Consider the following 50651-nt stretch of genomic DNA (forward strand, 5'->3'; position numbering starts at 1 on the left):
CACGTCGACTTCACCATCGAAGTCGAGCGCAGCTTGCGCGTGCTTGACGGCGCGGTGTGCGTGCTCGATTCCAACCAGGGCGTCGAGCCGCAAACCGAAACGGTCTGGCGCCAGGGCGACAAGTACCGGGTTCCGCGCATCGTCTTCGCCAACAAGATGGACAAGACCGGCGCCGATTTCTACAAGTGCCTGGACGATATCGTCGACCGCCTCGGCGCCAAGCCGATCGCGATCCAGTTGCCGATCGGCTCGGAAAACAATTTCAAGGGTCTGATTGATCTCGTCCGCATGAAGGGCGTGGTCTGGGAAGACGAGGCGCTCGGCGCCAATTTCAAGGACATCGATATTCCCGCCGACCTTGCCGACAAGGCCAAGGAATATCGCGAGAAATTGCTGGAGGCCGCGGTCGAGCTCGATGACGAGGTTCTCGCCGCCTACCTCGACGGCAACGAGCCCGATGAGCCGACCCTGAAGCGCATGATCCGCAAGGCCGTGCTGACCGGCGCGTTCTTTCCGGTGCTGTGCGGCTCGGCCTTCAAGAACAAGGGCGTGCAGCCGTTGCTCGACGCGGTGGTGGACTATCTGCCGTCGCCGGTCGACGTGCCCGCCATCAAGGGCGTCGATGAGGACGGCAACGAGGTCGTTCGGCTGCCGAACGACAAGGAGCCACTGGCGCTGCTCGCGTTCAAGATCATGGACGACCCTTTCGTAGGCACCATCACATTCTGCCGCATTTATTCCGGCACGCTGTTGTCGGGCACCGGCGTCATCAACTCGACCCGCGACCGCAAGGAACGTATCGGCCGCATGTTGCTGATGCATGCCAACAACCGTGAAGACATCAAGGAAGCCTTTGCCGGCGACATCGTGGCGCTGGCGGGCCTCAAGGAAGCCCGCACCGGTGACACCCTGTGCGATTCGAACAAGCCGGTGATTCTGGAAAAGATGGAATTCCCGGAGCCCGTGATCGAAATCGCGATCGAGCCGAAGTCGAAGGCCGACCAGGAAAAGCTCGGCGTCGCGCTGGCGAAGCTTGCCGCGGAAGATCCGTCGTTCCGGGTCTCGACCGATCTGGAATCCGGCCAGACCATTCTCAAGGGCATGGGCGAACTCCATCTCGACATCAAGGTCGACATCCTGCGCCGGACCTACAAGGTCGATGCCAATATCGGCGCGCCGCAGGTGGCGTTCCGTGAGCGCATCACCAAGCGCGCTGAGGTCAAGTACACCCACAAGAAGCAGACCGGCGGTACCGGTCAGTTTGCCGAAGTGTCGATCGTGGTCGAGCCGAATGAGCCCGGCAAGGGTTTCGAGTTCGAATCCAAGGTGGTCGGCGGCGCGGTGCCGAAGGAATTCATCCCCGGCGTCGAAAAGGGCCTCAACAGCGTGTTGGGCTCCGGCGTGGTCGCCGGCTTCCCGGTGGTCGACGTCAAGGTTCAGCTCGTCGACGGCAAGTACCACGACGTCGACTCTTCGGCGCTGGCCTTCGAAATCGCATCGCGCGCGGCCTTCCGCGAAGCCTTGCAAAAGGGCAAGTCGGTCCTGCTCGAGCCGATCATGAAGGTCGAGGTCGTGACGCCGGAGGATTACACCGGCTCGGTCATCGGCGATCTGAATTCGCGGCGCGGCCAGATCCAGGGTCAAGACATGCGCGGCAACGCCAACGTCATCAATGCGATGGTGCCGCTCATGAACATGTTCGGTTACGTGAATAACCTGCGCTCGATGAGCCAGGGTCGCGCGACCTTTACGATGCAGTTCGATCACTACGCGGAAGCACCGGCGAACGTGTCGGCGGAAGTCCAGAAGAAGTTTGCCTGATTGTCGTTAGCGGCAGTTAACGACTGAACGGAGAGAGTCATGGCCAAAGCAAAGTTTGAACGTAATAAACCGCATTGCAACATCGGAACGATCGGTCACGTCGACCACGGCAAGACGTCGCTGACGGCGGCGATCACCAAGGTGCTGGCGGAGACCGGCGGTGCGACGTTCACCGCGTACGACCAGATCGACAAGGCGCCGGAAGAGAAGGCGCGCGGCATCACGATTTCGACCGCGCACGTCGAATATGAGACGAAGAACCGGCACTACGCGCACGTCGATTGCCCGGGCCATGCCGACTATGTGAAGAACATGATCACTGGTGCGGCGCAGATGGATGGTGCGATCCTGGTGGTGTCGGCGGCCGACGGCCCGATGCCGCAGACCCGCGAACACATCCTGCTTGCCAAGCAGGTTGGCGTTCCCGCGATGGTCGTGTTCCTCAACAAGTGCGACATGGTCGACGATCCGGAACTGCTCGAACTTGTCGAGCTGGAAGTCCGCGAGCTGCTGTCGAAGTACGATTTTCCGGGCGACAAGATCCCGATCATCAAGGGCTCGGCGCTGGCAGCGCTGGAAGACAAGGACAGGAAGCTCGGCCACGACGCGATCCTGGAGCTGATGGCGGCGGTGGACAGCTACATTCCGCAGCCGGAGCGTCCGATCGACCAGCCGTTCCTGATGCCGGTGGAAGACGTGTTCTCGATCTCGGGCCGCGGCACCGTGGTCACCGGGCGCGTCGAGCGCGGCATCGTCAAGGTCGGCGAGGAAATCGAGATCGTCGGTCTGCGCGATACGCAGAAGACCATCGTCACCGGCGTTGAAATGTTCCGCAAGCTGCTCGACCAGGGCCAGGCCGGCGACAACATCGGCGCGCTGCTGCGCGGCACCAAGCGCGAGGAAGTCGAGCGCGGTCAGGTGCTGTGCAAGCCGGGTTCGGTGAAGCCGCATACCAAGTTCAAGGCCGAGGCTTACATCCTCACCAAGGAAGAGGGCGGACGTCACACCCCGTTCTTCACCAACTACCGTCCGCAGTTCTACTTCCGCACCACCGACGTGACCGGCGTGGTGCATCTGCCCGAAGGCACTGAGATGGTGATGCCGGGCGACAACATCGCGATGGAAGTGCACCTGATCGTGCCGATCGCGATGGAAGAAAAGCTGCGCTTCGCGATCCGTGAAGGCGGCCGCACCGTCGGTGCCGGCGTCGTCGCAAGCATCATCGAGTAAGCGAACGAATAGGGAGTAGCGGGCCGATCTGTTCGCTACTCGCCATTCGCAAATTCGACGACAAAGAAAGACAACGGCAATGAACGGCCAGAATATTCGCATACGCCTCAAGGCGTTCGACCATCGAATTCTCGATTCGTCGACGCGTGAGATCGTGAACACGGCGAAACGGACCGGTGCTCAGGTTCGCGGACCCATTCCGCTGCCGACCCGCATCGAGAAGTTCACCGTCAACCGTTCGCCGCATGTCGACAAGAAGAGCCGCGAGCAATTCGAGATGCGCACGCACAAGCGCCTTCTCGACATTGTCGACCCGACACCGCAGACCGTGGACGCGCTGATGAAGCTCGACCTGGCCGCCGGCGTCGACGTCGAAATCAAGCTCTAACCTTTAGCTCCCGTCCGAACGATAGCGGACAGAAAGAACAGGAAGCACGCCGATGCGCTCCGGAGTGATCGCACAAAAGGTCGGGATGACGCGGGTCTTTACGGAGACCGGCGAACATATCCCTGTGACCGTGCTGAAGCTGGGCAATTGCCAGGTGTTGGGTCACCGCACGACCGAGAAGAACGGTTATGTGGCGCTGCAGCTCGGATCGGGCACCCGCAAGACCGTCTATCTGCCGAAGGCCGAACGCGGCCAGTTCGCGGTCGCCAAGGTCGAGCCGAAGCGCAAGGTCACCGAGTTCCGCGTGTCGGAAGACGCGCTGATCCCGGTCGGCGCCGAAATTCAGGCTGATCATTTCGTGGTCGGTCAGTTCGTCGACGTCACCGGCACCTCGGTCGGCAAGGGTTTCGCCGGCGGCATGAAGCGCTGGAATTTCGGCGGCCTTCGCGCCACCCACGGTGTGTCGGTATCGCATCGTTCGATCGGTTCGACCGGCGGACGCCAGGATCCCGGCAAGACCTTCAAGAACAAGAAGATGCCCGGTCACATGGGCGTCGATCGCATCACCACGCTCAATCTGCGCGTGGTGCAGACCGACGTCGCGCGCGGCCTGATCCTGGTCGAGGGCGCCGTTCCCGGCTCCAAGGGTGGATGGATCGCTGTGCGCGATGCCGTGAAGAAGGCGTTGCCGAAAGACGCGCCGAAGCCCGGCAAGTTCCGTCTGGCCGATGGCGGCGGCGAGCAGGCTGCGGCTGCGCCGGCCGAGCAGGAGGGCGTGTGAGATGGAATTGAAAGTCACAACGCTTGAAGGCAAGGCGGCTGGTTCGGTTCAGCTTTCCGATGCGATTTTCGGTCTGGAGCCGCGCAAGGATATCATCCAGCGCTGCGTCAACTGGCAGCTGGCGAAGCGTCAGGCCGGGACCCACAAGACGCAAGGGCGCGCCGATGTCTGGCGCACCGGCAAGAAGATGTACAAGCAGAAGGGCACCGGCGGCGCACGTCACGGCTCGGCCCGGGTACCGCAGTTCCGCGGCGGCGGCCGTGCTTTCGGCCCGGTGGTCCGCTCCCATGCGTTCGCTCTGCCGAAGAAGGTTCGCGCGCTGGCGCTGCGTCATGCGCTCTCGGCCAAGGCCAGGGACGGCGGCCTGATCGTGATTGAATCGGCAACGCTCGAGGCCGCCAAGACCAAGGCGCTGATCGGACACTTCTCCGGTCTCGGCCTGACCAACGCGCTGATCATTGACGGCGCCGAGCTGCACAACGGGTTCGCCACCGCCGCCCGCAACATTCCGAACATCGACGTGCTGCCGATCCAGGGCATCAACGTCTATGACATTCTGCGTCGTCAGAAGCTGGTGCTGACCAAAGCGGCGCTCGATGCGTTGGAGGCGCGCTTCAAATGAAGAATATCGACCCGCGCCACTACGACATCATCGTTGCTCCCGTCGTCACTGAAAAGGCGACGATGGCCTCCGAACACAACAAGGTCGTGTTCAAGGTCGCGGGCAAGGCCACCAAGCCGCAGATCAAGGAAGCCGTCGAGAAGCTGTTCGACGTCAAGGTCAAGAGCGTGAACACGCTGGTGCGCAAGGGCAAGACCAAGGTGTTCCGCGGTCAGTTCGGCTCGCAGTCGGACGTGAAGCGCGCGATCGTGACCCTCGAAGAGGGCCACCGCATCGACGTCACCACCGGGTTATAAGGCGATACGACGATGGCATTGAAAACATACAACCCCACGACACCAGGCCAGCGCCAGCTGGTGATGGTCGATCGTTCGGCGCTCTACAAGGGCAAGCCGGTCAAGGCGCTGACCGAGGGCAAGCACTCCTCGGGCGGCCGCAACAACACCGGACGCATGGTCGTGCGCTTTCGCGGCGGCGGCCACAAGCAGTCGTATCGTATCGTCGATTTCAAGCGCACCAAGGTCGATATGCCGGCGACCGTCGAGCGGCTGGAATACGATCCGAATCGTACCGCCTTCATCGCGCTGGTGAAATATACCGACGGCACCCAGGCCTATATCCTGGCGCCGCAGCGTCTGGCGGTCGGCGACACCGTGGTCGCTGGCAACTATGTCGACGTCAAGCCGGGCAACGTCATGCCGCTCGGCAACATGCCGATCGGCACCATCATTCACAATGTGGAATTGAAGATCGGCAAGGGTGGTCAGCTCGCACGTTCCGCCGGCACCTATGCACAGCTCGTTGGCCGCGATCAGGACTACGTCATCGTCCGTTTGAACTCCGGCGAGCAGCGCCTGGTTCACGGCCGCTGCACCGGCACCATCGGCGCAGTGTCGAATCCGGACCACATGAACATCTCGATCGGCAAGGCCGGCCGCAATCGCTGGCTCGGCCGCAAGCCCCATAACCGCGGCGTCTCCATGAACCCGGTCGACCATCCGCACGGCGGCGGCGAAGGCCGCACCTCGGGTGGCCGCCATCCGGTGACGCCGTGGGGCAAGCCGACCAAGGGCAAGAAGACACGTTCGAACAAATCGACCAACAGATTCATTCTCATCAGCCGCCACAAGCGGAAGAAGTAAGGAACGCCGGACATGGTTCGTTCAGTCTGGAAAGGCCCGTTCGTCGAAGGCTCGCTGCTCAAGAAGGCAGACGTCGCGCGTGCGTCCGGCCGTCATGACGTTATCAAGATCTGGAGCCGCCGCTCGACCATCCTGCCGCAGTTCGTCGGCCTGGTGTTCGGCGTCTACAACGGCCAGAAGCATGTGCCGGTATCGGTCAACGAGGAAATGGTGGGTCACAAGTTCGGCGAGTTCTCGCCGACCCGGACCTTCCACGGCCATTCTGGCGACAAGAAAGCCAAGAAGGCTTGAGGACTAAGCGATGAGCAAACCAAAGCGCGAACGGAGCCTCCCGGATAACGAGGCCAAGGCGATCGCCCGGATGCTGCGGGTGAGCCCGCAGAAGCTGAACTTGGTCGCGCAATTGATCCGCGGCAGGAAGGCTTCGGCGGCGCTTGCGGATCTGCAGTTTTCGCGCAAGCGGATTGCGGTCGACGTCAAGAAGTGCCTGGAATCGGCGATCGCCAACGCCGAGAACAATCATGATCTCGATGTCGATGATCTGGTGGTCGCCGAGGCGCATGTCGGCAACGGCATCGTGATGAAACGTTTCGCACCGCGCGGCCGTGGCCGTTCGGGCCGTGTCTTTAAACCGTTCTCGCAGCTGACGATCGTTGTTCGTCAGGTCGAGGCCGAGGCGAGCGCTTAAACAGGGCGCGGGAGAATACGATGGGTCAGAAGATCAATCCAATCGGACTGCGTCTTGGCATCAACCGGACGTGGGATTCCCGTTGGTTCGCCGGCAAGAACGAATACGGCAAGCTGCTGCACGAGGATGTCAAGATCCGCGAGATCCTGCACAAGGAACTGAAGCAGGCGGCGGTCGCCAGGATCGTGATCGAACGTCCGCACAAGAAGTGCCGGGTGACGATCCACTCGGCGCGTCCCGGTGTCGTGATCGGCAAGAAGGGCGCCGATATCGACAAGCTACGCAAGCGCGTCGCCGATATCACGGATTCCGACGTCGTCATCAACATCGTCGAGATCCGCAAGCCCGAGCTCGACGCCACGCTGGTCGCCGAATCCATCGCGCAGCAGCTCGAGCGCCGCGTTGCCTTCCGCCGCGCCATGAAGCGCGCGGTGCAGTCGGCGATGCGCCTGGGTGCCGAGGGCATCCGCATCAACTGCTCGGGTCGTCTCGGCGGCGCCGAAATCGCGCGCATGGAGTGGTACCGCGAAGGTCGCGTGCCGTTGCATACGCTGCGCGCCGACATCGACTATGGGGTTGCGACCGCGTTCACGACGTTTGGTACCTGCGGCGTCAAGGTCTGGATCTTCAAGGGCGAAATCCTCGAGCACGATCCGATGGCCCAGGACAAGAAGATGGCCGAAGGCGACAATACGCGGCCCCGCCGCGACGCTGCCTAAGCGAAATAGAGAAGGTTTGAGGGCGCAAAGCCATGATGCAACCAAAGAAAACGAAGTTCCGGAAGGCGCATAAGGGCCGGATCCACGGCACCGCGACTTCGGGCGCGACGTTGTCGTTCGGTCAGTTCGGTTTGAAGGCGATGGCGCCCGAGCGCATCACCGCGCGTCAGATCGAGGCCGCCCGCCGCGCGCTGACCCGTCACATGAAGCGCGCCGGCCGGGTCTGGATCCGCATCTTCCCGGACGTGCCGGTGTCGAAGAAGCCCGCCGAGGTGCGGATGGGCTCCGGCAAGGGTACGCCTGAATTGTGGGTGGCGCGGGTGAAACCCGGCCGCGTGATTTTCGAAATCGACGGCGTGACCGTGCAGACCGCGAAAGAAGCGCTGACGCTCGCCGCCGCCAAACTGCCGATCAAGACGCGCTTCGTAGCGCGCATTGCGGAATAGGGAAGTGGTCATGGCCGAGATGAAAACCGCCGATATCCGCGCGATGAGCCCCGATCAGATGGACGACGCCGTCCTCAATCTGAAGAAGGAGCGCTTCAATCTGCGTTTCCAGCGCGCCACCGGGCAGCTGGAAAATACGTCGCGGCTGCGGGAAGCCCGCCGCGACATCGCCCGCATCAAGACCATTGCCGCGCAGCAGCGCGCGAAGAAGAAGTAGGGGGCTGACAATGCCGAAACGTACGCTTCAAGGCGTGGTCGTCAGCGACAAGCAGGCCAAGACGGTCGTGGTGCGCGTCGATCGCCGCTTCACCCATCCGATCTACAAGAAGACGATCCGCCGCTCGAAAAACTATCATGCGCACGACGAGAACAACCAGTTCAAGCCGGGCGACACGGTGTGGATCGAGGAGAGCAAGCCGATCTCGAAATTGAAGCGCTGGACCGTGGTCCGGGGCGAACAGCAGAAAAAAACGGCCTGAGGTCGGCCTGGCTTCGGCCGGATATGACGTTCGGGAAATTTTAGGCGCAACTTCGCGCATCAGAAAGAGGACGAGGTGCATCAATGATTCAGATGCAGACCAACCTCGACGTGGCCGATAATTCAGGCGCACGCCGTGTCATGTGCATCAAGGTGCTTGGGGGCTCCAAGCGCCGCTATGCCACCGTGGGCGACGTTATTGTCGTGTCGATCAAGGAAGCGATTCCGCGCGGCAAGGTGAAGAAGGGCGACGTCATGAAGGCGGTCGTGGTGCGGGTCCGCAAGGACATCCGCCGCGCCGACGGTTCGGTCATCCGGTTCGATCGCAACGCCGCGGTTCTGATCAACAACCAGTCGGAGCCGGTCGGCACCCGCATCTTCGGGCCCGTCCCGCGCGAGCTGCGCGCCAAGAACCACATGAAGATCATCTCGCTCGCGCCGGAGGTGCTGTGATGGCTGCCAAGATCCGGAAGGGTGACAAGGTCGTCGTGCTGTCCGGCCGCGACAAGGGTCGCACTGGCGAGGTGTTCGAGGTACGTCCGACCGAGAGCAAGGCGCTGGTCCGCGGGGTCAACCTCGTCAAGCGCCACCAGAAACAGACCCAGGCCCAGGAGGGCGGCATCATCTCGAAAGAGTCGCCGATCCATCTGTCCAACATCGCGATCGTCGGCAAGGACGGCAAGCCGACCCGCGTGGGTTTCAAGGTTCAGGCGGATGGCAAGAAAGTACGCATCGCCAAACGCTCGGGAGCAGAGATCGATGGCTGAGACCGCATACGTTCCGCGTTTACGCGAACAGTTCGACAAGGAAATCCGCGGCAAACTGACCGAACAGTTCGGCTATGCCAATATCATGCAGGTGCCGCGGCTGGACAAGGTCGTGCTCAACATGGGCGTCGGCGAAGCCGTCAACGACCGCAAGAAGGCCGAACTGGCCGCGACCGATCTGTCGCTGATCGCCGGCCAGAAGGCGGTCGTGACTTACTCGCGCGTCGCCATTGCGACCTTCAAGCTGCGTGAAAACCAGCCGATCGGCTGCAAGGTTACGCTGCGCAAGGCCAAGATGTACGAGTTCATCGACCGCCTCGTGAACGTGGCACTGCCCCGCGTGCGCGACTTCCGCGGCCTTAATCCGAAGAGCTTCGACGGCCGCGGCAACTATTCGCTCGGCATCAAGGAGCACATCATTTTCCCCGAAATCGACTTCGACAAGATGGGGGAGACGTGGGGCATGGACATCACGGTGTGCACCACCGCGGGCACCGACGACGAAGCAAGGGCATTGTTGACCGCATTCAATTTCCCGTTCCGGCAGTGAGACGCTGACAAAAAGCCTCTCAAACGCGGAAACCCAGGAGCCAAGCATGGCAAAGAAGAGTTCGATCGAGAAGAACAACCGGCGCAAGCGGATGACCAAGAACGCAGCGCCCCGGCGCGCGAAGCTGAAGGCCATCATCGCCGACAAGACCAAGCCGATGGAAGAGCGGTTTGCGGCGACGCTGAAGCTCGCCGAGATGCCGCGCAATTCGTCGGCGACCCGGATCCGCAATCGCTGCGAGATTACCGGACGTCCGCGCTCGGTCTATCGCAAGAACAAGCTTTCCCGCATCGCGCTGCGTGAACTCGGCTCCAAGGGCCTGGTTCCCGGGCTCGTAAAGTCGAGCTGGTAAGGGGGTCGGACATGTCAACACACGATCCGATCAGCGATCTCATCACCCGCATCCGCAACGCACAGATGCGCGCCAAGCCCAAGGTTTCGACCCCGGGCTCGAAGATGCGCGCCAATGTGCTCGAAGTGCTCAAGGCCGAAGGCTATATCCGCGGCTATGCCAGCGTCGAGCATGCCTCGGGGCGCAGCGAGCTTGAGATCGAACTGAAATATTTCGACGGCGAGCCTGTGATCCGCGAGATCGAGCGGGTGTCGAAGCCGGGGCGGCGGGTTTATGCCTCGGTGAAGAACCTGCCGCGCGTGAACAACGGTCTCGGCATTTCGGTGTTATCGACGCCGAAGGGAATCATGGCTGACCACGAAGCGCGCGACGCGAATGTGGGCGGCGAAATTCTCTTCACGGTGTTCTGAGGAAGGGACTTAGACCATGTCACGTATTGGCAAGCGGCCTGTGACGGTTCCGTCGGGCGTTACCGCGACCGTCGAGGGACAGACCGTGAAAATGAAGGGGCCGAAGGGCCAGCTTCAGTTCGTCGTCCATGACGACGTCGAAGTGAAGTTTGAAAACGGCGCGGTCACCGTGGCGCCGAGGGTCAAGACCAACCGCGCGCAGGCGATGTACGGCACGGCGCGCGCGCAGGTGGCCAACCTGGTCGCCGGCGTGACCAAGGGTTTCGAGAAGAAGCTCGAAATCACCGGCGTCGGCTACCGCGCCGCGCTGCAGGGCAAGAACCTGCAGCTCGCGCTCGGCTACAGCCACGACGTCGTCTATGCGATCCCGGAAGGGATCGCGATCACGGTGCCGAAGCCGACCGAGATCACCATCACCGGCAACGACAGCCAGCGCGTCGGCCAGGTCGCCGCCGAGATCCGCAGCTACCGTCCGCCGGAGCCCTACAAGGGCAAGGGCGTGAAATACGCCAACGAATTCATCTTCCGCAAGGAAGGCAAGAAGAAGTAACGGAGCCGGTCATGTCGAGACTCAAGATTACGAATGCCCGGCGCAAGCAACGCGTGCGGCTGTCGTTGCGCCGCTCCGCCGGCGGTCGCCCGCGTCTGTCGGTGTTCCGCTCGTCGAAGCACATCTACGCCCAGGTCATCGACGACCTCAAGGGCGAGACGCTCGCCTCCGCCTCATCGCTGGAGAAGGCGATGCGCGAGAGCGGCAAGACCGGGGCGGACATCGACGCGGCAAAAGCCGTCGGCAAGTTGCTGGCGGAACGTGCCGTGAAAAACGGCGTCACCGAGGTGGTATTCGATCGCGGCGGCTATCTCTATCACGGGCGCGTCAAGGCGCTCGCGGACGCCGCGCGCGAAAGCGGATTGAGCTTCTAGTTGGATTTAACGGACACGAGTTCAGGGGCTCTTTGGCCTCTCGAGGCAAGTCTTTCAAGGATCGGAAAACACCATGGCAGGTGAACGCGAACGCGGTGGCGGCCACAGGGGCGGCCGGGAAGAACGCGACAGCGAGTTCGTCGACAAGCTCGTCCACATCAATCGTGTGGCGAAGGTCGTCAAGGGCGGCAAGCGCTTCGGCTTTGCGGCGCTGGTCGTGATCGGCGACCAGAAGGGCCGGGTCGGTTTCGGCCACGGCAAGGCGCGCGAAGTTCCCGAGGCGATCCGCAAGGCGACCGAATCGGCCAAGCGCAATCTGACCCGGGTGGCGCTGCGCGAAGGCCGCACGCTGCATCACGATATCGCCGGCCGGCACGGCGCGGGACGGGTTTACCTGCGGGCGGCGCCGGCGGGTACCGGCATCATCGCCGGTGGTCCGATGCGCGCGGTGTTCGAGACGCTCGGGATCCAGGATGTGGTGGCCAAGTCGATCGGCTCCTCCAACCCCTACAACATGGTTCGCGCCACCTTCGACGCGCTGAAGCATCAGGATTCGCCGCGTTCGGTTGCGGCGCGCCGCAACATCAAGGTTTCGACGCTGCAGTCGCGCCGGGTCGGCGGCGATGCCGAGGTGGTTGCGGAATAAAGAGGTCATGATCCGGAAAACTGGATACCGGTTTTCCGAAAAGACCATGCCCAACTGAAGACTCTGGAGTTATGACGATGGCCAAGGCCGCAAAGACGATCAAGGTCGAACAGACCCACAGCGCGATCCGCCGCCACCACTCGCAGCGCGAGACGCTGATCGGCCTCAAGCTCAACAAGATCGGCCGGACCACCGAGCTGCAGGATACGCCTGCAATTCGCGGCATGATCGCAAAGGTTCAACATCTCGTCCGCATCGTCGGCGAGAAGTAAGACAGGAAGCGAACGATGAAGCTCAGCGATATCGCCGACAATGCCGGCTCGCGCAAGAAGCGCATGCGCGTCGGCCGCGGCATCGGTTCCGGCAAGGGCAAGCAGGCCGGCCGCGGCGGCAAGGGCCAGACCGCGCGCTCAGGCGTGCGCATCAAGGGCTTCGAAGGCGGCCAGATGCCGCTGCATCGGCGCCTGCCGAAGCGCGGCTTCAACAACATCTTCCGGCTCGAATTCGCCGAGATCAATCTCGACCGCATTCAGGATGCGGTCGATGCCAAGCTGCTCGACGCCAAGGCCACCATCAACGCCGAATCGCTGGTGAAGGCCCGCGTGATCCGGCGCGCCAGGGACGGCGTGCGGCTGCTTGGTCGCGGTGAGCTCAAGGTCAAGCTGAATATCGAGGTTCACGGCGCTTCGAAACCCGCCATCGCGGCGGTCGAAAAGGCCGGCGGCACGGTGAAGATCCTGGCCCCGGCGAAGAAGGACGAAGGCGAAGCGGCGTAACATCTGCGTCATCGTCCGCCTCCAGCGGGCAATCTGCACGACAGGGCGATGGACTTATCGAAGCCGAGCACCAAATAAAAGCCCGGCGTCCGCCGAAGGCCCCGTGGTTGCGGAGCCTGACGGCGCAAGGGGCGCGCGGGGAGAAAGCCAGATATGGTCTCAGCAGCGGAACAATTAGCGGCAAACCTCAATTTCGGCGCGCTGGCCAAAGCCGACGAATTGAAGAAGCGGATCTGGTTTACCCTGGGGGCGCTGCTGGTTTACCGGCTCGGCACCTACATCCCGCTGCCCGGCATCGATCCCAACATCTGGGAGCAGGTGTTCAAATCCCAGGCCGGCGGCATTCTCGGCATGTTCAACATGTTCGCCGGCGGCGGCATTCACCGCATGGCGATCTTTGCGCTCAATATCATGCCGTATATTTCGGCCTCGATCATCATTCAGCTCCTGACCACGGTTTCGCCGCAGCTCGAAGCACTGAAGAAGGAAGGCGAGGCCGGCCGCAAGACGCTGAACCAGTACACCCGCTATCTCACGGTGATTCTCGCCGCGTTCCAGTCCTATGGCATCGCGGTCGGACTTGAGGGTGCCGGCAACGTCGTCAGCGACCCCGGCCTGTTCTTCCGTCTCTCGACCGCGATCACGCTGACCGGCGGCACCATGTTCCTGATGTGGCTCGGCGAGCAGATCACCTCGCGCGGCATCGGCAACGGCATTTCGCTGATCATTCTTGCCGGTATCGTCGCGGAATTGCCCTCGGCGCTCGCCAACATGCTGGAACTCGGCCGTCAGGGCGCGCTGTCCACCGGCCTGATCCTGGTTGTGATCGTGATGGCGGTCGCGGTGATCGCGTTCATCGTGTTCATGGAGCGCGCGCAGCGGCGGCTCTTGATCCAGTATCCGAAGCGCCAGGTCGGCAACAAGATGTTCGAGGGCCAGTCCTCGCATCTGCCGCTCAAGCTGAATACGTCAGGCGTGATTCCGCCGATCTTCGCTTCCTCGCTGCTGTTGCTGCCGACCACGGTCGCCAATTTCAACGCCGGCCGGGGTCCGGAATGGTTTCAATGGATCAACACGCAGCTCAGCCACGGCCGTCCGCTGTTCTTGATTCTCTACTTGGCGCTGATCGTGTTCTTCGCGTTCTTCTACACCGCGATCGTGTTCAACCCGACCGAGACCGCCGATAACCTCAAGAAGCATGGCGGCTTCATTCCCGGCATCCGGCCGGGCGAGCGCACCGCCGAATATATCGATTACGTGCTGTCGCGCATTACGGTGCTGGGCGCGGTCTACCTCGCGATTGTCTGCCTGATCCCGGAGATTCTGATTTCCTACGCCTCGGTGCCATTCTATTTTGGCGGAACTTCGCTGTTGATTGTGGTCAGCGTGACCATGGATACCGTGGCGCAGGTTCAGGGATATCTGCTCGCCCACCAGTATGAAGGGCTGATCAGGAAGTCGAAGCTGAGGGGGCGTCGCCGCTGACGCTGCGACCTGTGCGTGGCGTCGCTTTCGCGATCCACGTCCGGCGCTGAACATAATTGGCGCTGTTGATTTTGAATCTTGGTGTGCGGTTCAACGCTCACCGAGCCGGGGGGCGAACGCATATGAGACTGATTCTTCTGGGCCCGCCAGGATCGGGCAAGGGCACCCAGGCCCAACGGCTGATTCATCGTTACGGTATCGTCCAGCTTTCGACCGGCGAGATGCTGCGTGCCGCGGTGGCGGCGCAGACCCCGGTCGGCCTCAAGGCCAAGGACATCATGGCCTCCGGCGGTTTGGTGCCGGACGATATCGTGATCGGAATCATCTCCGATCGGCTGGACCAGCCGGACGCGGCCAAAGGCTTTATCCTCGACGGCTTCCCGCGCACCGTGCCGCAGGCCGAGGCGCTGGATGAGCTGCTGAAGAAGAAGCACATCAAGCTCGACGCCGTGATCGAGCTTCGCGTCAATGAAAGCGCGCTGCTGCAGCGGGTCGAAACCAGGGTCGCGGAGATGCGTGCGCGCGGCGAAGAAGTGCGGGTCGACGACACCTCGGAGGTGCTGACGAAACGGCTGGCGAGCTACCGCGCGCTGACCGAGCCGCTGATCCACTATTATTCGGAACGCCGCAAATTGCTGACGGTCGATGGCATGATGACCATCGAACATGTGACGCGGGAGATTAACCGGATCCTCGCGGCCATCGGCGCGGTGGACGCCAAAGCCTCCCAGAAGGCAGACAAAGCCATGCCGGCGGCAACGGCCGCCCGGCCGGCGGTCCGAAAGGCGCCCAAGTCTTCCCGGCGCGCCGCTGCCCCCAAAAAGGCGGCCAAGGCGGTCAAGGCAGCCAGCAAGGGCGGGAAGGCCGGGAAACCGGCCTCCAGGGGCGCAAAAAGCTCCTCTCGCAAGCCGTCACCGGGTTCCAAGAGGCGTCCTGCGGGGAAGACCAGGAAAACCGTAAAAAAGGTCACGAAAAAGCGAGCTAAAGCATAGAGACGGTTGACGAAACCAAGTTGAATCCTTTAATAAGCCGGTATCCAGTCGGATAGTTTTCAGACGATGCCGGGCCCCGAGACAGTCAAGGGGAAGGGCGTCGTGTTCGCGTTTGTGGACACCCGCCCGAGATAGCAAAAAATGGCCGGCCTGCGAGGGATCGGCGATAGGAGAGAAGTCCGTGGCCCGTATTGCCGGTGTGAATATCCCGACCAACAAGCGCGTGCTGATCGCGCTCCAGTACATCCATGGCATCGGCCAGAAGAATGCCGCCGAGATCATGGAGAAGGTCAAGATTCCCGATGATCGCCGGGTCAATCAGCTGAGCGATCAGGAAGTGCTGCAAATCCGCGAAGTGATCGACCGCGACTATATGGTCGAAGGCGATCTGCGTCGCGAGACCGGCATGAACATCAAGCGTTTGATGGATCTCGGCTGCTATCGCGGCCTGCGCCATCGCCGCGGGCTGCCGGTGCGCGGTCAGCGCACCCATACCAACGCGCGCACGCGCAAGGGGCCGGCCAAGTCGATCGCCGGCAAGAAGAAGTAATTTGACGAATAGCGAATAGGCAGCGGCGAATAGTTTCCATTCGCTGCTCACATTTTCCGGTGTAGCCGCTGGCATTACGGCGGCGTTTGAGATCGTTAGGAAAGGTTCTGGAATGGGCAAGGAAGCCACCCGCGTACGCCGCCGTGAGCGCAAGAACATTGCTTCCGGCGTGGCGCACGTGAATTCGTCGTTCAACAACACGACCATCACCATCACCGATGCGCAGGGCAACACCATTGCCTGGTCGTCGGCGGGAACGATGGGCTTCAAGGGTTCGCGCAAGTCGACCCCCTATGCCGCGCAGGTCGCGGCCGAGGACGTCTCCAAGAAGGCGCAGGAACACGGCATGCGCACCCTGGAGGTTGAAGTTGCCGGCCCGGGTTCGGGCCGCGAATCGGCGCTTCGTGCGCTGCAGGCGGCGGGCTTCACCGTTACTTCGATCCGCGACGTGACGACGATCCCGCACAATGGCTGCCGTCCGCGCAAGCGCCGGCGGGTTTGATGCTTTGAGTGCGGGCGGCTTAAGCCGCCTGCGAGACGTTTTGAGAAGAATTGCAAGCCGCGGACTGATCCGCAGGTCTCCAACGCCAGTGATTTCGTTGGCAAATCAGCTGGCCCATGGGTGAAACAGTGACGATCCAGAAAAATTGGCAAGAACTTATCCGGCCGAACAAGCTGCAGGTAACTCCGGGCACCGACCCGATCCGTTTCGCGACGCTGGTCGCCGAGCCGCTCGAGCGCGGCTTCGGACAGACGCTGGGCAACGCGTTGCGCCGCATCCTGCTGTCGTCGCTGCAGGGCGCCGCGGTGCAGTCGGTGCACATCGACGGCGTGCTGCATGAGTTCTCCTCGATCGCTGGCGTTCGCGAGGACGTCACCGACATCGTGCTGAACATCAAGGACATCTCGATCAAGATGCAGGGCGAAGGCCCCAAGCGCATGGTCGTGAAGAAGCAGGGCCCGGGCGTTGTGACCGCCGGCGACATCCAGACGGTCGGCGATGTCACCGTGCTCAATCCGGACCTGCAGATCTGCACCCTCGACGAGGGCGCGGAGATCCGCATGGAATTCACGGTCGCGTCCGGCAAGGGCTATGTCGCCGCCGAGCGCAATCGTCCCGAGGACGCGCCGATCGGCCTGATCCCGGTCGACAGCCTGTTCTCCCCGGTGCGCAAGGTCTCCTACAAGGTCGAGAACACCCGCGAGGGCCAGATCCTCGACTATGACAAGCTGACGATGACGATCGAGACCAACGGCGCGATCTCGCCGGACGACGCGGTGGCCTATGCCGCCCGCATCCTGCAGGATCAGCTCAACGTGTTCGTCAATTTCGAGGAGCCCCGCAAGGAAGTGGCGCAGGAGATCATTCCCGATCTCGCCTTCAATCCCGCCTTCCTCAAGAAGGTCGACGAGCTCGAATTGTCGGTGCGTTCGGCCAACTGCCTGAAGAACGACAACATCGTCTACATCGGCGACCTCGTGCAGAAGTCGGAAGCGGAAATGCTCCGTACCCCGAACTTCGGCCGCAAGTCGCTGAACGAGATCAAGGAAGTGCTGGCCCAGATGGGTCTGCACCTCGGCATGGAAGTGCCGGGCTGGCCGCCGGAGAATATCGACGAGCTCGCCAAGCGCTTCGAGGATCACTACTGAGAACGATCACCGCCGTGGCCGGGCGAAAGCGCGAAACCGCGCCTTCGCGCGAAATTTCCGGACCATGGCATCTTGGGCGAACGCAGGCGGCCCACCTGAGCCAATTGTCCGACGCGCCGTCGCGACAGAATAAATATTGAGGAACATACCATGCGTCACGGCAAGGTTCATCGGAAGCTCAACCGCACCGCCGAGCATCGGCGTGCGATGTTCGCCAATATGTGCGCGGCGCTGATCAAGCACGAGCAGATCGTCACCACGTTGCCGAAGGCCAAGGAACTGCGCCCGATCGTGGAGAAGCTGGTCACGCTGGGCAAAAAGGGCGGTCTCGCCATGCGCCGGCAGGCGATCAGCGAGATGCGTGACCAGGACCAGGTCCGCAAGCTCTTCGACACGCTGGCGACCCGCTACAAGGACCGCCAGGGCGGCTATACCCGCATTATCAAGGCCGGCTTCCGCTATGGCGACAACGCGCCGATGGCGGTGATCGAATTCGTCGACCGCGACGTCGACGCCAAGGGCCTCGATTCCGGCCCGGTGCAGGAAAAGGCCGCGGAAGCCGCATAAGCCTGATTTCGGACTTCTCTTCAAAAGCGGCGTCTTCGGGCGCCGTTTTTATTTTTGTCGTCCCCGCGAAAGCGGGGAACCCATCATCACCGGCCCATCGATTTTGAAGAGCTGGGCGACGATCGCTTCAACAACAAAGACCTTTGGTTATGGGTCCCTGCTTTCACAGGGACGACATTGAATATTGCGCTGGTACTCTGCGCTCCCGATATCTCCGTCATCGGTGATGGAGGTGTCTGATGAATATCGATCTCAAGGGAAAGACGGCGCTGGTGACGGGGTCGACGTCCGGCATCGGGTACGCCATCGCCAGGGGCCTCGCCGCCGCGGGGGCCGACGTGGTGATCAATGGCCGGGGCCAGGCCAGGGTCGACGCCGCCGTGGCCGCGATGGCCAAGGCGGCGCCCGGAACCAGGGTCCGGGGCATTGCCGCCGACGTCTCCACGGCGGCCGGATGCAAGGCGCTGGCCGCCGCGCTGCCCGAGGTCGACATCCTCATCAACAATGCCGGGATATTCGAACCCAAAGGCTTCTTCGATATTCCCGACGAGGACTGGAGCCGTTTCTTCGAGGTCAACGTGATGTCGGGCGTGCGGTTGGCGCGCGTCTACCTGCCGGGCATGCTGAAGCGCAATTGGGGCCGCATCGTTTTCATCTCCTCCGAATCCGCGCTGAATATACCCAGCGAAATGATCCATTATGGAATGACCAAGACCGCGCAGCTCGCGGTCTCGCGCGGCCTTGCCGAGATGACCCGCGGCACCGCCGTGACCGTCAATGCGGTGCTGCCGGGCCCGACCATGTCGGAGGGCGTCGAAGCCTTCGTCAAGGACCTAGCGAAGCAAAACGGCCAGTCGGTGGAAGCCGCAGCCTCGCAATTCATCAAGCAGTTTCGCCCGACCTCTTTGTTGCAGCGGTTTGCGAGCGTCGAGGAGATCGCCAACATGGTGGTCTACGTCGCCTCAAAAGAGGCGTCCGCCACCAATGGCGCAGCGCTTCGCGCCGAAGGCGGCATCGTCCAGACCATTGCGTGATCATGGTTGAGGACGTGCCGGCAGCGTGAAACCGTCATTGCGAGCCAACGGGTCGCGCGAACGCGCGCCCGATGACAGGCTCAGCGAAGCAATCCATTGCCGGAATACGACAGTTATGGATTGCTTCGTCGCTCCGCTCCTCGCAATGACGGCTATACTGCCTCTTCTAGCTACCAGCCCTCCAGCACGATCTTGCCGCGCGACTTTCCGGATTCCAGCAGCGCGTGCGCCCGCTTGAGGTTGGCGGCGTTGATCCCGCCAAAGCTCTGGTCGAGCGTGGTGCGCAGCACGCCTTTGTCGAGGAGGTCGGCGACGTCGTTGAGCAGGTGGTGTTGGCCGATCATGTCTGGGGTCTGGAACGACGAGCGGGTAAACATCGACTCCCAGTGAATCGAGATCGCCTTGCCCTTGAAGGCGCTGACGTTGAATTCCGGGGGATCGTCGATCAATCCATATTTGCCCTGCGGAGCCATCAGTTCGGCAATCGCCTTGTAGTGCTGGTCGGTATAAGTGAGGCTTGCGACCAGGGCAACCGGCGGGACTTTCAGTTTTTCGATCTGCTCCTTCATCGGCTCGGCGTGATCGACGACGGTATGGGCGCCGAGATCGAGGCACCATTGCTGCGATTCCGCTCGCGACGCCGTTGCCACGACGGTGAGGCCGGTGAGGCGGCGCGCCAGCTGGATCAGGATCGAGCCGACGCCGCCGGCACCACCGATGATCAGCAGCGTGCGTGGATCGACGCTTTTTCCGGGCACGGCACCGAGGCGGTCGAACAGCAATTCCCAGGCGGTGATCGAGGTGAGGGGAAGAGCGGCGGCCTGCGCGAACGACAGCGTCTTCGGTTTGCGCCCGACGATACGCTCATCGACCACATGGAACTCCGAATTGGTGCCTTGCCGCAGGATCGAGCCGGCGTAGAACACTTCATCGTCCGGCTTGAACAGCGTCACGTCGGGGCCGACCGCATCGACGATCCCGGCGGCATCGTAGCCCAGGATCTTGGTTTCGCCCTCGGGCGGGCTGGCACGCTTGCGCACCTTGTAATCGACCGGATTGGCGGAGATCGCCCTGACGGCGACGCGGATGTCGCGGCCCTTCGGTTCCGGCTTTGCGGCCTCGAAATCGATCAGGGCATCAGTGGCCTCGATGGGAAGGGACTTCTTGTATCCGACGGCCTTCATCTGGCGGTTCTCCCTGTGATTGCGGCAACGACGAGCCGGTCTACCCCGCTACCTGTTGCCGAACGGCTGGAATTGCAAGGTTTGAGCGGAAAGGCGGACCAATTGCGAAGTCGAATCAGGTCCATAACCGGCCGGGCTGACCCTTCCATGACTTCTATTCGCAACCCGGCAAGCCTATATTGGTCTTACAATCCCAGGGAATCTTTTCATGATGGCGGTTCGCTTTTTCACGGCTTTGCTGGTCCTGTTGGTCGCGGCCCCGGCCATGTCACAGGACCGGCGCGTGCCGGCCTCGGCGGCGGAATTGAAGCTGTCTTACGCACCGATCGTGCAGCGCGTGCAGCCGGCCGTCGTCAACGTCTATGCCGCCAAGGTGGTTCAGAACCGCAACCCGCTGCTCGACGACCCGATCTTCCGCCGCTTCTTCGGCGTGCCCGGCCAGCAGCCCGAACAGATGCAGCGATCGCTCGGATCGGGTGTCATGGTGGACCCGTCCGGTCTGGTGGTGACCAACGTTCATGTCATCGACGGCGCCGACGAGGTCAAGGTATCGCTCGCCGACAAGCGGGAATTCGAAGCCGAGATCGTTCTCAAGGACCCCCGCACCGATCTGGCGGTATTGCGGCTCAAGGGCGTGCACGAGAAATTCCCGACGCTCGATTTTGCCAACTCCGATGAACTCCTGGTCGGCGACGTCGTGCTCGCGATCGGCAATCCCTTCGGTGTCGGGCAGACCGTCACCCACGGCATCATCTCGGCGCTGGCGCGCACGCAAGTCGGCATCACCGACTATCAATTCTTCATTCAGACCGACGCTGCGATCAACCCGGGCAATTCAGGCGGCGCCCTGGTCGACATGACCGGCAAGCTCGCCGGCATCAACACCGCGATCTTCTCGCGCTCCGGCGGATCGCAGGGCATCGGTTTTGCGATCCCGGCCAATATGGTGCGCGTCGTGGTGGCTTCGGCGAAGGGCGGCGGCAAGGCCGTCAAACGTCCCTGGCTTGGCGCGCGCCTGCAGGCGGTGACGCCGGAGATCGCCGAAACGCTCGGGCTCAAGCTGCCGAGCGGCGCCCTGGTCGCCGGCGTGGTCGCCGACAGTCCGGCGGCGCGGGCCGGGCTGAAGCTGTCCGACCTGATCGTCGCGATCGACGGGCAGGCGGTCGACGATCCCAATGCCTTCGATTACCGGTTTGCGACGCGTCCGCTCGGTGGGGCGGCGCAGATCGACGTGCAGCGCGCCGGCAGGGCGGTGAAGCTGATGGTGCCGCTGGAGACCGCGCCCGATACCGGTCGCAACGAAATCGTCTTGACGACGCGCTCGCCGTTCCAGGGGGCGAAAGTTGCGAACATCTCGCCTGCGGTCGCCGATGAGCTGCACCTGGATGCGGACTCAGAAGGGGTCGTGGTGACCGATCTGGCCGATGGCGGAACCGCCGCCAAGGTTGGTTTCCAGAAGGGCGATATCATCATGGCTGTCAACAATCAGAAAATTCTCAAAACCAGCGACATCGAAAAAGCGACGCGCGAATCCTCTCGGGTCTGGCGGATCACGCTGGTGCGCGGCGGCCAGCAGATCAACGTCACGCTGGGCGGATGAGCCCGAAACAACCACGCGAGGGCGCCAACCTGTTCGTCGCCGCGGGGATGGAGCAGGATGCGCCGCATCCGCTGCCCGACAGATTGCGTCCGCGAACGCTGTCGGAGGTCGTCGGGCAGGATCACATCCTGGGGCCGGATGGCGCGCTGACGCGGATGCTGGCGACGCGCACGCTGGGTTCGCTGATCTTCTGGGGACCGCCGGGCACCGGCAAGACCACGGTGGCGCGGCTGCTGGCGGATGCCACCGACCTGCATTTCGAGCAGCTTTCGGCGGTATTTTCCGGGGTTGCGGATCTGAAGAAGGCGTTCGATGCGGCGCGCGCCCGGCGCCAGACGGGCAAGGGAACACTCTTGTTCGTCGACGAGGTGCACCGGTTCAATCGCGCCCAGCAGGATTCGTTTCTGCCGGTCATGGAAGACGGCACCGTGGTGCTGGTCGGTGCCACCACCGAAAATCCCTCGTTCGAGCTCAACGCCGCTTTATTGTCGCGAGCCCGCGTTCTGGTGTTTCATTCGCTCGACGCGGCCGCGATCGAAAAGCTGTTCGTTCATGCCGAGAGGATCGAGGGCAGGACACTGCCGCTCGACGACGAAGCCCGCGCCGTGCTGGTGCGGATGGCCGACGGCGATGGCCGCGCCGCGCTGACGCTTGCCGAAGAAGTCTGGCGCGCCGCGCGTCAGGACGAGATATTCAACGCCGCGCAGCTGCAGGAGATTTTGCAGCGCCGCGCGCCGATCTACGACAAATCGGCCGACGGACACTACAACCTGATCTCGGCGCTGCATAAGGCGGTGCGCGGCTCCGATCCGGATGCCGCGCTGTACTATCTCGCCCGCATGATGGACGCCGGCGAAGACCCGCTGTTTCTGGCCCGGCGCGTGGTCCGCATGGCGGTCGAGGACATTGGTCTGGCCGATCCGCAGGCGCTGGTGATCGCCAACGCCGCCAAGGACGCCTTCGATTTCCTCGGCTCTCCCGAGGGCGAACTCGCGATCGCGCAGGCCGTCATCTACCTTGCCACCGCGCCGAAATCGAACGCCGCCTACAAAGCGTTCGGGGCTGCGATGCGCGCGGCCAGGGAGGGCGGCTCGCTGCTGCCGCCCAAGCATATTCTGAATTCGCCGACCAAATTGATGAAGTCGGAAGGCTACGGCGACGGCTATCAATACGACCACGACGCGTCGGAAGGCTTTTCGGGGCAGGACTATTTTCCGGAAGCGCTGGGACGCCAGACCTTCTACGATCCGCCCGATCGCGGCTTCGAGCGCGAGATCCGCAAGCGGCTGGATTATTGGGCGAAGCTGCGCAGGGAGCGCAAATGAGCAACATGCGTAACGGTTGTTCCATGCTTTCGGCCACGTTCCCGCTCGCCTGTTTCAGGCTAGCGTGTAGAGCGATTGCATTGCTGCTGGTGCTCATATCGATTGAGCCGGCGCTTGCCGAAACGGTTGAAGTTGCGCCGGGTGTGAGGGTGACTAAGAAAGTCTATTCGGCGCCGGCCAACGAACAGCCATTTTATGGCTTCGCCGAAAAATCTGCTGCGATGCGGGAAGCCGACGAGCGCTTTCTGACGAGCATTGTTCAGTTAACCGGGTCGCGCGAAAAGGCGTTCCACGCGACGACGCTGCGCGGCTGGAGGGCATTGGGTTCGGGCAATGCTTCTGAGGCGGCGCGGCGCTTCAACGAAGCGTTTCTCTTGATGCCGGAGGAAAGCGAAGTCTATCACGGCCTTGCCGCGGTAGCGCAGACCCGTTTCAACGATATCGAATTCGCAGAAGAATTGTTCGAGGTCGCGCGAAAGCAGCCCAATCCGCTGAAGACACTCAACGCGGATTATGGGAGGGTTCTTCTGATCGCCAAACGGCCGCATGAGGCGCAGTCGGTGCTGGAGCAGGCCGTCAAAGACACTCCGGATTTCGGCGACGCGTGGACCAATCTTGCCTGGGCGCGGCTTCAAAATGGTGACTCCGCTGCTGCCTGCGCCGCGGCGAACGAAGCCGGCAAACAGCATCCTTCCAGCAATGCCAGTGCGGATCTCGCAGCTCTGAGAAGTGGAACACAATGCAAATGAGTGCTGTCATCCACCTCGAATCCATGTGGCCGAGCGGCTCTATAACGGGCGGCATGTACAGGAAAACCGAACCATGAGCCGTCGCGTCAAAAGACCCCTGAAGGCCAGGGGCGATCGCCCGAAGGGCGCGCGCCCTTATCGGGGCTCGCAGGCCGAGCGGCCGCAGGCGTATCGTCCCGGCGGCAAGCCGCCGGAGCGCTTTTCCGCGCCGCGCGCCGCCAAGCCGGCGCCCTTCGTCCCCGAGCCCGAAAAAATTGTCGCCGAGCCGCCGCCGCTGCCGACCAAAGTTCAGACCGTGGTGGTGACGGCGGACGAGAACAACATGCGCGTCGACCGTTTTCTGGAAGCGCGCTTTCCCGGACTGTCGTTCTCCCACATCCAGCGCATCGTTCGCAAAGGCGAGCTGCGCGTCAACGGCAAGCGCGCCGACAGCAAGGACCGGCTGGAGGAGGGCCAGAGCGTCCGCATTCCGCCGCTGAAGCTCGATGCTCCCAAGAGCACAGATCCGCTCTCGGAAGCCGCGACCAAGACGTTGTCTGCGCTCAAGGACATGATCCTGTTTGAGGATGCCGACGTCATGGTGCTGAACAAGCCGGCTGGCCTGGCGGTGCAGGGCGGTTCCGGCACCACACGGCACGTCGACCAGATGCTGGAAGCGATGCGCGACGCCAAGGGACAAAAGCCCCGTTTGGTACACCGGCTCGACAAGGACACGGCGGGCTGTCTTGTGGTCGCCAAGACGCGTTTCGCCGCGACCGCGCTGACCGGATCGTTCCGCCATCGCTCGGCGCGCAAGATCTACTGGGCGCTGGTGGCCGGCGTGCCGAAACCGAAGCAGGGGCGCATCTCGACCTATCTTGCCAAGGAAGAGGGCGAGGAAGACACCATCATGCGGATCGCCGCGCATGGCGACGAGGGCGCCAGCCATGCCGTGACTTACTATGCCGTGGTGGAGACGTCGGCGCAGAAGCTCGCCTGGGTGTCGTTGAAACCGGTCACCGGGCGGACCCATCAGTTGCGCGCGCACATGGCGCATATCGATCATGCCATCGTCGGCGATCCCAAATATTTCAACAAGGAAAACTGGCAATTGCCGGGCGGTTTGCAGAAACGGCTTCACCTGCTGGCGCGGCGGATCGTGATTCCGCATCCGCGCGGCGGCGTGATCGACGTGACCGCGCCGCTGCCGCCGCACATGCTGCAATCGTGGAACCTGCTCGGCCTCGAGGCCGACCGGTTCGACCCGATCGAGAACGCGCCGGAGGAATGACGGCGGTCGCGGCATCGACGCGTCGCCGCCCGATATCGCCGGAGCGCAGCAAGAACTGTCAAAGCGAGGTTATATCGATCGGCTATCGTTCGGTTCGACGCATCGTGCCTCACCACATGGCGCGGTCGACGTGCAACATTCAAGGCTCCGCCCATGATCGGGAATTGGCTCCGCACTGTGCTTTCCGTTTTGCTTCTCTGCGGGGCTGCCTTTTGCAACGCTGCCGCAAATGCGCAGACACTCGTTCTCACGGGTGGCAGCGTCTACGCTTCGCCTGACGCCGCCGCTCTCCCCGATGCGGTCGTTGTCACCTCGGGTGGCGTCATCAGCGCGGTCGGCCGCCGCGGCGAAGTCGAGATCCCGAAAGACGCGCGCGTCATCGATTGCAGCGGAAAGACCGTCGTTGCTGGTTTCTGGAACAGTCACGTCCATTTCACGCAACCAGTTTGGAAAACCGCCGCCGACGGGCCGGCCGCACCACTCACGGCACACATGCAGGAGATGCTGACGCAATGGGGGTTCACCACGGTGTGGGACCTGGGCTCCGACCCGGCCGACTCGCTGTCGCTGCGCCGCCGCGTCAATGCGGGCGAAGTGCTCGGTCCCAACATTTTCCTGCTCGGCAGCATCTTTCCCAAGGACGGTCATCCCGCCTATCTCCCCGCCGAAATGAAGCTGCCGGAGATTGCCGAGCCGGATGCAGCCGCGCAATTGGCGCGGTCCTATCTGGCCATGGGGTTGGACGGCATAAAACTCTTCACCGGTTCCTTCAAGGGCGATGACAAGCCGGTGGTGAACATGGACGTTGCGGTTGCCAAGGCCGCGGTCGATGTGGCGCATGCGCAAGGCAAGCCGGTGTTCGCGCATCCACAAAACAAGACGGGTGTGGACACGGTGATCGCTGCCGGCGTTGACGTGATGGCACACACCGCCCCGGCCCCGGGATATCCTCGATATACCGACGAGCAACTCGCGCGGTTTAAATCGCAAGGCACCGCATTGATTCCGACGCTCTCGCTTTTTACAACCGTCGTTCTCGATCCCGGCGTGACCGCCCAAATAACCGCCGTAACCGTCAATCAGCTCAGGCAATTTGCAGAGAATGGCGGTGTCGTTCTGTTTGGTACCGACGTCGGCTTCACCGAAATCTATGACACTTCACTCGAATACCAGCTGATGCACCGGGCACTTTCGGAACGACAAGTGCTCGCCTCGCTGACGACGAACCCGGCTCTGTACTTCAAGGCCGCGAATAAAGGCAGGATCGAAAAAGGATTTGACGGCGATTTCGTCGTTCTTGACGGCGATCCCATTGCCGACGTCGATAACCTCGCGAAAGTCGCCTACACCATCCGCGCTGGCCAGATCATCTATCAGAAACCGTGAAAGGCTGCTGCCGGGCGGCGCTCGACCGGTTCAGCCCGGCCGGTACTGCCTGAAGAATAATTTAACTTGCGGTTTGTCCGGGCGATCACGACATAGCGCCCATGAAACGGTTCTTGGTCATGGCCTGTGTGGTCGCCGCGGCGCTGGTCGCGGCCGACGTCGTGTTCGCGCAGGTTCTTATTCCGCCGGGCGGGTCAAAGTTCAATCCGCCGCTGCCGCCACCTCCGCCGCCGCCAAAAATCGAGGTTCCGGTGGTGCCGCAGATGGATGCGCCGCCGCGCCAGAGCTATGTGCCGGCGGCGCCCGCTCCGTCGTTCGGCGACCGCATCACGACGTGCCTGAGCGATGCTGCCGGGGCCGGGCTTGGCCCGAGCGATCGCGCGGAATATTCCCGCAACTGCGCCAACAGATAGTCCCGATCCAGGGTAAGCAAAGTAGCTGGCTTTGGCTGTTCAACCATAGGCCGCGAGGTGGCGTTGCCGTCCGACCAGCACGCTCACCAGAAGCAGGTTGAGAATGTTGGCGCCGATGCCGACGCCGAATGCGGGCGCATAAAATCCGAGATGGTCGTAGAGCAGGCCGGCGAGCCAGCTGCCGGCGGCCATGCCCCCGCCGCTGAACAGCAACAGTGTCGGGATTCTCCAATAGGCTTCCGATGCCGGAAACAGTTCACGCACCGTCAAGACATAAGCCGGGATGATGCCGGAAAAGCCGAGCCCGAAAGCGGCGGCCACCATAAACAGGCCGGCTTCATTCTGCGTCAACAGAAAGGCCGTCATCGAGGCGGCCTGCCAGGCCGATCCGATCAGGACGGTCGCAAGACCGCCGATCCGATCGGAGATCATACCCCAGATTTGCCGGCTCAGGAACGCGGTGCCGAGCAACACCGACAGCATCAGGGCGCCCATCGACCGGCTGATACCGAGATCGCTGCAAAATGCCACCAGATGGCCCTGTGGCATCGCCATCGGAATGCAACACAGCACGGCCGCGGCGCACATTGCCGCGAACACGGCATTGGGCGGCCAGCCGAGGACACGCACTTTATTCGCGCTGGCTCCGGACGGCGCCGCCGGATGAATCAGTTCGGGTGGCGCGCGAAAATAAATCGCCGCCAGCGGCACGACACAAACGATCTCGGCGAGCGCATACCACAGCATCGCCTGTCGCCAGCCGAAATGGCCGATCGCCTGCTCGAATACCGGCGGCCACATCGCGCCGGCGAGATAGGTTCCGCTCGAGATCAGCGCCAGCGCCGAGCCACGCCGGCGGTCGAACCAGCGGCTGACATAAATGTACAGGGGAGCATTGATGCCGCCGATCCCGATCAAACCGATGAACAACCCGTGGCCGATCCATAGCGGCCAGGGCGGTCCGAGGGTCGAAATCGAAAGGCCAAGGCCGATCATCAACGAGCCGAAGATGACCGTCCAGCGCGTACCGACCCGATCGGCGACTCGGGCCATGATGATTCCGCCCGCGCCGGAGCCGAGCCACGCCAGCGCACTGGCGAGCGCGGGAACCGAGCGCGCCCCGCCCACCTCGCTGGCGATGTCCTTGAGCGCTACCACGGTAAGCCAGGCGCCGCCGAACGACATCCCAAGGATGAAGAGCGCTACGGAGGCGACGGCCCAGGAGGCCTTGGTCTCAACGGAAACTGGGGATTGCAACATGAGAGGAGAACTCGGCCGACGAATCCCTTTTACAGGCCGCGCGGAATTTCACCACCCACATCCACGTCGGGCTGCTCCACGTGCTGCATCGCGTCAAAATGCGTGAAGTGCCGCCGGTGGAAATCCCTCCCGGACATTCCAGGCGATGGTCTGTGCGGGATAACGCGATTTGTCGCCAGGCTCACATCTGGCTTGCGTGTCAGCACCTTTGAGGATGGTCAGGTCTTATGGCTCAAGTTGAAAGGTGACCCCCGCGTTTGCTGCCAATCTTCTGATTAAGGCGTCTCCCATCGCCGAGGCGCTGGTCCAAATCCCGCCCGGCGTCTCACTCCGCGAAATATCACGCACCAAGCATACCGCGCTTTCACCCAGCATGCGCGAGGTGGACCCAGCGCCCGGGTCCATGTCGCCCCTCACATTGGCGCGAATGATCCGCCCATCCGCCGCCTCGCCGATGAACAGGATATCGTAGCATCCGCCCTCCCGCTCAGCCCTCGACGGGCCTTCGCCGGGCTTCGGCGGATTGCCTTTGACCATGTAAAAGCCAGGCGCCCCAACTCCGCTTCCGTTCGGGCCGTCAGCCATGCTCATCTCGTCGTACCTGAAGTCCTTTCCCCACGGATGGCCCAAGAGGAAATTGGATCGATGCACTACCTTGGTGTCTATTGCCGCCATCATGAACGGCACAACCCAAGAGCCGGTGACGGCGTCTTCATAAGCCTTGCTACCGTCCGGCTGCTCGGGACCCTTGAAACCAGGGGTCAATGCAAAGGGATCGGCAAGCACAGACAAGATTTGTGGACTCGCCCGCATCGCGGCCATGATCGCCATGCCGGTTGCCAAGGATCCTCCCGACTGTCCGCCGCCGATGCCGCGCTCCAGACGCCGTAGCCGTCCGCGTACGCGGGCGACCGGAGATCCGAGCCTGGCTTGGGCCTCCGATTGCAAGAAATAGACTCCGAGGTCGAAAGGAATAGAATCGAAGCCGCAGCAAAAGACGATCCGCGCGCCAGAATTCCTGGCGAGCACTTCGTGGACCAGCATGTCGTGGATCCAATTGGACTCGCCGCTGATATCCAAATAGTCGGTGCCCTCGGCAGCGCAGGCCGCCACCAACCCGCTTCCGTGAACCTGATAAGGTCCGGCCGTCGTGATAATCGCCTTGGACCGCCGCGCCATAGCTGTCAGCGACGCGGGGTCCGAAGAATCGGCGATGACGAGGGGAAAGTTTGCGGGTGCTCCAATCTCGCTACGCACCTCATCCAGCTTCGCGGGGTTGCGTCCGGCAATGGCCCATTTGAGATCGCCGGTTGCGCCATAGATTTTCAATAAATGCTCTGCCACAAGCCTCCCTGTGAAGCCAGTCGCCCCGTAGACGATGATCTCGAAATCCCGGTCCATTCGTTCCTCTCAAAACGCGTCGCCAACGCGCACCGCCCATAGGGCATCCGCATCACTTTCCGGGAAGCCGGGACCGATCATTTTCGACGGTCAGCGCGCCGGCATCGCCAAGCAGGCTTGCCGCCTGGTCACATCACGGCTGACGCCATTTTTCGTGCGTTCAAATGTTGAATGAGCGCGACGGCGTCGGCAGGCGGCCTACGCTCGATGCGTCGATATTCTCGACCGTCTGCGGTGCGCGAAACCAGATCGCCGTCGTAGAGCGCGCGCCGCAACAGGGCATGATCGCCAAACAAATGCCTGGACTTGAGAATCTCGTTGATCTGCCCCTCAGCAAAAATCTCGCCGGCCGGTATGGTTGCCCAAAGGCCCCACAGGCAGAGGCTTTGATCACTGGCCTTTGCCGGCCAGCGGATCAGGCGGCCTTTAGGGTCAAAGTGTCGGGCCGCGCGCTCCACTTTAAGGTGGTCCACAGGATCGGCCGCAGGTGGGGCGGCAAGGCGATCTTGCGCAGCGGCTTGTGCACGAAAGTGCTGGTAGTTTCGGCACCCGGCCGAGCGGGCGAGCATGTTAAGTATTTCGACATGCCCCGGCAGCCGGTCGACGGTCGTAAGCTGCCCTCGCAGAGATCGCGCGAGCGCGGAAATATCATCCGTAGCAAACGGAAAGGAGGTTCTGGACATCGCTTATCCTCAACATTGGCCGCTCCATATTGGACTGTCGCGGTCGCCGTCTTACGACTCGGCACTGGATAAGGTGTCAGTCTTAAGTGAATATTTGCAGGTTTAGCTCCCCGGAAGGGGCGGCGACGCCTAGGTTGACTGCAGACCTTTGTCAAAAAATACGACATCGATGCCTTGAGATCAAGAGGAGCAATCTCGACTTTTGGGATCATGAATTGCCGCGGCGCAGCTCGACCACTAGCCAAGCTGGCGAAGGGGCTACACCGGGACGAGCGATTTCCGCTTCGGGTCATTCGCGTCAGCTTGGGCCGCGGCAGGTCCGGTAAGGGGGTAATCCCGGAAACGCCGGTAACCGGTAACAAGTCCGCGTCCTAGTCCCGATACTGCGCGAGAAACGCGCGCAGCGAATCATGCGGACTCTCGACGTCGTAAATCACCCAGCCATCGTGATCGTTCACCAGAATGAAATTCATGGTGATGGCGCGGCCGCGGTTGTCGAAGGCCACCGCGACATAGGTCTTGTCGAATTGCTTGCGCAGCACGGAGATCGAGATCGCGCCGAGCTTCCATGTCGGGCTTTGCACCAGGAAATCGTATGGCGGCTTGCTTGACGCACGCCAGGCCTCGCGCAGGCTCGGATCGAAGAATCGGTCCGCCGTGGCGGCATCGCGCGGCAGTCCGCTGGAGAGCTCGGACGACCGGTCGCCATAATAGGCGTAGACATTGCGCACCAGCGATTCCGGCGAACGGAATCCGGCTTGCACAGTCGGGACAGGGCCGGCGAGCAGAACAAGACAGGCCAGCGGAACCAGGATCGCTGTCCGGACCCTCGCTGTCGCCCGCGAGCTCGCTTTATTTGCAGCCATCCTTGTCGTACCCTGCGCACAGATATCACCGACGCATGAAAGCCGAAAACCGTAAAATGCGTGAGCTGTTCGATGAAGTAGCCGGAAAATCCCCGCTTGACCCGCAGGAGGCGGTGCGGCGCACGACGCGCGGGCCGCAGCGCAAGCGCTTCTATGCCGGTGCCGGCGTTGCCGAGGGGAAAAGCGGATTCTTGGTCACGCTCGATGGCAAGCCGATCAAGACGCCCTCCGGCCACCAGGTGATGGCGCCGGCGCGTTCGATCGCACACGCCATCGCGGCGGAATGGAATGCGCAAGGTGACACCATCAATCCCTTGACCATGCCGCTGACGCGCTTTGCCAACAGCGTCGTCGAAGGGGTAACCGGCAAGGTCGATGCGGTTGCCGACGACATCGCGAAATATCTGGGGTCCGATCTGTTGTTCTACCGCGCCGGCCATCCCGAGGCGCTGGTCGCGCGCGAAGCCGCGCATTGGGATCCCATCCTGTTCTGGGCCGCGGATACGCTGGGCGCCCATTTCATCCTTGCCGAAGGACTGGTACACGTCCGTCAGCCGGATTCCGCGGTCGCCGCGGCGCGGGCAGCGCTGCCGTCGGATGCGTGGTCGATCGCGGCCATGCATGTGGTTACGACATTGACCGGCTCGGCGCTGCTGGCATTGGCGCTGTTGCGTGGCGTCCTCGATCAGGACCAGGTCTGGGCCGCGGCCCATGTCGATGAGGACTGGAACATCGAAAAATGGGGCGTCGACGAGGAGGTGGCCGCACGGCGCGCCGCGCGGCTGGTCGATTTCAGGGCCGTCGCCGGCATCCTGAAAGCCTTGGATCAGAGCGCATGATCCGCCAAAGTGTGAGCGGTTTGGCGACAAGATCATGCGCCAATTCAATATTTGAGCGCGATCTCCGGACAAACGAAGGCGTTTGTCCGGCAAAACCGGTACCCACTTTTGCTGATCGCGCTCGGCGGTTAACGACAGGTTTACGACACGCGGGTAGCTTCGACCGGGCCTGACCCGGTGAAGCTTATGTCGATCGTGATCACGCCGAACGTTAAGCCGGTCGCCGCGCAAGCGGTGACGACGGCGGATATTGTGCTGCAGCCCGGCAGCGTGATCAGCGCCCGGGTGCTGCAGATCCTTGGCAACGACCAGGTCCAGATTTCGATCGGCGGCCAGCCGATCGACGTCACGTCGCAGGTCCCGCTGCAGGCCGGCCAGACGCTGCAGCTTCAGGTTTCGCAGACCGCCAGTGGCATAGGCCTCGCGATCGTCAGCCAGCAGGGCGGCGCTGCCGCCGGCCAGGCTGCCGCCGGCGCGACCGCGACACTGGATTCCGTGACGTTGGCGCCCAACGCGGCAGCCATCGCGGCCCTCGCGCCAACAGGGGCGCCGGTGGCGAGCAATCCGCTCACCGCGCTGGAGACGCTGGCGGTCGCGCTCGCTGCCCAGACCGCGGCGACGCAGCAGACTTCGCTGGCACCGCTGTTTGCCAATCTCGGCGCCGCCGCCGGATTGGCGGGCCTGCCGCCGCAGGTCCAGCAGGCCGTGGCCCAGGTGCTGGCGCAGCAGACCAGCCTCGATCCAAACCTCAGCGGCGGCGACATCCAGCACGCCTTCCAGAATTCCGGGCTGTTTCTGGAAGCCTCATTGGCATCCGGATCGGTATCGCCGTCGACGCCGGATCTGAAGGCCGCCCTGATCGTGCTGCGGCAGGTGCTGACGACATCGCTTGCCAGCGTGGCGGCGGGGACATCGCCGGGGATCCCCGGCACGCCGGCTGCGGCGGCAACGTCGCTGACGGCGCAGCAGGCCACGACGCCGGCGGCGGTGGCGCAAGCCGCGACGGCGGTGGAAGCGCTGGCGCAGCAAGCTGCGACAGCATTGGGGGCAGTAGCGGCAACGCTGGTCCAGCCGGGGACGACACCGGCAACCGTGGTGCTGGCGCAGGCCGCACAGCCATCCATTCAATTGTCCGAACAGACCGTCACCATTGTTGCCGGGCCGGAAACGCCGGCGATCGTATCGCCCCCGATCGCGCCGTCGCTCGCCTCGGCAACCACCGCATCCCTGGCTTCGACCCAGGCTGCGCCGCTCGCGGTCGCCCAGGAAATTCTCGACCTCAGCGCGGCAAACGCGATTCTTTCGCCCGCATCGACCCCGGCCGACGCCGCGGCGCGGGCAGCGGTAAGCAGTGCCGCGCTCAATTTGCTGCAAGAGGCGGTCCAGGCCGGCCCGCTGGCGGGCAGTCCACCCCGGCTTGTGTTTGAAAACGGCCAGATGCTGTCGCTGATGCCGGCGGTGACCGGCGCGCGCACGCCGGCGATCGATGACCCCGAATTTGCGCGCACCAACCTGCCGCCGCCGCCGATCAATGGCGCATTGCCCTCGGCCCAGCCGGTGATGCCTGCGACGCTGGTAGCGCACGCGCCGGTCGAAGCGACGCTGCAGCATTTGCTCACCGACACCGACGGCGCGATCGCGCGGCAGACGCTGCTGCAGGTCGCCTCGTTGCCGGGCCAGACCGATACGACCGCGGGAAGGCTCGACCCCTCGGTGCCACGGTGGAATTTCGAAATTCCGTTCGTGACGCCGCAGGGCACCGCGATGGCGCAGTTCGAGATATCGCGCGACGGCGGCGGTCGCGAGGTCGGTGCCGCCAAGCCGGTGTGGCGGGCGCGGTTCTCGCTCGACGTCGAACCCGCCGGTCCGGTCCACGCGCAGGTCTCGCTGAGCGGCGAGCGGACGTCGGTGCGGATGTGGGCGGAGCGGCCGGCGACCGCGGCGCAATTGCGCGCTGGCGTGTCGCAGCTCAGCCAGGCCCTGAGCCGCGCCGAGCTGCAGCCCGGCGATATCGTGGTCCGCGACGGTGCGCCGCTGCAGCCGGCCTCGGCGCCCGCGGGGCATTTTCTGGACCGCGCGCTATGAGCGTGAAAACAAAAAACCAACTCGCGGTGGCGCTGCATTACGACAGGACGGGTGCGCCCCGTGTCGTCGCCAAGGGCAACGGAAGTCTCGGCCGCAAGATCATCGAGGTCGCCAAGGCCAACAACATCCCGATCGAGGAGAACGAGGTGCTGGCGGGGGCGCTCTCCAACGTCGAGATCGGCGACGAGATTCCGGCGGAGCTCTACAAGGCGGTGGCGGAAGTTCTGATCTTCGTGCTGCGGCTGTCGGGACGAATTCGCTAGAGATTGATTGATCGCTGGTGAGGCGTCGCCTCGACTTCGCGTCATCGGGAACCGCTCCCTCTCCCATGGGGAGAGGGTTGGGGTGAGGGGGTACGGTCTATCGTTAGGCTTTAACCCTCACCCGAATTGCTTCGCAATTCGACCTCTCCCAATGGGAGAGGTGACCGAGCATGCGGTACGCCGCAATCCCAATTCCGCTACCGGCCTTCTTCGCGCTCAATCTGGATGTCCGCGAGCCGCGCCATATCGCCGACCGCATGAATCTGACGCGAGCCTGCCTGGCCGATATCGGCGCGATCTGAATGGCCGATATCGGTTTGCTCCCGCTGGCGCGGGCGACACGGCTGGATTAGCATCCGGGATTGCCCAAGAAACGCCCGGAGGAAATCATGAAATCTGAAGTCTTGTTATCATCGCTGGTGATCGCCGCGGCCGGCGGCTGGTTCGCCGCCACCATGTTCGCCGCGCCTGCGACCGGCAAGGAGCCGCGCTTTCCGCAACTCACCATGGATCAGCTCAGCGACGCGCAGAAGCCGCTCGGCGAGCAGATCATGAAGGTTTCCAGCGTCGGCCTCGGCGGGCCGTACAACCCGATGATACGCAGTCCGGTGCTGGGGCAGCGGCTGTACGACCTGTTCTATTATCTGCGCTGGCAGACCTCGGTCCCGACCAAGCTCAACGAGTTCGCGATCCTGATCATCGGGCGGCAATGGAAGTCGCAGGTCGAGTGGTATGCGCACGCGCCGCTGGCGGCCAAAGCCGGTCTCAACGCCGATATCATCGCCGAGCTGAAGGCGGGCAAGCGGCCGTCGAACATGGCCGAGGATGAGGCCGTCGTGTTCGATTTCGTCACCGAGCTCACCACCACGCAGAAGGTCTCCGACGAAACCTATGCGCGGGCCAAGAAGGTGTTCAACGACCAGCAGATCGTCGACCTCACCGCGGTGGCCGGCAATTACGTCATGGTGGCGATGATGCTGGCGATGGCCGAAGAGACCGTGCCGCCCGGCAAGGAGCCGCCGTTCAAGGTCGGGGAGAAGTAGGGGGGAATGACGGAAGCATTCCCGTCATTGCGAGGAGCAACGCGACGAAGCAATCCAGACCATGGGTTGCTTCGCTACGCTCGCAACGACGGTGTTAACCGCCTGCGGATCTCGTAACCAGCGTCAAACTGGGCTCGTGTCCGGTCCGACCTTGGCCTCCTTGCCGATGCGGCCGAGATGGGTGAAGCCGAATCCGGCGAAATATTTCAGGCCGTAGCCGAGCGTGCGGTCGAACCCGATATGCGCCAGCCAGATCATCGCGATCGAAAGCGTCAGCGGCGAGGCCAGCGCAAATCCCGATGTCATCAGCGCCATCGGCGCCATGTAGCTGTGCGCGGCGTTGTAGACGATCGCGCCCGTCCTCGGGCCCGCGAGATAGCCCAGGAAGCTGAGATCGGGCGCCAGGAACAGGACGGCGTAGATCCACCAGTATCCGCCCCAGACCGCGTATAACAGCGTCATCCCGGCAAACAGCGTCAGCCCCTCGAGGCGGAGCAGCGTGCGCGGTCCCCCCGACACGGTGCCTGTGATGGGCTGGCTTGCGGTATCGGCCATCGGTTTTGCTCCCGGTTCAATGCCCGGATATATCGCGCGCCCGGCAGGGTTGCCAGAGGGCCGGGAAGGGCGTTTCCCGCCGGCAATAGGCCGTGTTAGAACCAAAGCGTTTTCAAGCGAAGTGGAGACCGGTTCGCGTCAAGAAAACGCGTCAAAACTAAAGACCAAATCGGGCAGGAATTACAGACATGAAAGACATCCTGGATACCCTCGAGGAACGCCGCGCCGGCGCGAGATTGGGCGGCGGCGAGAAGCGCATCGAGGCGCAGCACGCCCGTGGCAAGCTGACCGCGCGCGAGCGCATCGAGCTTCTGCTCGACAAGGGCAGTTTTGAGGAGTTCGACATGTTCGTCGAACACCGCTCGACTGAATTCGGCATGGAGAAGACCAAGGTGCCGGGCGACGGCGTTGTCACCGGCTGGGGCACCGTCAACGGCCGCAAGACCTTTGTGTTCGCCAAGGATTTCACCGTGTTCGGCGGCTCGCTGTCGGAAACCCACGCGCAGAAGATCGTCAAGATCCAGGACATGGCGATGAAGGCGCGGGCGCCGATCATCGGGCTCTATGATGCCGGCGGCGCGCGCATCCAGGAGGGCGTCGCCGCACTCGCCGGCTATTCCTATGTGTTCCGCCGCAACGTCATTGCGTCCGGCGTGATCCCGCAGATTTCCGTCATCATGGGGCCGTGCGCCGGCGGCGACGTCTATTCGCCGGCCATGACCGACTTCATCTTCATGGTGAAGAACACCAGCTACATGTTCGTCACCGGGCCCGACGTGGTGAAGACCGTCACCAACGAGGTCGTCACCGCCGAGGAACTCGGCGGCGCGTCCGTGCACGCCACGCGCTCCTCGATCGCCGACGGCGCGTTCGAGAACGACGTCGAGGCGCTGTTGCAGATGCGCCGGCTGATCGATTTCCTGCCTGCCAACAACACCGACGGCGTGCCGGAATGGCCGAGCTTTGACGACATCGGCCGGGTCGACATGTCCTTGGACACATTGATCCCCGATCATCCGAACAAGCCCTACGACATGAAGGAATTGATCCTGAAGGTCGTGGACGAGGGCGATTTCTTCGAAATTTCCGAGGCGTTTGCCAAGAACATCGTCACCGGATTCGGCCGCATCGCCGGGCGCACCGTCGGCTTCGTCGCCAACCAGCCGATGGTGCTGGCGGGCGTGCTCGACAGCGATGCTTCGCGCAAGGCCGCGCGGTTCGTGCGGTTTTGCGATGCCTTCAACATTCCGATCGTCACCTTCGTCGACGTGCCCGGATTTTTGCCGGGCACCGCCCAGGAATATGGCGGCCTGATCAAACACGGCGCCAAACTGCTGTTCGCCTATTCGCAATGCACGGTGCCGCTGGTGACCGTCATCACGCGCAAGGCCTATGGCGGCGCGTTCGACGTGATGGCGTCGAAGGAAATCGGCGCCGACATGAACTACGCCTGGCCGACCGCGCAGATCGCCGTGATGGGCGCCAAGGGCGCGGTCGAAATCATCTTCCGCAGCGATATCGGCGACACCGACAAGATCGCCACCCGCACCAAGGAATATGAGGACCGCTTCCTGTCACCCTTCATCGCCGCCGAGCGCGGCTATATCGACGACGTCATCATGCCGCACTCGACGCGGCGGCGGATTGCAAGGGCACTCGCGATGCTGAAAGACAAGCATGTCGAGATGCCCGTGAAGAAGCACGACAATTTGCCGTTGTAGGTATGGCGAAAAGGAAAAAAGTGGAACCGGAAATTAAGGCAGAAGCGACTGCAAAAGCGGAAATTAGTGCCAAGATAATCCGGCAGCGAAAACACTCCATAACGGAAGTGATTCCGCCTGATGTGACTCGGGCAAGGGCTAGTGCTTGGCTGGATATTCTTTCTCCAATCACAGAATGGGCTGGCTTGAAGGGTGATGCGCTTCGGTATCAACGGCAACAGCTCCGAATCCAACAAGATGAGGCCCTGGACCGGCTGGCAGAGATTGTTAGAAGGAAGATGAGATCAAGGGACGTTTCGACCCCGCTGCCGCCGAAGATTGTAGTTCCGGCTTTGGAAGCTGCGTCGCTTGAAAGTCCAAGTTCGCCGTTAATCGAATGGTGGGCGAATTTGCTAGTAAGCGGTGCTGCCGGGACAGAGATTAGACCATATCTCATTAACCTGATGAAGGCGATTGGTCCTCAGGAAGTAGAATGTCTGAACAAAATTTGGACCGGGCTGTCTTCAAAGAAGGATTACATTTCAGGCGACTTCAATCTGCCGCTTCGTGCCGCGTTTAAGTTAAAGCGATGGCTGGAGGTCGAACTCGTTAAGATCAAGGGGCGAACGTTTACATCTGACGACTATCTGACAACATTCTTGGGCATCTTTGAAAAACTCACTAAGCGTAGTGAGAAAGCGGGTGTTCCAGCTAGAATGGAATTATCGCAAGAAAGGTCAACGGCGGACCGGGGACACAGACTTTCGTTTAGCTGTTATTCAAAACTGATGGATAATGCTATTCCGATTGAAGTTTGTTTGGCTCTTAAGTTATTGGAAGAGCATGAACAAACGTTTGAACCGGATTTTCGGGCTAATGATATAACTATCCCGAATGAGTTTGAGAGAACTATCGGCTTAAGGATCATTGTTCCTTCAAATCTTGGACTAGAATTCTTGTCAGTTTGTGATCCAGCTCGATAGTGCATCGGGCGGAATAGAGTAGCGTCATCCGCCGCTCTCTGTCTGCGTCGGTGGCGGGTGACGGCTTCGCCTAACCCCACCCTACAAGCCGGTTGAACCAGCTCTCCCATCGCTTACAATCCGCGCCAAAGTGGAGCCGTGCCATGACCACGCTGTTCGCCTTTCTGCACCATCTCAGCGCCTTCACGCTGGTGTCGGCGCTGGCGATCGAGTTCGCGCTGATCCGCTCCGAACTGACGGTGTCCTCGGCGCGCCGGCTGCAGGTCACCGACCTCGTGCTTGGCATTTCGGCGGGCGCTCTGTTCATCGTCGGGCTGTTGCGGGTGTTCTTGTTCGAGAAGGGCGCCAGTTACTACTTTCACAGCCATGCGTTCCTGACCAAGTTCTCGCTGTTCATCATCGTCGGATTGCTGTCGATCATTCCGACCATGGAATTCCTGTCCTGGCGCGGCGCGATCAAGGCCGGACAGGCGCCGGTGATGGAGGCGAACAAACGCAAGCGCGTCACCGCGGTGATCCATGCCGAACTTGCGGCCGTCGTCATCATTCTGCTGTGCGCCGCCATCATGGCGCGCGGCGGCTGGGTGTAGGCGGTCGCGGCAACCGTCGTCCCTGCGAAAGCAGGGACCCATAACCACCAGCGCCTAGGTTATGCGAGGCTTGGACACCGAATCTTTTTCCCTTCGTCCTTCAGGGCGTATGGGTCCCCGCTTTCGCGGGGACGACCGGAGAGTTTGTGATGTCTGAACGCGGAGTTCAGCGAGCATTCATCTCGAATCGGCAAAACTCCCCCCATCGCAAACGAGATGCAAGGGAGGGAAGTCATGGAACGCCGGCACTTTCTAAGACTCACCGTTGGATTTGTTGCAGGCGCGGCCGCGCTCGCGGCGAGCGCGCAGGCCGCACCGTTGCCGCCGATCGTGGCGGGACAGCCCCCTGTGCCCTCGCGTGACGAGGCCGTCGAACCCGCCGTGATTTCGCAAGACGAGGTCAATCACCTCAAGCCTGAACCGATCCGCTGGGGCCACCATTGGCACCATCGTCATCGTCACTGGGGCTGGCGCCGCCATCATTGGCATCGCCGCCACTGGGGCTGGCATCGCCACCACTGGCACCGTCATCGCTGGTGAGCCGGGTCCGACTGTCATCCTCGCGTAATCTGAAAGCGTATTTTCGTCACCTCCCAACAGGAAAGGAAAAGTCCATGAAGTTTCTTGCTGCCTCCGCCTTCGCCATCGGTCTCAGCCTTGCCGCGATGACGGCATCGCAGGCGATGCCGTTGGCGCCGCTCGACCAGGCCGCCTCGGCCGACACCATCCGTGTCGCCGGCGGCTGCGGACCGGGCTGGCATCGCGGGCCCTATGGCGGCTGCCGTCCGATGTACAATTGCCCGCCCGGCTGGCATTCCGGACCGTTCGGCCGCCATTGCTTCCGCAACTGGTAGGATTTTCGAAGGCAGGGACCGCAACAGCAGCGCATGATCCTTTGCGGGTCGTGCGCGTCCCTGCGTCGCGTTTCCGTTTGACCGCGCAGGAGATCAGGGCGCGGCGATTTCAGCGCGTGGAATCTCTCAAGCCGCCGTGCGGAAACGAATTTTCCAGATCGTCGGGGCGCCGACGAAATACCAGGCGGCGAGACCGAGGTCGCAGACGGCGCATCCAATCGAGGAACTCGCCTCGAACGGAATGATCGGGTTTCCATAAAGATGGTGCGCGATGTCCCAGCAGGTGTGCAGCGCCCAGCCGATGGCGATCGCCCGATAGTTATCCAGTCCGCGATAGGCCAGCAGGGTCATCACAGCGCAGAAGCCGAACTCCCAGAGCCCGAATCCGCCGCTGAGGTAGGCGGCTCCAGCGCCCGCCAGAAATATCGCGCCAAACCGCTGCCGCGCCGGCTCGGGAATCATTGAGCATAAGGCGCCGAAGGCGGCCGACACCAGCAGCGGAGAGACCAGCATCGTTGCCGTGAGATCGAGTTGCGACTGAGGCGACATGGGCACACCTTCATGCTTTTCGGCACGGCCGTTCGATGGTGGGGGGATCAGACCTCGCTAAGTATCTTCTCGATCGACGCCAGCCGCGATTTCATCTCGGCAAAATCCGACTGCAGCGCGGACAGCGACGCGGCACTCGCCGATTGCGCGGTCGTGGCAAGCTCGGCGAGCTTCCGATAGGCATCCTGATTGTCCGCCAGCGCTCTGGTTTGCCGCGCGGCCGAGAAATATTTCATGCCGAAGACGAACACGATCGCGAGCAGCACGAGCGCGGTCAGAATCGAAAAGACGGTGGAATGGTCGGTCATTCTTGGTCTCCGTTTCAGTCGGGTTTGGCGTTTGGCGGTGTCAGCGTCTTGACGGCTTCAACGATCGTCGAAGGCCGCAGGTCGATGGCGAAATCGGTGGCGGCGAAATAGTTGAGCGCTTTTCCGTCGTCGGAGAGTTCGAGTTGGCTGAACACCAGTCCGGCATCCTCCAGCTTCTGCAAATGCAGATGCAGCAGGGGACGGCTGATGCCGATCTCGCGCGCGAGCCGGCTCACATAATTGCGTCCGCCGGCCTTCAGCGTGGCGATGATCCGCAGCCGGTGAGGATTGGCCAGCGCAGCCAGCACGGCCAGCATGTTGTCACCCGTCCTCACCTGAAGCGCTCCTATTTCATATGTAAGAAATACCTTACATATGAAACACCGCTCGTCAACAGGTCGTTTGCCGCCGCCGGCGCGGCGGGCTTGCGGGCAGAATTTACGCTGTCAGTCGGGCCCTGATCGCGGGCCGGATGGGCCTATTTCGCGAGAAACGCCAGCATCAGCTCGTTGAATTTGGCGGGCGCGTCGAGGAACACCAGATGCCCGGCATTTGGGATTACCTCGGCCTGCGCATTGGGCATCTTGGCCGCGAGCGCTTTGGCAAGATCGGCGTTCTGGCCCATCTTCGGCCGTAACGCCTCCGGCGCATTCGGCCGGCCCGGCGCGTTGTGGTCGTCGGCGCCCATGATGAACAGCGTCGGTCCGGTAATCAGCGGAATTTCGTGCACCACCGGCTCGCGGTAGATCATTTGCCCCGAGCTGACGAAGGCGCGCAGCCAGCGCGGATATTCCGCGGAGCCCTTGATGTTGAAACGCGCGTCGATGAACGGCGTGATCTGGTCCGGCGGTATCTTCGGTGAATAATTGGTCTCGAGCTGCTTGCGATAGCCCTCGGCGGTGAGCTTGTCCTCATTCTCCAGGATCTTCTCGGTCGGCGTCGGCGGCACATACAGCCGGTAATCCTCCAGGCCGATCGGGGCGGCGAGCAGGAGATGGTTGATCCGGTCCGGAAAAGCGCGCGCGATTCGAACACCGAGCATCCCGCCCAGCGAATGCGCAACGATGTCGGCCTTGGCGATTCCCAGATGGTCGAGCAGCGCCATGGTGTTGCGCGCCAAATTGTCGAAATGCAGCTCGCCCGTTGGCTTGGAGGATTTGCCGAAACCGATCTGGTCCGGCACCACCACGCGGAAACCTGCATCGTTCAGGGTCTTGATGACGGGCGCCCAGTAGCTCGCCGGAAAATTGCGGCCGTGCAGCAGCACCACGACGCGGCCATTTGGCGCCGCGGGGGCCACATCCATATAGGCCATCCGGACCGGCTCGCCGTCGTTGACCAGCGGCAGGAGGTTCACCGGGTAGGGATAGGGGAAGCCCTCTAGCCCAATGCCGTAGGGCTCGCGCTGTTCCGCGGCTTGCGCCGGGATGGTGGCGAGTAGGACGGCGTAAAGCGCAGCCGCGAATTTCCGCATCAAATCCGCTCCACCAGCCGGCTTGGCCCGCGGACTACTTCGCGGTGCCATCACATTTTCGATTAGTGACTTTGCAGAAATCGCCGCGATTGGCGCCGGCGGTGCTGCGACAACGCGCGAGAGCTTCATCGTCCGCCTGATTCTGCGTATCTCCAACCGCCCAACCGGCCCCTGGCGTCCCATCCTTGGGGTCAAGCGCTACCGCCGCGCATTTGTTACTAAATGTGGAAACAACCTTGCATCGCGCCCGCGCCTTAGCAAAGTTGTTATCGGGCATACTGCCTGAGGCAAGCCGCTCCGGACCTTTTTTACATGCCCCCAATGCGGAGGCTCCGGCCGCGTCCCCATTTGGATCGTTGGCGCTAATAGCGAAAGCGTAGCCGCGGATAACTCCGCCGGGCGCGATACCCTCGGCGACGGCTCCCGCAGAGTTTGCTCGATCACCGGCCACAAGAATTGCAGCAAACGCAAGTAGCGACACTACGCCCCGGCCCATTTGAACTCCCGCCCATAGCAGACACGTCAAGTGTAAGCCTTTGCCGGGCCGCCGAACAGGGCCTCGAAGCGCTTCTCGCCGTTGCGGCTGAAATTGACCACGCGGCTGCCCGGCGCGGCATCGCGCGCGGCCCATTTCAGTTCGGTGAAGCGCGTCATCAAGGCCGCGCCGAGCGTGCCGGCGAGATGATGGCGCCGCTCGCTCCAGTCGAGGCAGGCCTTGCATACCGGGCGGCGCGGATGGGCGAGGGCTTCGGGGCCGATCTGCAAGGCCCTGGTCAGGAAACGCTGGCCTTCGGCGGTCAATTCGATGTCGTGCTTGTGCTGGCGAACCAGCTTCTGTCGCTTCATGCTGTCGAGCATCTGCACGCCGAGATCGCCAGCGAGGTGGTCGTAGCAAATCCGCGCCCGGCGCAGCGCCGGATCCTTCGGCCCGGTGCGGACGCGCATGTGGCCGGCGCGGGCGGCGAGCCCCGCAAGACCTTCGAGCACGCCGGCGACGTCGGGATCGCTGAGGCGGTAATAGCGGTGGCGGCCCTGCTTCTCCTGTTCGATCAGGCCGCCGCTCTCAAGCTTGGAAAGATGCGAACTGGCGGTCTGCGGTGTGATGCCGGCCTCCTGCGCAAGTTCGCTCGCGGTCAGCGCGCGGCCGCTCATCATCGCCGTCAGCATGTTGGCGCGGGCGGGGTCGCCGACCAGCGAAGCGACCATGGCGATGTCGGGACCTACTTTCATCCTTCGATGATAGACGAAGCATTCACGTCGGGCAAGGGAGTATTGTGTGCCTGACTCAGGGTGCTCATGGCTCGTCATTGCGAGCGAAGCGAAGCAATCCATCTTGCCGCGGAAAGAAAGAATGGATTGCTTCGTCGCTTCGCTCCTCGCAATGACGGCTGGCTCTGAGACGACACAAACATCCGGAGGTTCACATGGCCATCACCGTCTTTATCCGTTACCAGCTCGATCCGTACAAGCGCGCGACGTTCGAGGAATACGCCAGGCGCTGGATTGCCGTCATTCCGAAATGCGGCGGTGATCTCATCGGCTACTGGATGCCGCATGAGGGCACCAACAACATCGCGTTCGCGCTGATTTCCTTTGCAAATCTCGCGGCCTATGAAACCTACCGGGCGCGGCTGCGCGCGGATCCGGAAGGCATTGCCACCTTCAAATTCGCCGAAGAGCACAAATTCATCCTGAGCGAGGAGCGGACGTTTTTGCGCAAGGTGGATGCGTAGCGCGCACTGGCGCGGCCTGGCGGGCGTGGCTATGGTCGCGGCCCAACAAGCCGTCAAGGAAGGGAGAGAAATCATGCCGGTCACTTTAGCCGACAAGCGCGCGACATTCCGCAAGCTGCACGAGACGGGGTGCTTCGTGCTGCCCAACCCCTTCGATGTCGGCAGCGCGAAGGCGCTGCAGCAGCTCGGCTTCAAGGCATTGGCATCGACCAGCGCGGGCTTTGCCTGGACCGTCGGCAAGGCCGACAACCGGGTGACGCTCGACGAGGTCTGCGCGCATCTCACCGCGCTGTGCGCCGCGGTCGATCTGCCGGTCAACGCCGATTTCGAGGGCGGCTTCGCGCACAAGCCGGAGAAGGTCGCGGCCCATGTCGCCCGCGGGGTCCAGACCGGCGTTGCCGGCTTGTCGATCGAGGATTCCACCGGCGATGCGGCCAAGCCACTTTACGAACGCGCGTTTGCGATCGAGCGCATCAAGGCGGCGCGTTCGGCCATCGATGCCGATCGCAGCGGGGTTTTGCTGACCGGCCGCTGCGAGGGTTTTCTGGTCGGACAGACCGACCTGAACATGGTGATCGACCGGTTGTGCGCCTATGCGGACGCCGGTGCCGATTGTCTCTATGCGCCGGGCATCAAAACCAAGGAGCAGATATCGGCGGTGGTGAAGGCGGTGAGCCCCAAGCCGGTCAATCTCCTGATCGGAGCGTCCGGCCTGTCGGTAGCGGAAGCCGCCGATCTCGGCGTCCGGCGGATCAGCGTCGGCGGTTCGCTGGCGCGCACCGCCTGGGCCGGCTTCATGCGCGCGGCGCGCGAGATGGCGGAGCAGGGAACCTTCACCGAACTGGCCAAGGGTTTTCCCGGCGGCGAGCTGAACAAGATGTTCGGCTGATGCGATGACGGCGCGCCCGCATGACGGACAGCTGGATGTCCGTCATGCGCTCAGCGCATCGACGCGAAAATGCGCTTACTTGCTGGCCGGCGCGTTGGTGGTCGGGCCGGTCGGAGCCTGAGGCGGCGGGGTTTGCGCAGGTGCCGCGCCCGTGGTCGTTCCCGGAGCGGTGTTGGTGCGCGGAGTGACATCCCGCATCCCCGGAGGCGCCACGGGCGGCGTGGTATTCTGGGTTATCGCCGGCGCGGCGTTCTGGGCGGTCGACGCGGTGCCGGGCTGATGCATCGACGAGTTGTTCAGCCCGTAGAACACCGCACCCAGCACCAAGGCGATGCCGACCGCGAAAAGCGCGATCCTGCCGCCGCTGGCGGGACCTTCGGCCAGTTCGGGATCGACTTGCAGTTCGTTGTCGAGGCGGGCCGCGGGACGAAGATCGTCGTCGCGGGAATTGGCGCGTGAGGGATTGTTGGGACGATAGAGGTCGTTGGAACGATAGGGATCGTCCGGATGGGGTTGCTGGGCCATGACGTGCTCCTCCGTTGTGGCGCGACAACGGCCGCTGGCTGCGGAGGTTCCCGAACCGTCCCGACTTTCTGATTGGGACAAGCTGCCTCGCGTCCATTTTTCGATTTGTTCAGATGGAACCCGCCACGGCTGCGTGCCCCGGATGCAGCGCAGCGCGCCGCTTTGGCGGCGGGATGCGCTGCTGATCCGGGGTCCAACGATTCGGGCTTTGGTGCGGGTCCCGGCTCTGCGGAGCAGCGTCAAAGACGCTGCGCCGCGTCCGGGACACACTGAATCGCTAGTCGCGCCGCGCCTTTGCCACCTGCGCCGGCGTCACCAGCGCTGCGGCGTTGCCCCAGGAATTGCGGATGTAATTCGTCACATCGGCAATCTGCTGGTCCGACCATTGCTTGGCGTAAGCCGGCATCGACCCCTTGTTGGGCGCGCGCGGCGTGGTGATCGTTTGGGCGCCGTCGAGGATGATGCGAAGCGTGCTGTTGGGATTGGCGGATTGCAAATTCGCATTGCCCGGCAGCGGCGGATAGATGCGCGGCGCGCCGCTGCCGTCGGCCTCGTGGCAGGCGACGCAGGCGGCCTTGTACAGCTTTTCGCCCTCCGCCAACTGCGCCGGCGCCAGCGCCACGGCGGGTTCGGGCGTGCCGGGCGGAAGATCCTTCAGATAGATCGCGATCGCCCGGACGTCGGCATCGCTCATTCGCGAAGTCGAATTGAGCACGACATCGGCCATCGGCCCGCTGGCATGGCTGTGTCCGTTGCGGCCGCTCTGCAGATATTCGGCGATGTCGTCAGCGCTCCACGATTTGAGCCCGCTGCGCTCGGCGCCGTCGAGCCGCGGCGCAAACCAGCCGTCGACCGGGCCGCCGCCAAACATCCGGCCGCGCTTCTCGGCGCCGAAGAAATTCCTGGGCGTGTGGCAGGCGCCGCAATGCGCCGCGCCCTCGACCAGATAGCCGCCGCGATTCCATTCCACGCTCTTGTTCTGGTCAGGCTCGAAGATGCCGGGGCGGAAAAAGGCAAAATTCCAGACGCGCATCAGCACGCGGTAGTTCAGCGGCCAACGCAATTGCGGCGGCGGTGGCGTGTTTCTGACCGGCGGCAGCGTATCGAGATAGGCCCGGATCGCCAGGATGTCGGGTCTTATGAGCTTGGTGAAATGCGGGTAGGGGAACGCCGGAAAATAGCGAGAGCCGTCAGGTGCTATGCCGTAACGGAACGCGCGAACGAAGTCCTCATCGCTCCAGGCGCCCAGACCGGTATCACGATCCGGGGTGAGGTTTGCCGAATAAACGCCGCCGAACGGGGTACCGATGCGCTTGCCGCCGGCAAAGGGTTTTGCGGGATCGGCGGTATGGCACGTCGCGCAATCGGCGGCATCCGTCAGCGCCCTGCCGCGCGCGATCGTCTCCACCGACGGCTCGGCCTGGGCCGCGCCCAAGAACGCACTGCACAAAACCAGGATCGCGAGAATCGCCCGTGTTCCATCATGCCGTCCCTGCATCAATCCATCTCCCCTTGGCGGCAGTATAGCCGGAAACTTCGCCGAGAGCCTCACGTCGTTTCGCGACAGCGTTTCGCCGCGACACAACCCGAATACCGCAGGCGGCCTCGCCGGCACGAAATTGCGTTCTGCTTCCCCGGGTCTCCGCACCCCAGATTTGTGATGCGGGGGGCGCGAAAACCGACATAGACTGGCTTTGGCAATTGGCGTCATTAGCTAAAAACAGCCGGCAGAGCCAAGGCTTAAGATAAGGCCGAAGAGGGTGGAATGGGAATCAACCAAGGTCCGATCAGTCTCGATCAGAAGTACACCCAGGGGTCCGGCCACGTCTTCCTGACCGGGATTCAGGCGCTGGTTCGCCTGCCGATGGCGCAGATCAGGCGCGATCGCGCCAACGGTCTCAACACCGCGGGTTTTGTGACCGGCTACCGGGGTTCGCCGCTCGGCGGCTATGACCAGCAACTGGTCGCGGCGCGAAAACACCTCGAGCAGTACAACGTCAAATTCCAGCCCGGCGTGAATGAAGACCTCGCCGCCACCGCGATCTGGGGCTCGCAACAGCTCAACCTTTCGCCCGGTGCCCGGCACGATGGCGTGGTCGGGATCTGGTACGGCAAGGGCCCCGGCGTCGATCGCTGCGGCGACGTGTTCCGCCACGGCAACGCCGCGGGCTCGGCGAAAAACGGCGGTGTGCTGTGCCTTGCCGGCGACGATCATGGCGCGAAATCCTCCACCGTGCCGCATCAGTCGGACCACGCCTTCATCTCGGCGCTGATGCCTTATCTCTATCCCTCCAGCATCCATGAAATGATCGAGATGGGGCTGCTCGGGATCGCGATGTCGCGCTATTCCGGCTGCTGGGTCGGCATGAAGGTGATCACCGAGACGGTGGAGACCACGGCCGAGATCGATCTCACCGACGAGATGAAGCCCTTTGTCATTCCGGCTGATTTCGAGATGCCGCCGGGCGGCCTCAATTTGCGCTGGCCCGACGACCGCTACGACCAGGACCGCCGCTTGCAGGACTACAAGGGGTTTGCCGCGATCGCCTTTGCGCGCGCCAACAAGGTCAACCGCATCACCATGGATTCGCCGAACGCCCGCTTCGGCATCATGGCGTCGGGCAAGAGCTACGAGGACATCCGCCAGGCCCTGCGCGAACTCGGCGTCACGCCGGAAGTGGCGGCCAAGATCGGGCTTAGGCTCTACAAGATCGGCATGCCCTGGCCCCTGGAGCCGCAGGGCGTGCGCGAATTCGCTGTGGGCCTCGAGGAAATCCTCATCATCGAGGAACGCCGCGAGATCGTCGAGAATCAAGTCAAGCAGGAACTGTTCAACTGGCGCGACGATGTCCGCCCGCGCATCGTCGGCAAGATGGACGAGCACGACAAGCGCTTCCTGCCTTTCGCCGAGGAATTGAGCGTGGCCTCGCTGGCAAGCTCGCTGACCGAGCGGTTGCTGCGGCTGAACCTCAACCCGGAAATCGCAAGCATGTTGCGCGCCAAAGCCGACTGGTTCAACGGCCGGCAGGCCAGCCAGATGCAGGCGGTGTCGCCGATCACCCGCACGCCGTATTTCTGCTCGGGCTGTCCGCACAACACCTCGACCAAGGTGCCCGAGGGCAGCCGCGCCTTCGCCGGCATCGGTTGCCACTTCATGGCGCTGTGGATGGACCGCAATACCGAAACCTTCACCCATATGGGCGGGGAGGGCGTGCCGTGGGTGGGGGTCGCACCCTTCACCAACGAGGAGCACGTCTTCGCCAACCTCGGCGACGGCACCTATTTCCATTCCGGCAGTCTGGCGATCCGCCAAGCGATCGCTTCCAAGGCCAATATCACCTACAAGATCCTCTACAACGACGCGACCGCGATGACCGGCGGCCAGCATGTCGACGGCGACCTCTCGCCGCAGCAGATCACCTTCCAGCTGCACTCCGAAGGCATCCGCGACATTTATCTGGTGTCGGAGAACCCCGCCGCCTATCCGGCGTCCGACATCGCGCCGGGCACCAAGACCGCCCATCGCGACGATCTCGACGCTGTCATGAAGACGCTGCGCCAGGTCAAGGGTGCCACCGCGATCGTCTTCGTGCAGACCTGTGCTGCGGAAAAACGCCGCCGCCGCAAGCGCGGCACGCTGGAGGATCCGCCGCGCCGCGTGCTGATCAATTCCGCGGTCTGCGAAGGCTGCGGCGATTGCTCGGTGCAATCGAACTGCATCTCGGTAGAGCCGCTGGAGACCGCGCTGGGGCGCAAGCGCACCATCAACCAATCGACCTGCAACAAGGACTATTCCTGCGTGAAGGGCTTTTGCCCGTCCTTCGTCACCGTCGATGGCGGCAAGCTGCGCAGCCGCGCGCCGGCCGACCTCGGCAATATCGGCGATCTGCCCGAGCCCGCCTCGCGGCCTTCGCTGCAGCGGCCCTATAACGTCGCCATTGGCGGCGTCGGCGGCACCGGCGTTTTGACCATCGGCGCGCTGCTCGGCATGGCCGCCCATATCGAGGGCAAGGCCAGCATGATCCTCGACATGTCGGGCCTCGCGCAAAAGGGCGGCGCGGTGCTCAGCCACGTCCGGCTGTCCGAACACACCGCCGACGTGACCTGTTCGCGGATCGTTACCGGCACCGCCGACCTCGTGATCGCCGCCGACGAGGTCGTCGCCGCCGCCAAGGAAACCATGACGCTGTGCGAATCCAGCCGGACCCACGGCGTCATCAACAGTCACGTGATTCCGACCGCCGATTTCATTCTCAACCGCGATTTCAATTTCCAGAGCCGCCAGGTCAATCACGTGCTGGAAACCGCCTTGCGCAAGGATTCGTCGTTCCTCGATTTCACCAAGCCCGCCGAAACCCTGCTTGGCGATTCCATCGCCACCAACATGATGATGATGGGCTATGCCTATCAGAAGGGATTGCTGCCGCTGTCGGCGGGCTCGATCGAGCAGGCGATCGGGGTCAACGCCGTCGCGGTCAAGATGAACACGCAGGCGTTCCGGCTCGGGCGCCTGGCGGCGGCCGATCCGGCGCGCCTTCTGGCCATGATGAAGGGCCAGGACGAGACCGTCGCGCCGAAGACGCTGGAGGCGATGTCGCTCGACGAGATCATCGCCCACCGCAGCGCGCTGTTGAGCGACTATCAGAACGAAAAGCTCGCCACGCGCTACCGCGATCTGGTGACGCGGGTGCGCGACGCCGCGCTCAATGGCGGTTTCGGTGACGAACTGCCGCGTGCGGTCGCCATCAACTACGCCAAGCTATTGGCCTACAAGGATGAATACGAAGTGGCCCGGCTTTATACCGACGGCGGGTTCGAGAAACAGCTTCGCGATCAGTTCGAGGGCGACTTCAAGATCAGCATCCATCTCGCGCCGCCGATCATGGGCGGCGGCACCGACGGGCAGGGGCGGCCGAAGAAGCGCGCGTTCGGCGCCTGGATGATGCCGGTGTTTCGGCTACTGGCGAAACTGCGCAGCCTGCGCGGCACCGCATTCGACATATTCGGCTACACTGCCCATCGCGGGCTCGAACGCGACCTGATCGCCGGCTATGAGAAGGATGTCGCCCACATCCTGTCGGTGCTGTCGCCGCTGACGCTGGACAC

Annotated in this window: 62 protein-coding genes and 1 pseudogene; 49 read left to right on the forward strand and 14 right to left on the reverse strand. The window is 62.8% G+C overall.

From position 1 onward, the window contains the following. The 30 genes from fusA to E8A46_RS03245 all read left to right on the forward strand — a co-directional run. Positions 1-1821: elongation factor G (gene fusA / locus E8A46_RS03100; protein WP_291557302.1), on the forward strand; the 1821-nt coding region annotated here is incomplete at its 5' end. Positions 1822-1860: 39 nt separating this feature from the next. Beyond that, the gene (gene tuf, locus E8A46_RS03105) at positions 1861-3051 is read left to right on the forward strand and encodes an elongation factor Tu (protein ID WP_291557305.1); all 1191 of its coding nucleotides are present in this window, start codon (positions 1861-1863) and stop codon (positions 3049-3051) included. Positions 3052-3130: 79 nt separating this feature from the next. Continuing rightward, a complete protein-coding gene (rpsJ, locus tag E8A46_RS03110) occupies positions 3131-3439 on the forward strand; it encodes a 30S ribosomal protein S10 (RefSeq protein WP_011473876.1) in 309 nt (102 codons plus the stop codon). 52 nt (positions 3440-3491) lie between these two features. Further along, on the forward strand, positions 3492-4220 hold the full coding sequence (gene rplC, locus E8A46_RS03115) for a 50S ribosomal protein L3 (RefSeq protein WP_291557310.1): 729 nt from the start codon (positions 3492-3494) through the stop codon (positions 4218-4220). Between the two features lies 1 nt (position 4221). Continuing rightward, positions 4222-4842, forward strand: a complete 621-nt coding sequence (rplD, locus tag E8A46_RS03120) for a 50S ribosomal protein L4 (protein WP_291557311.1) — start codon at positions 4222-4224, stop codon at positions 4840-4842. Then, the gene (locus tag E8A46_RS03125; RefSeq protein WP_291557312.1) at positions 4839-5138 is read left to right on the forward strand and encodes a 50S ribosomal protein L23; all 300 of its coding nucleotides are present in this window, start codon (positions 4839-4841) and stop codon (positions 5136-5138) included. Before rplD ends, E8A46_RS03125 begins: the two co-directional genes overlap by 4 nt. 12 nt (positions 5139-5150) lie before the next feature. After that, positions 5151-5984 (forward strand): 50S ribosomal protein L2, encoded by an 834-nt coding sequence (rplB, locus tag E8A46_RS03130; RefSeq protein ID WP_291557313.1) that lies wholly within the window; start codon positions 5151-5153, stop codon positions 5982-5984. Positions 5985-5996: 12 nt separating this feature from the next. After that, positions 5997-6275 (forward strand): 30S ribosomal protein S19, encoded by a 279-nt coding sequence (rpsS, locus tag E8A46_RS03135; protein ID WP_213741999.1) that lies wholly within the window; start codon positions 5997-5999, stop codon positions 6273-6275. A gap of 10 nt (positions 6276-6285) precedes the next feature. Continuing rightward, positions 6286-6672, forward strand: coding sequence for a 50S ribosomal protein L22 (rplV, locus tag E8A46_RS03140; RefSeq protein WP_291557316.1), 387 nt, complete (start codon positions 6286-6288; stop codon positions 6670-6672). 20 nt (positions 6673-6692) lie between these two features. Further along, the gene (gene rpsC, locus E8A46_RS03145) at positions 6693-7391 is read left to right on the forward strand and encodes a 30S ribosomal protein S3 (protein WP_291557319.1); all 699 of its coding nucleotides are present in this window, start codon (positions 6693-6695) and stop codon (positions 7389-7391) included. A 32-nt stretch (positions 7392-7423) separates the two neighbouring features. Beyond that, entirely contained in the window at positions 7424-7837 is a 414-nt protein-coding gene (gene rplP, locus E8A46_RS03150; RefSeq protein WP_291557322.1) for a 50S ribosomal protein L16, read from the forward strand. A 10-nt stretch (positions 7838-7847) separates the two neighbouring features. After that, positions 7848-8054, forward strand: coding sequence for a 50S ribosomal protein L29 (gene rpmC, locus E8A46_RS03155; protein ID WP_029584556.1), 207 nt, complete (start codon positions 7848-7850; stop codon positions 8052-8054). Positions 8055-8064: 10 nt separating this feature from the next. Continuing rightward, complete coding sequence (rpsQ, locus tag E8A46_RS03160) at positions 8065-8316, forward strand: 30S ribosomal protein S17 (RefSeq protein WP_291557330.1); 252 nt, start codon at positions 8065-8067, stop codon at positions 8314-8316. Between the two features lie 83 nt (positions 8317-8399). Next, positions 8400-8768, forward strand: coding sequence for a 50S ribosomal protein L14 (gene rplN / locus E8A46_RS03165; protein ID WP_011473865.1), 369 nt, complete (start codon positions 8400-8402; stop codon positions 8766-8768). Then, positions 8768-9082 carry a 50S ribosomal protein L24 gene (gene rplX / locus E8A46_RS03170; RefSeq protein WP_291557333.1) on the forward strand — a complete coding sequence of 105 codons (315 nt, stop codon included), beginning with the start codon at positions 8768-8770 and terminating at the stop codon, positions 9080-9082. The genes rplN and rplX overlap by 1 nt, the downstream gene beginning before the upstream one ends. Further along, positions 9075-9632, forward strand: coding sequence for a 50S ribosomal protein L5 (gene rplE, locus E8A46_RS03175; protein WP_291557335.1), 558 nt, complete (start codon positions 9075-9077; stop codon positions 9630-9632). Before rplX ends, rplE begins: the two co-directional genes overlap by 8 nt. Before the next feature lie 46 nt (positions 9633-9678). Next, complete coding sequence (rpsN, locus tag E8A46_RS03180) at positions 9679-9984, forward strand: 30S ribosomal protein S14 (RefSeq protein ID WP_291557338.1); 306 nt, start codon at positions 9679-9681, stop codon at positions 9982-9984. 11 nt (positions 9985-9995) lie between these two features. Continuing rightward, positions 9996-10394 carry a 30S ribosomal protein S8 gene (rpsH, locus tag E8A46_RS03185; RefSeq protein WP_079603848.1) on the forward strand — a complete coding sequence of 133 codons (399 nt, stop codon included), beginning with the start codon at positions 9996-9998 and terminating at the stop codon, positions 10392-10394. Positions 10395-10410: 16 nt separating this feature from the next. Continuing rightward, entirely contained in the window at positions 10411-10944 is a 534-nt protein-coding gene (rplF, locus tag E8A46_RS03190; RefSeq protein ID WP_291557344.1) for a 50S ribosomal protein L6, read from the forward strand. A gap of 11 nt (positions 10945-10955) precedes the next feature. After that, the gene (gene rplR, locus E8A46_RS03195) at positions 10956-11318 is read left to right on the forward strand and encodes a 50S ribosomal protein L18 (RefSeq protein WP_291557346.1); all 363 of its coding nucleotides are present in this window, start codon (positions 10956-10958) and stop codon (positions 11316-11318) included. 73 nt (positions 11319-11391) lie between these two features. Then, the gene (rpsE, locus tag E8A46_RS03200; RefSeq protein ID WP_079570998.1) at positions 11392-11964 is read left to right on the forward strand and encodes a 30S ribosomal protein S5; all 573 of its coding nucleotides are present in this window, start codon (positions 11392-11394) and stop codon (positions 11962-11964) included. 77 nt (positions 11965-12041) lie between these two features. Next, complete coding sequence (gene rpmD / locus E8A46_RS03205) at positions 12042-12236, forward strand: 50S ribosomal protein L30 (protein ID WP_291557350.1); 195 nt, start codon at positions 12042-12044, stop codon at positions 12234-12236. 15 nt (positions 12237-12251) lie between these two features. Further along, positions 12252-12740 carry a 50S ribosomal protein L15 gene (gene rplO, locus E8A46_RS03210; protein ID WP_291557352.1) on the forward strand — a complete coding sequence of 163 codons (489 nt, stop codon included), beginning with the start codon at positions 12252-12254 and terminating at the stop codon, positions 12738-12740. Positions 12741-12893: 153 nt separating this feature from the next. Then, positions 12894-14225 (forward strand): preprotein translocase subunit SecY, encoded by a 1332-nt coding sequence (secY, locus tag E8A46_RS03215; protein ID WP_291557354.1) that lies wholly within the window; start codon positions 12894-12896, stop codon positions 14223-14225. A gap of 122 nt (positions 14226-14347) precedes the next feature. Further along, positions 14348-15217 (forward strand): adenylate kinase, encoded by an 870-nt coding sequence (locus tag E8A46_RS03220; protein WP_291557358.1) that lies wholly within the window; start codon positions 14348-14350, stop codon positions 15215-15217. 181 nt (positions 15218-15398) lie between these two features. Then, complete coding sequence (rpsM, locus tag E8A46_RS03225; protein ID WP_291557361.1) at positions 15399-15767, forward strand: 30S ribosomal protein S13; 369 nt, start codon at positions 15399-15401, stop codon at positions 15765-15767. 112 nt (positions 15768-15879) lie between these two features. Further along, entirely contained in the window at positions 15880-16269 is a 390-nt protein-coding gene (gene rpsK, locus E8A46_RS03230) for a 30S ribosomal protein S11 (RefSeq protein ID WP_007603045.1), read from the forward strand. A 116-nt stretch (positions 16270-16385) separates the two neighbouring features. Further along, positions 16386-17417, forward strand: a complete 1032-nt coding sequence (locus E8A46_RS03235) for a DNA-directed RNA polymerase subunit alpha (RefSeq protein WP_291557388.1) — start codon at positions 16386-16388, stop codon at positions 17415-17417. A 150-nt stretch (positions 17418-17567) separates the two neighbouring features. After that, positions 17568-17984 carry a 50S ribosomal protein L17 gene (gene rplQ, locus E8A46_RS03240; protein ID WP_291557391.1) on the forward strand — a complete coding sequence of 139 codons (417 nt, stop codon included), beginning with the start codon at positions 17568-17570 and terminating at the stop codon, positions 17982-17984. Between the two features lie 239 nt (positions 17985-18223). Then, the gene (locus tag E8A46_RS03245) at positions 18224-19018 is read left to right on the forward strand and encodes an SDR family oxidoreductase (protein WP_291557394.1); all 795 of its coding nucleotides are present in this window, start codon (positions 18224-18226) and stop codon (positions 19016-19018) included. 170 nt (positions 19019-19188) lie between these two features. Here E8A46_RS03245 and E8A46_RS03250 read toward each other — a convergent pair whose 3' ends face one another. Beyond that, positions 19189-20202 carry a zinc-binding alcohol dehydrogenase family protein gene (locus tag E8A46_RS03250; protein WP_291557397.1) on the reverse strand — a complete coding sequence of 338 codons (1014 nt, stop codon included), beginning with the start codon at positions 20200-20202 and terminating at the stop codon, positions 19189-19191. Positions 20203-20410: 208 nt separating this feature from the next. Between E8A46_RS03250 and E8A46_RS03255 the strand changes: the two genes are divergently transcribed. The 6 genes from E8A46_RS03255 (at position 20411) to E8A46_RS03280 (ending at position 26945) form a co-directional block, all read left to right on the forward strand. Continuing rightward, positions 20411-21802, forward strand: coding sequence for a DegQ family serine endoprotease (locus tag E8A46_RS03255; protein WP_291557400.1), 1392 nt, complete (start codon positions 20411-20413; stop codon positions 21800-21802). After that, complete coding sequence (locus tag E8A46_RS03260) at positions 21799-23127, forward strand: replication-associated recombination protein A (protein ID WP_291557404.1); 1329 nt, start codon at positions 21799-21801, stop codon at positions 23125-23127. The genes E8A46_RS03255 and E8A46_RS03260 overlap by 4 nt, the downstream gene beginning before the upstream one ends. Then, positions 23124-23876 (forward strand): tetratricopeptide repeat protein, encoded by a 753-nt coding sequence (locus tag E8A46_RS03265; protein WP_291557407.1) that lies wholly within the window; start codon positions 23124-23126, stop codon positions 23874-23876. Before E8A46_RS03260 ends, E8A46_RS03265 begins: the two co-directional genes overlap by 4 nt. Positions 23877-23949: 73 nt before the next feature. Further along, a complete protein-coding gene (locus tag E8A46_RS03270) occupies positions 23950-25146 on the forward strand; it encodes an RluA family pseudouridine synthase (RefSeq protein WP_291557410.1) in 1197 nt (398 codons plus the stop codon). 153 nt (positions 25147-25299) lie between these two features. Continuing rightward, positions 25300-26532 carry an amidohydrolase family protein gene (locus E8A46_RS03275; protein ID WP_291557413.1) on the forward strand — a complete coding sequence of 411 codons (1233 nt, stop codon included), beginning with the start codon at positions 25300-25302 and terminating at the stop codon, positions 26530-26532. Between the two features lie 101 nt (positions 26533-26633). Next, positions 26634-26945 carry a hypothetical protein gene (locus E8A46_RS03280; RefSeq protein WP_291557415.1) on the forward strand — a complete coding sequence of 104 codons (312 nt, stop codon included), beginning with the start codon at positions 26634-26636 and terminating at the stop codon, positions 26943-26945. A 39-nt stretch (positions 26946-26984) separates the two neighbouring features. Here E8A46_RS03280 and E8A46_RS03285 read toward each other — a convergent pair whose 3' ends face one another. The 4 genes from E8A46_RS03285 to E8A46_RS03300 form a co-directional block, all read right to left on the reverse strand. Next, positions 26985-28205, reverse strand: coding sequence for an MFS transporter (locus E8A46_RS03285; protein ID WP_291557418.1), 1221 nt, complete (start codon positions 28203-28205; stop codon positions 26985-26987). 225 nt (positions 28206-28430) lie between these two features. Further along, positions 28431-29606: a saccharopine dehydrogenase NADP-binding domain-containing protein gene (locus E8A46_RS03290; protein WP_291557420.1), complete on the reverse strand. Its 1176-nt coding sequence runs from the start codon at positions 29604-29606 to the stop codon at positions 28431-28433. A gap of 128 nt (positions 29607-29734) precedes the next feature. Continuing rightward, on the reverse strand, positions 29735-30289 hold the full coding sequence (locus tag E8A46_RS03295; RefSeq protein ID WP_291557423.1) for a DUF2087 domain-containing protein: 555 nt from the start codon (positions 30287-30289) through the stop codon (positions 29735-29737). 371 nt (positions 30290-30660) lie between these two features. Continuing rightward, on the reverse strand, positions 30661-31101 hold the full coding sequence (locus E8A46_RS03300) for a hypothetical protein (RefSeq protein ID WP_291557467.1): 441 nt from the start codon (positions 31099-31101) through the stop codon (positions 30661-30663). A 110-nt stretch (positions 31102-31211) separates the two neighbouring features. On the opposite strand from E8A46_RS03300, the gene E8A46_RS03305 reads away from it, so the two are divergent. The 5 genes and pseudogenes from E8A46_RS03305 to E8A46_RS03325 all read left to right on the forward strand — a co-directional run bounded on the left by E8A46_RS03305 (position 31212) and on the right by E8A46_RS03325 (position 35385). Continuing rightward, entirely contained in the window at positions 31212-31994 is a 783-nt protein-coding gene (locus E8A46_RS03305) for an ATP12 family protein (protein WP_291557425.1), read from the forward strand. A 186-nt stretch (positions 31995-32180) separates the two neighbouring features. Beyond that, positions 32181-34079: a flagellar hook-length control protein FliK gene (locus E8A46_RS03310; protein ID WP_291557427.1), complete on the forward strand. Its 1899-nt coding sequence runs from the start codon at positions 32181-32183 to the stop codon at positions 34077-34079. Next, positions 34076-34342 (forward strand): EscU/YscU/HrcU family type III secretion system export apparatus switch protein, encoded by a 267-nt coding sequence (locus E8A46_RS03315; RefSeq protein WP_291557429.1) that lies wholly within the window; start codon positions 34076-34078, stop codon positions 34340-34342. The genes E8A46_RS03310 and E8A46_RS03315 overlap by 4 nt, the downstream gene beginning before the upstream one ends. A 209-nt stretch (positions 34343-34551) precedes the next feature. Continuing rightward, positions 34552-34644, forward strand: a pseudogene (locus tag E8A46_RS03320) (class D beta-lactamase); the annotation flags it as partial. A gap of 87 nt (positions 34645-34731) precedes the next feature. Further along, positions 34732-35385: a carboxymuconolactone decarboxylase family protein gene (locus E8A46_RS03325; protein WP_291557431.1), complete on the forward strand. Its 654-nt coding sequence runs from the start codon at positions 34732-34734 to the stop codon at positions 35383-35385. A 123-nt stretch (positions 35386-35508) separates the two neighbouring features. On the opposite strand, the gene E8A46_RS03330 is transcribed toward E8A46_RS03325, so the two are convergent. After that, complete coding sequence (locus E8A46_RS03330; protein ID WP_291557433.1) at positions 35509-35940, reverse strand: DUF4260 domain-containing protein; 432 nt, start codon at positions 35938-35940, stop codon at positions 35509-35511. 188 nt (positions 35941-36128) lie between these two features. Between E8A46_RS03330 and E8A46_RS03335 the strand changes: the two genes are divergently transcribed. From E8A46_RS03335 to E8A46_RS03355, 5 genes are all read left to right on the forward strand, one after another. Beyond that, positions 36129-37661 carry an acyl-CoA carboxylase subunit beta gene (locus E8A46_RS03335; RefSeq protein WP_291557435.1) on the forward strand — a complete coding sequence of 511 codons (1533 nt, stop codon included), beginning with the start codon at positions 36129-36131 and terminating at the stop codon, positions 37659-37661. A gap of 2 nt (positions 37662-37663) precedes the next feature. Then, positions 37664-38623 (forward strand): hypothetical protein, encoded by a 960-nt coding sequence (locus tag E8A46_RS03340; RefSeq protein WP_291557437.1) that lies wholly within the window; start codon positions 37664-37666, stop codon positions 38621-38623. Positions 38624-38766: 143 nt separating this feature from the next. Continuing rightward, positions 38767-39213 carry a DUF2214 family protein gene (locus E8A46_RS03345; protein ID WP_291557439.1) on the forward strand — a complete coding sequence of 149 codons (447 nt, stop codon included), beginning with the start codon at positions 38767-38769 and terminating at the stop codon, positions 39211-39213. 234 nt (positions 39214-39447) lie between these two features. Then, positions 39448-39753, forward strand: a complete 306-nt coding sequence (locus E8A46_RS03350; protein ID WP_291557442.1) for a twin-arginine translocation (Tat) — start codon at positions 39448-39450, stop codon at positions 39751-39753. 74 nt (positions 39754-39827) lie between these two features. Then, complete coding sequence (locus tag E8A46_RS03355; protein ID WP_291557444.1) at positions 39828-40067, forward strand: hypothetical protein; 240 nt, start codon at positions 39828-39830, stop codon at positions 40065-40067. Positions 40068-40193: 126 nt separating this feature from the next. On the opposite strand, the gene E8A46_RS03360 is transcribed toward E8A46_RS03355, so the two are convergent. The 6 genes from E8A46_RS03360 to E8A46_RS03380 form a co-directional block, all read right to left on the reverse strand. Then, positions 40194-40616, reverse strand: a complete 423-nt coding sequence (locus E8A46_RS03360; RefSeq protein ID WP_291557446.1) for a DUF6010 family protein — start codon at positions 40614-40616, stop codon at positions 40194-40196. A gap of 47 nt (positions 40617-40663) precedes the next feature. After that, the gene (locus E8A46_RS03365) at positions 40664-40924 is read right to left on the reverse strand and encodes a hypothetical protein (RefSeq protein ID WP_291557448.1); all 261 of its coding nucleotides are present in this window, start codon (positions 40922-40924) and stop codon (positions 40664-40666) included. A 14-nt stretch (positions 40925-40938) separates the two neighbouring features. Further along, positions 40939-41259 (reverse strand): helix-turn-helix domain-containing protein, encoded by a 321-nt coding sequence (locus tag E8A46_RS03370; RefSeq protein WP_291557451.1) that lies wholly within the window; start codon positions 41257-41259, stop codon positions 40939-40941. A gap of 143 nt (positions 41260-41402) precedes the next feature. Further along, the gene (locus E8A46_RS03375) at positions 41403-42398 is read right to left on the reverse strand and encodes an alpha/beta hydrolase (protein ID WP_291557453.1); all 996 of its coding nucleotides are present in this window, start codon (positions 42396-42398) and stop codon (positions 41403-41405) included. A 34-nt stretch (positions 42399-42432) separates the two neighbouring features. Next, a complete protein-coding gene (locus E8A46_RS30395; protein WP_363250994.1) occupies positions 42433-43029 on the reverse strand; it encodes a DUF4189 domain-containing protein in 597 nt (198 codons plus the stop codon). Further along, positions 42921-43628: a helix-turn-helix domain-containing protein gene (locus E8A46_RS03380; RefSeq protein WP_291557455.1), complete on the reverse strand. Its 708-nt coding sequence runs from the start codon at positions 43626-43628 to the stop codon at positions 42921-42923. Before E8A46_RS03380 ends, E8A46_RS30395 begins: the two co-directional genes overlap by 109 nt. 194 nt (positions 43629-43822) lie before the next feature. Here E8A46_RS03380 and E8A46_RS03385 point away from each other — a divergent pair, with 194 nt between their 5' ends. Further along, positions 43823-44131 carry an NIPSNAP family protein gene (locus tag E8A46_RS03385; RefSeq protein WP_291557457.1) on the forward strand — a complete coding sequence of 103 codons (309 nt, stop codon included), beginning with the start codon at positions 43823-43825 and terminating at the stop codon, positions 44129-44131. A gap of 73 nt (positions 44132-44204) precedes the next feature. Beyond that, the gene (locus E8A46_RS03390; protein ID WP_291557460.1) at positions 44205-45020 is read left to right on the forward strand and encodes an isocitrate lyase/phosphoenolpyruvate mutase family protein; all 816 of its coding nucleotides are present in this window, start codon (positions 44205-44207) and stop codon (positions 45018-45020) included. A 75-nt stretch (positions 45021-45095) separates the two neighbouring features. Here E8A46_RS03390 and E8A46_RS03395 read toward each other — a convergent pair whose 3' ends face one another. Both E8A46_RS03395 and E8A46_RS03400 read right to left on the reverse strand, forming a co-directional pair. Further along, positions 45096-45545, reverse strand: coding sequence for a hypothetical protein (locus E8A46_RS03395; protein ID WP_291557462.1), 450 nt, complete (start codon positions 45543-45545; stop codon positions 45096-45098). Between the two features lie 277 nt (positions 45546-45822). Beyond that, entirely contained in the window at positions 45823-47043 is a 1221-nt protein-coding gene (locus E8A46_RS03400) for a cytochrome c (RefSeq protein WP_291557464.1), read from the reverse strand. 267 nt (positions 47044-47310) lie between these two features. On the opposite strand from E8A46_RS03400, the gene E8A46_RS03405 reads away from it, so the two are divergent. Next, positions 47311-50651: indolepyruvate ferredoxin oxidoreductase family protein (locus tag E8A46_RS03405; protein WP_291557465.1), on the forward strand; the 3341-nt coding region annotated here is incomplete at its 3' end.

Origin of the sequence: Bradyrhizobium sp., from assembly GCF_004799445.1 — a bacterium.
GTDB lineage: Bacteria > Pseudomonadota > Alphaproteobacteria > Rhizobiales > Xanthobacteraceae > Bradyrhizobium.

What these genes read in the sequence shown, in the direction of transcription:
- E8A46_RS03325 (WP_291557431.1), top strand. Translation starts at nt 34,732, where the DNA reads ATGAAATCTGAAGTCTTGTTATCATCGCTGGTGATCGCCGCGGCCGGC.
- E8A46_RS03380 (WP_291557455.1), bottom strand. Translation starts at nt 43,628, where the DNA reads ATGAAAGTAGGTCCCGACATCGCCATGGTCGCTTCGCTGGTCGGCGAC.
- rpsE (WP_079570998.1), top strand. Translation starts at nt 11,392, where the DNA reads ATGGCAGGTGAACGCGAACGCGGTGGCGGCCACAGGGGCGGCCGGGAA.
- E8A46_RS03390 (WP_291557460.1), top strand. Translation starts at nt 44,205, where the DNA reads ATGCCGGTCACTTTAGCCGACAAGCGCGCGACATTCCGCAAGCTGCAC.
- E8A46_RS03400 (WP_291557464.1), bottom strand. Translation starts at nt 47,043, where the DNA reads ATGCAGGGACGGCATGATGGAACACGGGCGATTCTCGCGATCCTGGTT.
- E8A46_RS03125 (WP_291557312.1), top strand. Translation starts at nt 4,839, where the DNA reads ATGAAGAATATCGACCCGCGCCACTACGACATCATCGTTGCTCCCGTC.
- rpsH (WP_079603848.1), top strand. Translation starts at nt 9,996, where the DNA reads ATGTCAACACACGATCCGATCAGCGATCTCATCACCCGCATCCGCAAC.
- E8A46_RS03295 (WP_291557423.1), bottom strand. Translation starts at nt 30,289, where the DNA reads ATGTCCAGAACCTCCTTTCCGTTTGCTACGGATGATATTTCCGCGCTC.
- E8A46_RS03290 (WP_291557420.1), bottom strand. Translation starts at nt 29,606, where the DNA reads ATGGACCGGGATTTCGAGATCATCGTCTACGGGGCGACTGGCTTCACA.
- E8A46_RS03395 (WP_291557462.1), bottom strand. Translation starts at nt 45,545, where the DNA reads ATGGCCCAGCAACCCCATCCGGACGATCCCTATCGTTCCAACGACCTC.
- rplQ (WP_291557391.1), top strand. Translation starts at nt 17,568, where the DNA reads ATGCGTCACGGCAAGGTTCATCGGAAGCTCAACCGCACCGCCGAGCAT.
- rpmC (WP_029584556.1), top strand. Translation starts at nt 7,848, where the DNA reads ATGGCCGAGATGAAAACCGCCGATATCCGCGCGATGAGCCCCGATCAG.
- rpsC (WP_291557319.1), top strand. Translation starts at nt 6,693, where the DNA reads ATGGGTCAGAAGATCAATCCAATCGGACTGCGTCTTGGCATCAACCGG.
- E8A46_RS30395 (WP_363250994.1), bottom strand. Translation starts at nt 43,029, where the DNA reads ATGGGCCGCGCGCGATGCCGCGCCGGGCAGCCGCGTGGTCAATTTCAG.
- rplD (WP_291557311.1), top strand. Translation starts at nt 4,222, where the DNA reads ATGGAATTGAAAGTCACAACGCTTGAAGGCAAGGCGGCTGGTTCGGTT.
- tuf (WP_291557305.1), top strand. Translation starts at nt 1,861, where the DNA reads ATGGCCAAAGCAAAGTTTGAACGTAATAAACCGCATTGCAACATCGGA.
- E8A46_RS03265 (WP_291557407.1), top strand. Translation starts at nt 23,124, where the DNA reads ATGAGCAACATGCGTAACGGTTGTTCCATGCTTTCGGCCACGTTCCCG.
- E8A46_RS03285 (WP_291557418.1), bottom strand. Translation starts at nt 28,205, where the DNA reads ATGTTGCAATCCCCAGTTTCCGTTGAGACCAAGGCCTCCTGGGCCGTC.
- rpsK (WP_007603045.1), top strand. Translation starts at nt 15,880, where the DNA reads ATGGGCAAGGAAGCCACCCGCGTACGCCGCCGTGAGCGCAAGAACATT.
- E8A46_RS03345 (WP_291557439.1), top strand. Translation starts at nt 38,767, where the DNA reads ATGACCACGCTGTTCGCCTTTCTGCACCATCTCAGCGCCTTCACGCTG.
- E8A46_RS03235 (WP_291557388.1), top strand. Translation starts at nt 16,386, where the DNA reads ATGGGTGAAACAGTGACGATCCAGAAAAATTGGCAAGAACTTATCCGG.
- rplR (WP_291557346.1), top strand. Translation starts at nt 10,956, where the DNA reads ATGTCGAGACTCAAGATTACGAATGCCCGGCGCAAGCAACGCGTGCGG.
- E8A46_RS03340 (WP_291557437.1), top strand. Translation starts at nt 37,664, where the DNA reads ATGGCGAAAAGGAAAAAAGTGGAACCGGAAATTAAGGCAGAAGCGACT.
- E8A46_RS03360 (WP_291557446.1), bottom strand. Translation starts at nt 40,616, where the DNA reads ATGTCGCCTCAGTCGCAACTCGATCTCACGGCAACGATGCTGGTCTCT.
- rplC (WP_291557310.1), top strand. Translation starts at nt 3,492, where the DNA reads ATGCGCTCCGGAGTGATCGCACAAAAGGTCGGGATGACGCGGGTCTTT.
- E8A46_RS03385 (WP_291557457.1), top strand. Translation starts at nt 43,823, where the DNA reads ATGGCCATCACCGTCTTTATCCGTTACCAGCTCGATCCGTACAAGCGC.
- E8A46_RS03270 (WP_291557410.1), top strand. Translation starts at nt 23,950, where the DNA reads ATGAGCCGTCGCGTCAAAAGACCCCTGAAGGCCAGGGGCGATCGCCCG.
- rplF (WP_291557344.1), top strand. Translation starts at nt 10,411, where the DNA reads ATGTCACGTATTGGCAAGCGGCCTGTGACGGTTCCGTCGGGCGTTACC.
- E8A46_RS03310 (WP_291557427.1), top strand. Translation starts at nt 32,181, where the DNA reads ATGTCGATCGTGATCACGCCGAACGTTAAGCCGGTCGCCGCGCAAGCG.
- E8A46_RS03350 (WP_291557442.1), top strand. Translation starts at nt 39,448, where the DNA reads ATGGAACGCCGGCACTTTCTAAGACTCACCGTTGGATTTGTTGCAGGC.
- rplN (WP_011473865.1), top strand. Translation starts at nt 8,400, where the DNA reads ATGATTCAGATGCAGACCAACCTCGACGTGGCCGATAATTCAGGCGCA.
- E8A46_RS03245 (WP_291557394.1), top strand. Translation starts at nt 18,224, where the DNA reads ATGAATATCGATCTCAAGGGAAAGACGGCGCTGGTGACGGGGTCGACG.
- secY (WP_291557354.1), top strand. Translation starts at nt 12,894, where the DNA reads ATGGTCTCAGCAGCGGAACAATTAGCGGCAAACCTCAATTTCGGCGCG.
- rpmD (WP_291557350.1), top strand. Translation starts at nt 12,042, where the DNA reads ATGGCCAAGGCCGCAAAGACGATCAAGGTCGAACAGACCCACAGCGCG.
- E8A46_RS03365 (WP_291557448.1), bottom strand. Translation starts at nt 40,924, where the DNA reads ATGACCGACCATTCCACCGTCTTTTCGATTCTGACCGCGCTCGTGCTG.
- rpsQ (WP_291557330.1), top strand. Translation starts at nt 8,065, where the DNA reads ATGCCGAAACGTACGCTTCAAGGCGTGGTCGTCAGCGACAAGCAGGCC.
- E8A46_RS03260 (WP_291557404.1), top strand. Translation starts at nt 21,799, where the DNA reads ATGAGCCCGAAACAACCACGCGAGGGCGCCAACCTGTTCGTCGCCGCG.
- rplX (WP_291557333.1), top strand. Translation starts at nt 8,768, where the DNA reads ATGGCTGCCAAGATCCGGAAGGGTGACAAGGTCGTCGTGCTGTCCGGC.
- E8A46_RS03330 (WP_291557433.1), bottom strand. Translation starts at nt 35,940, where the DNA reads ATGGCCGATACCGCAAGCCAGCCCATCACAGGCACCGTGTCGGGGGGA.
- rplV (WP_291557316.1), top strand. Translation starts at nt 6,286, where the DNA reads ATGAGCAAACCAAAGCGCGAACGGAGCCTCCCGGATAACGAGGCCAAG.
- rplO (WP_291557352.1), top strand. Translation starts at nt 12,252, where the DNA reads ATGAAGCTCAGCGATATCGCCGACAATGCCGGCTCGCGCAAGAAGCGC.
- E8A46_RS03305 (WP_291557425.1), top strand. Translation starts at nt 31,212, where the DNA reads ATGCGTGAGCTGTTCGATGAAGTAGCCGGAAAATCCCCGCTTGACCCG.
- E8A46_RS03335 (WP_291557435.1), top strand. Translation starts at nt 36,129, where the DNA reads ATGAAAGACATCCTGGATACCCTCGAGGAACGCCGCGCCGGCGCGAGA.
- E8A46_RS03315 (WP_291557429.1), top strand. Translation starts at nt 34,076, where the DNA reads ATGAGCGTGAAAACAAAAAACCAACTCGCGGTGGCGCTGCATTACGAC.
- E8A46_RS03275 (WP_291557413.1), top strand. Translation starts at nt 25,300, where the DNA reads ATGATCGGGAATTGGCTCCGCACTGTGCTTTCCGTTTTGCTTCTCTGC.
- E8A46_RS03250 (WP_291557397.1), bottom strand. Translation starts at nt 20,202, where the DNA reads ATGAAGGCCGTCGGATACAAGAAGTCCCTTCCCATCGAGGCCACTGAT.
- E8A46_RS03220 (WP_291557358.1), top strand. Translation starts at nt 14,348, where the DNA reads ATGAGACTGATTCTTCTGGGCCCGCCAGGATCGGGCAAGGGCACCCAG.
- E8A46_RS03255 (WP_291557400.1), top strand. Translation starts at nt 20,411, where the DNA reads ATGATGGCGGTTCGCTTTTTCACGGCTTTGCTGGTCCTGTTGGTCGCG.
- rplB (WP_291557313.1), top strand. Translation starts at nt 5,151, where the DNA reads ATGGCATTGAAAACATACAACCCCACGACACCAGGCCAGCGCCAGCTG.
- rpsN (WP_291557338.1), top strand. Translation starts at nt 9,679, where the DNA reads ATGGCAAAGAAGAGTTCGATCGAGAAGAACAACCGGCGCAAGCGGATG.
- E8A46_RS03375 (WP_291557453.1), bottom strand. Translation starts at nt 42,398, where the DNA reads ATGCGGAAATTCGCGGCTGCGCTTTACGCCGTCCTACTCGCCACCATC.
- E8A46_RS03355 (WP_291557444.1), top strand. Translation starts at nt 39,828, where the DNA reads ATGAAGTTTCTTGCTGCCTCCGCCTTCGCCATCGGTCTCAGCCTTGCC.
- E8A46_RS03280 (WP_291557415.1), top strand. Translation starts at nt 26,634, where the DNA reads ATGAAACGGTTCTTGGTCATGGCCTGTGTGGTCGCCGCGGCGCTGGTC.
- rpsS (WP_213741999.1), top strand. Translation starts at nt 5,997, where the DNA reads ATGGTTCGTTCAGTCTGGAAAGGCCCGTTCGTCGAAGGCTCGCTGCTC.
- rplP (WP_291557322.1), top strand. Translation starts at nt 7,424, where the DNA reads ATGATGCAACCAAAGAAAACGAAGTTCCGGAAGGCGCATAAGGGCCGG.
- rplE (WP_291557335.1), top strand. Translation starts at nt 9,075, where the DNA reads ATGGCTGAGACCGCATACGTTCCGCGTTTACGCGAACAGTTCGACAAG.
- rpsJ (WP_011473876.1), top strand. Translation starts at nt 3,131, where the DNA reads ATGAACGGCCAGAATATTCGCATACGCCTCAAGGCGTTCGACCATCGA.